The 55,557-nt window shown below is 60.7% G+C and carries 58 protein-coding genes and 1 other RNA gene (1 of these 59 only partly in view); 33 read left to right on the top strand and 26 right to left on the bottom strand.

From position 1 onward, the window contains the following. From EFQ99_RS00300 to EFQ99_RS00285, 4 genes are all read left to right on the top strand, one after another. On the top strand, nt 1–1,022 hold the final stretch of the coding sequence (locus tag EFQ99_RS00300; RefSeq protein ID WP_126918678.1) for a transglycosylase domain-containing protein. The gene continues 1,303 nt to the left of window position 1, outside the view; only the last 1,022 of its 2,325 coding nucleotides appear in the window; its start codon lies beyond the left edge, outside the window; its stop codon occupies nt 1,020–1,022. Nucleotides 1,023–1,304: 282 nt separating this feature from the next. Beyond that, the gene (gene dnaK / locus EFQ99_RS00295) at nt 1,305–3,221 is read left to right on the top strand and encodes a molecular chaperone DnaK (protein WP_126918677.1); all 1,917 of its coding nucleotides are present in this window, start codon (nt 1,305–1,307) and stop codon (nt 3,219–3,221) included. An 85-nt stretch (nt 3,222–3,306) separates the two neighbouring features. Continuing rightward, a complete protein-coding gene (gene dnaJ, locus EFQ99_RS00290; RefSeq protein WP_125846690.1) occupies nt 3,307–4,434 on the top strand; it encodes a molecular chaperone DnaJ in 1,128 nt (375 codons plus the stop codon). A 285-nt stretch (nt 4,435–4,719) separates the two neighbouring features. After that, nucleotides 4,720–4,920 carry a hypothetical protein gene (locus tag EFQ99_RS00285; protein ID WP_126918676.1) on the top strand — a complete coding sequence of 67 codons (201 nt, stop codon included), beginning with the start codon at nt 4,720–4,722 and terminating at the stop codon, nt 4,918–4,920. Nucleotides 4,921–5,145: 225 nt separating this feature from the next. Here EFQ99_RS00285 and EFQ99_RS00280 read toward each other — a convergent pair whose 3' ends face one another. Then, the gene (locus tag EFQ99_RS00280) at nt 5,146–5,511 is read right to left on the bottom strand and encodes a helix-turn-helix domain-containing protein (RefSeq protein ID WP_126918675.1); all 366 of its coding nucleotides are present in this window, start codon (nt 5,509–5,511) and stop codon (nt 5,146–5,148) included. A 369-nt stretch (nt 5,512–5,880) separates the two neighbouring features. Here EFQ99_RS00280 and recF point away from each other — a divergent pair, with 369 nt between their 5' ends. The 3 genes from recF to EFQ99_RS00265 are packed head-to-tail and all read left to right on the top strand — an operon-like array spanning nt 5,881 to nt 8,290. Further along, nucleotides 5,881–7,005, top strand: a complete 1,125-nt coding sequence (gene recF, locus EFQ99_RS00275; RefSeq protein WP_126918674.1) for a DNA replication/repair protein RecF — start codon at nt 5,881–5,883, stop codon at nt 7,003–7,005. Then, complete coding sequence (locus EFQ99_RS00270) at nt 7,002–7,820, top strand: molybdopterin-synthase adenylyltransferase MoeB (RefSeq protein ID WP_126918673.1); 819 nt, start codon at nt 7,002–7,004, stop codon at nt 7,818–7,820. The genes recF and EFQ99_RS00270 overlap by 4 nt, the downstream gene beginning before the upstream one ends. After that, nucleotides 7,817–8,290, top strand: coding sequence for a GNAT family N-acetyltransferase (locus tag EFQ99_RS00265; RefSeq protein ID WP_126918672.1), 474 nt, complete (start codon nt 7,817–7,819; stop codon nt 8,288–8,290). The genes EFQ99_RS00270 and EFQ99_RS00265 overlap by 4 nt, the downstream gene beginning before the upstream one ends. 30 nt (nt 8,291–8,320) lie before the next feature. Here EFQ99_RS00265 and EFQ99_RS00260 read toward each other — a convergent pair whose 3' ends face one another. Next, nucleotides 8,321–9,322, bottom strand: a complete 1,002-nt coding sequence (locus EFQ99_RS00260) for a 2-hydroxyacid dehydrogenase (RefSeq protein WP_126918671.1) — start codon at nt 9,320–9,322, stop codon at nt 8,321–8,323. A gap of 185 nt (nt 9,323–9,507) precedes the next feature. Here EFQ99_RS00260 and EFQ99_RS00255 point away from each other — a divergent pair, with 185 nt between their 5' ends. Next, complete coding sequence (locus EFQ99_RS00255; protein WP_126918670.1) at nt 9,508–10,047, top strand: SH3 domain-containing protein; 540 nt, start codon at nt 9,508–9,510, stop codon at nt 10,045–10,047. Here the strand turns inward: EFQ99_RS00255 and EFQ99_RS00250 are convergent. After that, nucleotides 10,040–11,032, bottom strand: a complete 993-nt coding sequence (locus tag EFQ99_RS00250) for an adenosine kinase (protein WP_126918669.1) — start codon at nt 11,030–11,032, stop codon at nt 10,040–10,042. The genes EFQ99_RS00255 and EFQ99_RS00250 overlap by 8 nt on opposite strands. 422 nt (nt 11,033–11,454) lie before the next feature. Between EFQ99_RS00250 and EFQ99_RS00245 the strand changes: the two genes are divergently transcribed. Further along, nucleotides 11,455–12,402 (top strand): AEC family transporter, encoded by a 948-nt coding sequence (locus EFQ99_RS00245; RefSeq protein ID WP_126918668.1) that lies wholly within the window; start codon nt 11,455–11,457, stop codon nt 12,400–12,402. A 72-nt stretch (nt 12,403–12,474) separates the two neighbouring features. Here EFQ99_RS00245 and EFQ99_RS00240 read toward each other — a convergent pair whose 3' ends face one another. Next, nucleotides 12,475–13,041 carry a c-type cytochrome gene (locus tag EFQ99_RS00240; RefSeq protein WP_126918667.1) on the bottom strand — a complete coding sequence of 189 codons (567 nt, stop codon included), beginning with the start codon at nt 13,039–13,041 and terminating at the stop codon, nt 12,475–12,477. A 154-nt stretch (nt 13,042–13,195) separates the two neighbouring features. Here EFQ99_RS00240 and EFQ99_RS00235 point away from each other — a divergent pair, with 154 nt between their 5' ends. Further along, entirely contained in the window at nt 13,196–13,951 is a 756-nt protein-coding gene (locus tag EFQ99_RS00235) for a 3-deoxy-manno-octulosonate cytidylyltransferase (protein WP_126918666.1), read from the top strand. Between the two features lie 10 nt (nt 13,952–13,961). Next, entirely contained in the window at nt 13,962–14,816 is an 855-nt protein-coding gene (locus EFQ99_RS00230; protein ID WP_126918665.1) for a prephenate dehydratase, read from the top strand. Between the two features lie 21 nt (nt 14,817–14,837). Here the strand turns inward: EFQ99_RS00230 and EFQ99_RS00225 are convergent, their stop codons facing one another. From EFQ99_RS00225 to EFQ99_RS00205, 5 genes are all read right to left on the bottom strand, one after another. Further along, the gene (locus EFQ99_RS00225; protein WP_126918664.1) at nt 14,838–15,206 is read right to left on the bottom strand and encodes a VOC family protein; all 369 of its coding nucleotides are present in this window, start codon (nt 15,204–15,206) and stop codon (nt 14,838–14,840) included. A gap of 135 nt (nt 15,207–15,341) precedes the next feature. Beyond that, a complete protein-coding gene (locus EFQ99_RS00220) occupies nt 15,342–15,602 on the bottom strand; it encodes a hypothetical protein (protein WP_126918663.1) in 261 nt (86 codons plus the stop codon). A 71-nt stretch (nt 15,603–15,673) separates the two neighbouring features. Next, complete coding sequence (locus EFQ99_RS00215; protein ID WP_126918662.1) at nt 15,674–16,369, bottom strand: helix-turn-helix transcriptional regulator; 696 nt, start codon at nt 16,367–16,369, stop codon at nt 15,674–15,676. Between the two features lie 4 nt (nt 16,370–16,373). After that, nucleotides 16,374–17,333, bottom strand: a complete 960-nt coding sequence (nudC, locus tag EFQ99_RS00210) for an NAD(+) diphosphatase (protein ID WP_126918661.1) — start codon at nt 17,331–17,333, stop codon at nt 16,374–16,376. Next, complete coding sequence (locus EFQ99_RS00205; protein WP_126918660.1) at nt 17,330–17,740, bottom strand: HIT domain-containing protein; 411 nt, start codon at nt 17,738–17,740, stop codon at nt 17,330–17,332. Before EFQ99_RS00205 ends, nudC begins: the two co-directional genes overlap by 4 nt. A gap of 89 nt (nt 17,741–17,829) precedes the next feature. Here EFQ99_RS00205 and ffs point away from each other — a divergent pair. From ffs to EFQ99_RS00190, 3 genes are all read left to right on the top strand, one after another. Beyond that, nucleotides 17,830–17,926, top strand: an RNA gene (gene ffs, locus EFQ99_RS00200) — signal recognition particle sRNA small type. Nucleotides 17,927–17,971: 45 nt separating this feature from the next. Next, nucleotides 17,972–19,849 carry a DNA polymerase III subunit gamma/tau gene (locus EFQ99_RS00195; RefSeq protein WP_126918659.1) on the top strand — a complete coding sequence of 626 codons (1,878 nt, stop codon included), beginning with the start codon at nt 17,972–17,974 and terminating at the stop codon, nt 19,847–19,849. A gap of 22 nt (nt 19,850–19,871) precedes the next feature. Then, nucleotides 19,872–20,195: a YbaB/EbfC family nucleoid-associated protein gene (locus EFQ99_RS00190; protein ID WP_004676719.1), complete on the top strand. Its 324-nt coding sequence runs from the start codon at nt 19,872–19,874 to the stop codon at nt 20,193–20,195. An 84-nt stretch (nt 20,196–20,279) separates the two neighbouring features. Here the strand turns inward: EFQ99_RS00190 and EFQ99_RS00185 are convergent, their stop codons facing one another. Continuing rightward, nucleotides 20,280–20,897, bottom strand: a complete 618-nt coding sequence (locus EFQ99_RS00185) for an MOSC domain-containing protein (protein WP_208722702.1) — start codon at nt 20,895–20,897, stop codon at nt 20,280–20,282. A gap of 57 nt (nt 20,898–20,954) precedes the next feature. On the opposite strand from EFQ99_RS00185, the gene recR reads away from it, so the two are divergent. After that, nucleotides 20,955–21,560: a recombination mediator RecR gene (gene recR / locus EFQ99_RS00180; RefSeq protein WP_008536119.1), complete on the top strand. Its 606-nt coding sequence runs from the start codon at nt 20,955–20,957 to the stop codon at nt 21,558–21,560. Between the two features lie 11 nt (nt 21,561–21,571). Then, on the top strand, nt 21,572–22,831 hold the full coding sequence (locus EFQ99_RS00175; RefSeq protein WP_126918657.1) for a lytic murein transglycosylase: 1,260 nt from the start codon (nt 21,572–21,574) through the stop codon (nt 22,829–22,831). Between the two features lie 5 nt (nt 22,832–22,836). On the opposite strand, the gene EFQ99_RS00170 is transcribed toward EFQ99_RS00175, so the two are convergent. Beyond that, the gene (locus EFQ99_RS00170) at nt 22,837–23,292 is read right to left on the bottom strand and encodes a GNAT family N-acetyltransferase (RefSeq protein WP_126918656.1); all 456 of its coding nucleotides are present in this window, start codon (nt 23,290–23,292) and stop codon (nt 22,837–22,839) included. Nucleotides 23,293–23,300: 8 nt separating this feature from the next. Beyond that, entirely contained in the window at nt 23,301–24,932 is a 1,632-nt protein-coding gene (locus EFQ99_RS00165; RefSeq protein WP_126918655.1) for an MFS transporter, read from the bottom strand. A 242-nt stretch (nt 24,933–25,174) separates the two neighbouring features. Between EFQ99_RS00165 and rimP the strand changes: the two genes are divergently transcribed. The 10 genes from rimP (at nt 25,175) to EFQ99_RS00115 (ending at nt 37,509) form a co-directional block, all read left to right on the top strand. Continuing rightward, complete coding sequence (rimP, locus tag EFQ99_RS00160) at nt 25,175–25,780, top strand: ribosome maturation factor RimP (RefSeq protein ID WP_126918654.1); 606 nt, start codon at nt 25,175–25,177, stop codon at nt 25,778–25,780. A 59-nt stretch (nt 25,781–25,839) separates the two neighbouring features. Then, nucleotides 25,840–27,441, top strand: a complete 1,602-nt coding sequence (nusA, locus tag EFQ99_RS00155) for a transcription termination factor NusA (protein ID WP_126918653.1) — start codon at nt 25,840–25,842, stop codon at nt 27,439–27,441. Continuing rightward, on the top strand, nt 27,438–28,130 hold the full coding sequence (locus EFQ99_RS00150; protein WP_208722701.1) for an RNA-binding protein: 693 nt from the start codon (nt 27,438–27,440) through the stop codon (nt 28,128–28,130). The genes nusA and EFQ99_RS00150 overlap by 4 nt, the downstream gene beginning before the upstream one ends. A 99-nt stretch (nt 28,131–28,229) precedes the next feature. Next, nucleotides 28,230–30,971, top strand: a complete 2,742-nt coding sequence (gene infB, locus EFQ99_RS00145; protein WP_126918652.1) for a translation initiation factor IF-2 — start codon at nt 28,230–28,232, stop codon at nt 30,969–30,971. A gap of 152 nt (nt 30,972–31,123) precedes the next feature. Beyond that, a complete protein-coding gene (rbfA, locus tag EFQ99_RS00140) occupies nt 31,124–31,528 on the top strand; it encodes a 30S ribosome-binding factor RbfA (RefSeq protein WP_126918651.1) in 405 nt (134 codons plus the stop codon). A 12-nt stretch (nt 31,529–31,540) separates the two neighbouring features. After that, nucleotides 31,541–32,473 (top strand): tRNA pseudouridine(55) synthase TruB, encoded by a 933-nt coding sequence (truB, locus tag EFQ99_RS00135; RefSeq protein WP_126918650.1) that lies wholly within the window; start codon nt 31,541–31,543, stop codon nt 32,471–32,473. Between the two features lie 88 nt (nt 32,474–32,561). Continuing rightward, a complete protein-coding gene (locus EFQ99_RS00130; protein WP_126918649.1) occupies nt 32,562–33,410 on the top strand; it encodes an alpha/beta fold hydrolase in 849 nt (282 codons plus the stop codon). A 150-nt stretch (nt 33,411–33,560) separates the two neighbouring features. After that, a complete protein-coding gene (gene rpsO / locus EFQ99_RS00125; protein WP_008536146.1) occupies nt 33,561–33,830 on the top strand; it encodes a 30S ribosomal protein S15 in 270 nt (89 codons plus the stop codon). Nucleotides 33,831–34,172: 342 nt separating this feature from the next. Beyond that, nucleotides 34,173–36,311: a polyribonucleotide nucleotidyltransferase gene (gene pnp, locus EFQ99_RS00120; protein WP_008536147.1), complete on the top strand. Its 2,139-nt coding sequence runs from the start codon at nt 34,173–34,175 to the stop codon at nt 36,309–36,311. Between the two features lie 181 nt (nt 36,312–36,492). Further along, nucleotides 36,493–37,509, top strand: a complete 1,017-nt coding sequence (locus tag EFQ99_RS00115) for a class I SAM-dependent methyltransferase (RefSeq protein ID WP_126918648.1) — start codon at nt 36,493–36,495, stop codon at nt 37,507–37,509. A 102-nt stretch (nt 37,510–37,611) separates the two neighbouring features. Here the strand turns inward: EFQ99_RS00115 and fabI are convergent, their stop codons facing one another. Genes fabI through fabA form a run of 3 tightly spaced genes read right to left on the bottom strand, consistent with a single transcriptional unit; the run spans nt 37,612 to nt 40,216 of the window. Then, the gene (fabI, locus tag EFQ99_RS00110; protein WP_126918647.1) at nt 37,612–38,418 is read right to left on the bottom strand and encodes an enoyl-ACP reductase FabI; all 807 of its coding nucleotides are present in this window, start codon (nt 38,416–38,418) and stop codon (nt 37,612–37,614) included. A gap of 4 nt (nt 38,419–38,422) precedes the next feature. Next, the gene (fabB, locus tag EFQ99_RS00105) at nt 38,423–39,655 is read right to left on the bottom strand and encodes a beta-ketoacyl-ACP synthase I (protein ID WP_126918646.1); all 1,233 of its coding nucleotides are present in this window, start codon (nt 39,653–39,655) and stop codon (nt 38,423–38,425) included. 45 nt (nt 39,656–39,700) lie between these two features. Continuing rightward, nucleotides 39,701–40,216 (bottom strand): 3-hydroxyacyl-[acyl-carrier-protein] dehydratase FabA, encoded by a 516-nt coding sequence (fabA, locus tag EFQ99_RS00100; protein WP_064707535.1) that lies wholly within the window; start codon nt 40,214–40,216, stop codon nt 39,701–39,703. Nucleotides 40,217–40,517: 301 nt separating this feature from the next. Between fabA and irrA the strand changes: the two genes are divergently transcribed. After that, a complete protein-coding gene (gene irrA, locus EFQ99_RS00095; RefSeq protein WP_126918645.1) occupies nt 40,518–40,937 on the top strand; it encodes an iron response transcriptional regulator IrrA in 420 nt (139 codons plus the stop codon). Nucleotides 40,938–40,950: 13 nt separating this feature from the next. On the opposite strand, the gene EFQ99_RS00090 is transcribed toward irrA, so the two are convergent. Further along, nucleotides 40,951–41,586 (bottom strand): trimeric intracellular cation channel family protein, encoded by a 636-nt coding sequence (locus tag EFQ99_RS00090; RefSeq protein ID WP_126918644.1) that lies wholly within the window; start codon nt 41,584–41,586, stop codon nt 40,951–40,953. Between the two features lie 178 nt (nt 41,587–41,764). On the opposite strand from EFQ99_RS00090, the gene EFQ99_RS00085 reads away from it, so the two are divergent. Next, complete coding sequence (locus EFQ99_RS00085; protein WP_126918643.1) at nt 41,765–42,238, top strand: hypothetical protein; 474 nt, start codon at nt 41,765–41,767, stop codon at nt 42,236–42,238. Between the two features lie 92 nt (nt 42,239–42,330). On the opposite strand, the gene EFQ99_RS00080 is transcribed toward EFQ99_RS00085, so the two are convergent. Together EFQ99_RS00080 and EFQ99_RS00075 are read right to left on the bottom strand one after the other, a co-directional pair. Next, nucleotides 42,331–43,119, bottom strand: coding sequence for a YdcF family protein (locus tag EFQ99_RS00080; protein WP_126918642.1), 789 nt, complete (start codon nt 43,117–43,119; stop codon nt 42,331–42,333). 68 nt (nt 43,120–43,187) lie between these two features. Beyond that, on the bottom strand, nt 43,188–43,910 hold the full coding sequence (locus EFQ99_RS00075; protein ID WP_126918641.1) for a YoaK family protein: 723 nt from the start codon (nt 43,908–43,910) through the stop codon (nt 43,188–43,190). 310 nt (nt 43,911–44,220) lie between these two features. On the opposite strand from EFQ99_RS00075, the gene EFQ99_RS00070 reads away from it, so the two are divergent. The 3 genes from EFQ99_RS00070 to EFQ99_RS00060 all read left to right on the top strand — a co-directional run bounded on the left by EFQ99_RS00070 (nt 44,221) and on the right by EFQ99_RS00060 (nt 46,279). Beyond that, a complete protein-coding gene (locus tag EFQ99_RS00070; protein ID WP_126918640.1) occupies nt 44,221–45,075 on the top strand; it encodes an AraC family transcriptional regulator in 855 nt (284 codons plus the stop codon). 38 nt (nt 45,076–45,113) lie between these two features. After that, nucleotides 45,114–45,656, top strand: a complete 543-nt coding sequence (locus EFQ99_RS00065; protein ID WP_126918639.1) for a YbhB/YbcL family Raf kinase inhibitor-like protein — start codon at nt 45,114–45,116, stop codon at nt 45,654–45,656. A 386-nt stretch (nt 45,657–46,042) separates the two neighbouring features. Beyond that, nucleotides 46,043–46,279: a DUF2798 domain-containing protein gene (locus EFQ99_RS00060; RefSeq protein WP_126918638.1), complete on the top strand. Its 237-nt coding sequence runs from the start codon at nt 46,043–46,045 to the stop codon at nt 46,277–46,279. 53 nt (nt 46,280–46,332) lie between these two features. On the opposite strand, the gene EFQ99_RS00055 is transcribed toward EFQ99_RS00060, so the two are convergent. Next, entirely contained in the window at nt 46,333–46,572 is a 240-nt protein-coding gene (locus EFQ99_RS00055) for a GIY-YIG nuclease family protein (protein WP_126918637.1), read from the bottom strand. Nucleotides 46,573–46,815: 243 nt separating this feature from the next. On the opposite strand from EFQ99_RS00055, the gene EFQ99_RS00050 reads away from it, so the two are divergent. Continuing rightward, complete coding sequence (locus EFQ99_RS00050) at nt 46,816–48,183, top strand: DUF6538 domain-containing protein (RefSeq protein ID WP_245441416.1); 1,368 nt, start codon at nt 46,816–46,818, stop codon at nt 48,181–48,183. 42 nt (nt 48,184–48,225) lie between these two features. Here EFQ99_RS00050 and EFQ99_RS00045 read toward each other — a convergent pair whose 3' ends face one another. Further along, entirely contained in the window at nt 48,226–48,531 is a 306-nt protein-coding gene (locus EFQ99_RS00045) for a hypothetical protein (protein WP_126918636.1), read from the bottom strand. 16 nt (nt 48,532–48,547) lie between these two features. Here EFQ99_RS00045 and EFQ99_RS00040 point away from each other — a divergent pair, with 16 nt between their 5' ends. Further along, nucleotides 48,548–48,931 (top strand): hypothetical protein, encoded by a 384-nt coding sequence (locus EFQ99_RS00040; RefSeq protein ID WP_126918635.1) that lies wholly within the window; start codon nt 48,548–48,550, stop codon nt 48,929–48,931. Between the two features lie 31 nt (nt 48,932–48,962). On the opposite strand, the gene EFQ99_RS00035 is transcribed toward EFQ99_RS00040, so the two are convergent. From EFQ99_RS00035 to EFQ99_RS00005, 6 genes are all read right to left on the bottom strand, one after another. Beyond that, nucleotides 48,963–49,613, bottom strand: coding sequence for an AbiU2 domain-containing protein (locus EFQ99_RS00035; protein ID WP_126918634.1), 651 nt, complete (start codon nt 49,611–49,613; stop codon nt 48,963–48,965). A gap of 129 nt (nt 49,614–49,742) precedes the next feature. After that, the gene (locus EFQ99_RS00030) at nt 49,743–50,813 is read right to left on the bottom strand and encodes an HNH endonuclease (protein WP_126918633.1); all 1,071 of its coding nucleotides are present in this window, start codon (nt 50,811–50,813) and stop codon (nt 49,743–49,745) included. A 711-nt stretch (nt 50,814–51,524) separates the two neighbouring features. Then, nucleotides 51,525–52,838 carry a hypothetical protein gene (locus EFQ99_RS00020; protein WP_245441412.1) on the bottom strand — a complete coding sequence of 438 codons (1,314 nt, stop codon included), beginning with the start codon at nt 52,836–52,838 and terminating at the stop codon, nt 51,525–51,527. Nucleotides 52,839–52,892: 54 nt separating this feature from the next. Continuing rightward, nucleotides 52,893–53,648, bottom strand: coding sequence for a hypothetical protein (locus EFQ99_RS00015; protein ID WP_126918632.1), 756 nt, complete (start codon nt 53,646–53,648; stop codon nt 52,893–52,895). After that, complete coding sequence (locus tag EFQ99_RS00010) at nt 53,641–54,195, bottom strand: ribonuclease H family protein (protein ID WP_126918631.1); 555 nt, start codon at nt 54,193–54,195, stop codon at nt 53,641–53,643. The genes EFQ99_RS00015 and EFQ99_RS00010 overlap by 8 nt, the downstream gene beginning before the upstream one ends. A gap of 935 nt (nt 54,196–55,130) precedes the next feature. Further along, nucleotides 55,131–55,557: IS66 family transposase (locus EFQ99_RS00005; RefSeq protein ID WP_164736322.1), on the bottom strand; the 427-nt coding region annotated here is incomplete at its 5' end.

Genomic DNA, 55,557 nt, shown 5'->3' with positions numbered 1-55,557 from the left:
TGACACCCTATTCGGTGTTCAACGATGCGCCGATCCGCATCGGTGACTGGACGCCCGAAAATTACGAGAAGAAATACAATGGCGAAGTGACGCTTGCGACCGCACTTGCCAAATCGCTGAACACGGTTGCCGCCCAGCTGGTGATGTATGACGGGCCCGACCAGGTGATCAAGCTCGCCCATCGGCTCGGCGTCGAAAGCGAGCTGCAGCCGAACGCCTCGATCGCGCTCGGCACGTCCGAAGTCTCGCTGATGGAGCTCACCGCCTCCTACGCCGCCTTCATGAACGGCGGCTACAAGGCGACACCGCACGTCATCCGCCGGGTGACGACCGCCGAGGGCAAGGTTCTCTACGAAAACACCTATGACAGCCCGCCTCGTGTGCTTTCAGAGCAGATCGCCGCCGAGATGGATGCGATGATGATGGGCGTCATCGACAACGGCACCGGCAAGAGTGCCAAGATCCCCGGCTGGCAGGCGGCGGGAAAGACCGGCACGACGCAGAATTCGCGCGATGCGCTCTTCGTCGGCTTCACCAGCAACCTCACCACCGGGGTCTGGTTCGGCAATGACGACGGCAAGCCGATGAAGAAGGTGACCGGCGGCGGCTTGCCGGCAAGGGCCTGGAAGGAATTCATGGTCGCCGCCCACAAGGGTCTTTCGCCGGCGCCGCTCTTCGGTAACGGCCAGCTGATCGGCGATCCCAATGGTCAGCCGATGGCGCAGGCAGCACCCGACGGCGGACGACCGGTGACGGCCGAAGTGCCGCCGCCGACCACGATCGGCGGGATCATTTCCGGTGTCTTCGGCGGCGACGCCAATGCCAATCGCTATCCGCAAGCGCCTGTCCGGCAACAGGCGGCGACATCCGGAAACGGCCCGGTTCCTCCAGCCGACGTCGCCGAGGGCGACGGTTCCGGTTATGGAAGCGTGGTGCCGCCCGGTGATGTCGGGGCGCCGCAGACGACCTCTTCTGTCCAGCCGCGACGCACGACGCTGCTCGATCTGATCATGGGCCAGTGAGATCCTTGCTGCATACTCGGCGCAAGCCCGATCCCGCTGGAAAGCAGCCGCTTTTCTGCTATGGAGAGAACTCTTTCCCGGCTGCCGTCAAAATTGAACGCAACACATTCGTTTTGCTGGATTCCGGGCCATTTCTCGCCTTGCAGTCCAGAAAACCGCTCCTTATATACGCCGCATCACCGCAATCACGATTGCGTAATCTTAAGTAGACCCATCCCGTAAGGGGCTGTCAGGGAAATGCCTTCTCGGGGTTCCGACAGCTTGCTTCAAGGAGAGAATGACATGGCAAAAGTAATTGGTATCGACCTTGGAACGACGAATTCCTGCGTCGCAGTCATGGACGGCAAGGACGCGAAGGTCATCGAGAATGCAGAGGGCGCACGCACGACCCCTTCCATGGTGGCATTTTCCGATGATGGCGAGCGCCTCGTCGGTCAGCCGGCCAAGCGCCAGGCAGTCACCAACCCGACGAACACGCTCTTTGCAGTCAAGCGCCTGATCGGCCGCCGCTACGAAGACCCGACCGTCGAGAAGGACAAGCATCTCGTTCCCTTCACCATCGTCAAGGGCGACAATGGCGACGCCTGGGTCGAAGCCAATGGCAAGGGCTACTCGCCCGCACAGATTTCCGCGATGATCCTTCAGAAAATGAAGGAAACCGCCGAATCCTATCTCGGCGAAAAGGTCGAGAAAGCCGTCATCACCGTTCCCGCATACTTCAACGACGCTCAGCGCCAGGCAACCAAGGATGCCGGCCGCATCGCCGGTCTTGAAGTGCTGCGCATCATCAACGAGCCGACCGCTGCCGCTCTCGCCTACGGCCTCGACAAGAAGGACGGCAAGACGATCGCCGTCTACGACCTTGGCGGCGGCACCTTCGATATTTCGATCCTCGAAATCGGCGACGGCGTCTTCGAAGTGAAGTCCACCAACGGCGATACCTTCCTCGGCGGTGAAGACTTCGACATGCGCCTCGTCGAATATCTCGTTGCCGAATTCAAGAAGGACAACGGCATCGACCTGAAGAACGACAAGCTCGCCCTGCAGCGCCTCAAGGAAGCTTCCGAAAAGGCAAAGATCGAGCTTTCGTCCTCGCAGCAGACCGAAATCAACCTGCCGTTCATCACGGCCGACGCTTCCGGCCCGAAGCATCTGACGCTGAAGCTGACCCGCGCCAAGCTCGAGAGCCTGGTCGACGATCTCGTCCAGCGCACGATCGCTCCGTGCAAGGCAGCCCTCAAGGATGCCGGCGTCACCGCCGCCGAAATCGACGAAGTGGTTCTCGTCGGCGGCATGAGCCGCATGCCGAAGGTGCAGGAAGTCGTCAAGCAGCTGTTCGGCAAGGAGCCGCACAAGGGCGTCAACCCGGATGAAGTCGTCGCTCTCGGCGCTGCTATCCAGGCCGGCGTTCTCCAGGGCGACGTCAAGGACGTCCTGCTCCTCGACGTAACCCCGCTGTCGCTCGGCATCGAGACGCTCGGTGGCGTCTTTACCCGCCTGATCGAACGCAACACGACGATCCCGACGAAGAAGAGCCAGACCTTCTCGACCGCCGAAGACAACCAGCAGGCCGTCACCATCCGCGTTTCGCAGGGCGAGCGTGAAATGGCTGCCGACAACAAGCTGCTCGGCCAGTTCGACCTCGTCGGCCTGCCGCCGTCGCCGCGCGGCTTGCCGCAGATCGAAGTCACCTTCGACATCGACGCTAACGGCATTGTCCAGGTTTCGGCCAAGGACAAGGGCACCGGTAAGGAACAGCAGATCCGCATCCAGGCTTCCGGCGGTCTTTCCGACGCCGACATCGAGAAGATGGTCAAGGATGCCGAAGCCCATGCCACCGAAGACAAGAAGCGCCGCGAGGCCGTCGAAGCCCGGAACCAGGCCGAAAGCCTGATCCACTCTACGGAAAAGTCGCTGAAGGATTACGGCGACAAGGTTTCCGAGGCCGACCGCACCGCGATCTCGGATGCGATCGCCGCGCTGAAGACGGCGTCGGAAGCTTCCGAGCCGGACGCCGACGACATCAAGGCCAAGACCCAGACGCTGATGGAAGTGTCGATGAAGCTCGGCCAGGCGATCTATGAAGCACAGCAGGCCGAAGGCGGCGCTGCTGCTGATGCCTCCGCGGAAGGCGGCGACAATGTCGTCGATGCCGACTACGAGGAAATCAAGGACGACGACCGCAAGAAGTCCGCGTAATCCGCGGCGGCGTGGTTATGCTTCAACACCTGATCCGGCTGCTCACCATGGCAGCCGGAAATCCATTTCCGGGGTTTAATCCTTAATGGCAAAAGCGGACTTTTACGAAACTCTGGGTGTAGCCAAGTCGGCGGACGAGAAAGAGCTGAAGAGCGCCTTCCGCAAACTGGCGATGAAATACCATCCGGACAAGAACCCGGATGACAAGGACGCCGAGCGGAAGTTCAAGGAAATCAACGAAGCCTACGAGATGCTCAAGGACCCGCAGAAGCGGGCGGCCTATGATCGTTATGGCCATGCGGCCTTCGAGCAGGGCGGCATGGGCGGCGGTGGCGGCGGATTTGCCGGCGGCGGTTTCTCCGATATCTTCGAGGATATTTTCGGCGAGATGATGGGCGGCGGCCGCGCCCGCCAGCGCTCGTCGGGCGGCCGCGAGCGCGGCGCCGATCTTCGCTACAACATGGAAATAACGCTGGAAGAGGCCTTTTCCGGCAAGACGGCGCAGATCCGCGTTCCCACTTCGATCACCTGCGACGTCTGTTCGGGCTCGGGCGCCAAGCCCGGCACGCAGCCGAAGAATTGCGGCACCTGTCAGGGAACGGGGCGCGTGCGCGCCGCACAGGGCTTCTTCTCGATCGAACGCACCTGCCCGACCTGTCATGGCCGCGGCCAGATCATTCCCGATCCCTGCCCGAAGTGCCATGGTCAGGGCCGGGTGACGGAAGAGCGTTCGCTTTCGGTCAACATTCCCTCAGGCATCGAAGACGGCACGCGCATCCGCCTGCAGGGCGAAGGCGAAGCCGGCGCTCGCGGCGGGCCGGCTGGCGATCTATATATCTTCCTGTCGGTGAAGCCGCACGAATTCTATCAGCGCGACGGAGCCGATCTCTATTGCGCGGTGCCGATCTCGATGACGACGGCCGCTCTCGGCGGGACCTTCGACGTGGCGACGCTCGATGGCACCAAATCGCGCGTCAGCGTGCCCGAGGGCACCCAGGCGGGCAAACAGTTCCGCCTCAAGAGCAAGGGCATGCCGGTTCTGCGTTCGGCGCAGACGGGCGACCTCTACATCCAGATCCAGATCGAGACGCCGCAGAAACTCACCAAGCGCCAGCGCGAGCTGCTGCAGGAGTTCGAACAGCTTTCGTCCAAGGAGAACAATCCGGAATCGACGGGCTTCTTCGCCCGGATGAAGGAATTCTTCGAAGGCTGAGCCGCCGGTCGACACCTCAATCTCGAAAGCCGGGGACGGAAACGTCTCCGGTTTTTTTGTCCCGAGAATCCCGATTTGCGACACTTGCCGCCTGCGCCGGACGATCTGTCTCAGATCGACACGACGGTGGAACGGAAGACGAGTTGCGTTAACGCAGCCACATGATGCCGCTTGCAAGTTTTCCAAATGAATTCAGTCTCTGCCGTCAGCGCATAATCCCGAAAACCGCGCAAACTTTTCGGCATTCATGCTCCAGCGAGAACAACCAAAACAAGGGTATCTATCATGGCGCCAGCCTTTTCTTCTCAGCCCGAAGACGTCGACGTTCTCGCCGGCGCCATCTATACATGGTGCGCAGAGCGCAACATCAAGCTTCGCAGCCAGCAGGGCCTTTCAATCGCCAGTATCGCGATCGACCTCTATCATGCCGGCCACCAGACGCAGGACGATCTGCTGACGGCGCTGCACGAGAGCGAAATTCACTAAAGCGAAGCATCGAACCTCATTCATGCGACAGGTCTTTGTCTTCCCGCATGTCATCGTTCAAAAACTGCTTCACGCTTTTGAGCGACATGCGTCGGCAATTCCCTGATCCCCCAATCCGAGAACGCTTCCACCGCTGCGGATACGCAGATCTTCAAAGTCCGGACATCGTCCGTGCCTTGAAGACGTTGAGCTTTTCCTGAAATAAACTTGGTCGTTCCGACGGGTTCAAGCCGCGCTTTCGACCGCTTCGCCGCTCATGAGAGTGAGGATGGTCTTGACCGCTTCCTTGCCCGCGGTCGAGTTCAGCCTGTCGTAGCTCAGCGCGAGCGCATAGGCGTCGGGGCTGAGTTCGATACGGCCGCCGAATTGCGATATGTCGGTTCCCTCGAAAAGAGCAGAGATCTCGACATCGAGAAAAACCGCGATCTGATGCAGTTTGCTGGCAGAAACGCGGTTCGTTCCCTTTTCGTATTTCTGGATCTGCTGGAAGGTCAGTCCAAGTGCTTCACCAAGCTCGAGCTGGGAAACACGACGAAGGGCGCGAAGCTGCCTTACATTGCGACCAACGATAATATCAACCGGATCTGGCACTTCACAACTCTCTCATACATAAACACTTTCTTTACCTTATCGTTTTCGGCAAATAACTCAACCCTACAGTTGCAAAATTCAACCGACTTTTTTTGGACCTTACGTTACGTCAGCAATCTCAACCGAACGCGTCAAAGTCCCGGATATCAGGGCTCGCGACCGGCGAGCCCGACTATTGGCAATATCGACGCGGCAACGTCGGAATATCATCTCGCAGGTTGTATTTTTTCAGATTTCTGGCGACCACGGCATTGCATTGCGGTCGATTCCAGCCGCATCGGCGACAGGCGGTCCAGGACAGCAAACCAGCGCGCTTGCCATCAAGACTGCTTCGGCTTAGCTGTCACACTTAACGATTCCGGACATCCGATGCCGCACAAGGTTTCCCTCTCCCGTCTGAAGCTGACCGACTTCCGCAACTATGCGGCGGTGGCACTTACCCTTGACGGCCGGCACGTCGTGCTGACGGGAGACAACGGCGCCGGCAAGACCAACCTCATGGAGGCGGTCTCGCTGCTTTCGCCCGGCCGCGGCCTTCGGCGCGCGGCCTATGGCGACATTACCCGCGTCGGCGCCCCAGGCGGTTTTTCGATCTTCGCCGCGCTCGAGGGCATGGAGGGTGAAGTCGAGATCGGCACCGGCATCGAAACGGGCGAAGAGACCACCGCCCGCAGGCTGCGCATCAACGGTACGCAGGCCAAGACCGCCGACGAGTTGACAGATCACCTGCGTCTTCTCTGGCTGACCCCGGCGATGGACGGCCTGTTTACCGGCGCCTCTTCCGACCGGCGCCGCTTTCTCGACCGGCTGGTGCTGTCGCTCGATCCCGCCCATGGCCGTCGCGCCAGCGATTTCGAGCGCGCCATGCGCAGCCGCAACAAATTGCTAGACGAAGGCCGCTTCGACCCATCCTGGCTTGCCGGCATCGAGGAACAGATGGCAAGCCTCGGCATCGCCATGGTGCTTGCCCGCCAAGAGATGCTCGGGCTCTTGACCCGGTTGATCGAGGAAACACGGGAGAGCTCGCCCTTCCCCTCGGCGTCGCTGCAGCTCTCGGGCTTCATGGACGGCCAGTTCTCGCGCCCGTCGGTCGACCTCGAGGACGATTATGCCGCGATGCTTGCCGAGAGCCGCTACCGTGATGCCGGCGCGGGACGCACGCTCGAGGGACCGCACCGGGCCGATCTCATCGTGCATCACCGCGAAAAGGCGATGGAGGCCGAGCGTTGTTCGACCGGCGAGCAGAAAGCGCTGCTCGTCGGCCTGGTGCTCGCGCATGCGCGGCTCGTCGGCAATCTCACCGGCCATGCGCCGATCCTGCTGCTCGACGAGATCGCGGCGCATCTCGACGAGAACAGGCGCGCGGCGCTGTTCGACCTCATCGACGGGCTCGGCGGCCAGTCCTTCATGACCGGAACGGACCGCGCGATGTTTTCGGCGCTCGGTGACAGGGCGCAGGTTTTCACGGTGGCCGACGGAAGGGTATTCGAATGACCGGAGCGACTTTTCCCGGCAGCGGAGGCCATGATAAGGTCGGCGCCATGGAACCGCTCAGCCCCGACGAAATCGCCCGCTATCACCGTCACATCCTGCTTCCCGAGATCGGCGGCGCAGGCCAGCAGAAGCTGAAAGCCGCCCGCGTGCTGGTGATCGGCGCCGGTGGCCTCGGTGCGCCGATCCTGCAATATCTGGCCGCAGCCGGCGTCGGCACGCTCGGCATCGTCGACGACGACCGCGTATCGCTTTCGAACCTGCAGCGTCAGGTCATCCACGATTCGGGCACGATCGGGGAGTTGAAGACCGAGAGCGCTGCCCTCGCCATTACGAGACTCAACCCGCACGTCCGGCTCATCCGCTTCGACGAACGCTTTTCGCGGGAGACCGCCCGACGACAGCTGTCGGGCTTCGATTTGCTGATCGACGGCTCCGACAATTTCGACACGCGTTATGCCGCAGCCGATGCGGCTGATGAAGCGCGCATCCCGCTCGTCACTGGCGCCGTCGGGCGTTTCGACGGTTCGCTGACGGTCCTGAAACCCTATGAGACCGCTGAGGATGGGACGCCCAACCCCGGATACCGCGATCTCTTTCCGGAAGCGCCGCCAGCGGGGCTGATCCCCTCCTGCGCCGAGGCCGGCATCATCGGTGCGCTCACCGGCGTCATCGGCACGATGATGGCGATGGAGGCGATCAAGCTCGTCACCGGCAGCGGCGAGCCGCTGATCGGACGGCTGCTGCTTTACGACGCACTGTCGGCCCGGTTCGAAACGGTCCGCTACAAACGCCGCCGCACAAGGCAGGCGGGATGACGATCATCCGTCTCGACCGGAGCTTCACGCGCTGGGACGAGCTTCTCGCCCTCATTCTTGCCGCCTTTGCCTCGATGAACGGTCGGATCGACCCGCCATCGTCCGCCCTCCGCCTGACGGCGCAAGCGCTGGCCGAAAAGGCCGAGGCCGAGATCGGGCATGTTGCGATCGAGGAGGGAAAGCTGACAGGCTGCCTGTTCCTGCGACCGGAGGCCGATTGTCTCTATGTCGGCAAGCTCGCCGTTCTCCCCACAGCGCAGGGCGAGGGCCTCGGCAGGCGGCTGCTGGCGATTGCGGAGGAAACGGCTGCAGCGCTTGATCTTCCCGCCCTGCGGCTGGAGACACGTATCGAGCTTACCGACAATCATGCCGTCTTCGCCGCCTGGGGATTTTCCAGAACCGCCGAGAAGGCGCATCCCGGTTTTGCCAGGACGACCTTCGTCGAGATGCGGAAGGTCCTTGCTCGCTGACGAGCATCGGCCGATTCGGTCCGGGATTCCTTAACGACCCGGCAGCACCCGGTTCGGCGGCCTGTGGCCGTCGATGAAGGTACGGATATTGATGATGACCTTGTCGCCCATGTCGATACGGCCTTCGATCGTCGCCGAACTCATATGCGGCAGCAGCACGACCTTGCCCTCATTGGCGAGCTTGACGAGCTTCGGATTGACGGCGGGCTCGTTTTCGAAGACGTCGAGGCCGGCGCCGGCGATCTTGCCCTCCCTCAGGCATTTGATCAGCGCGGTTTCGTCGACCACGTCGCCGCGCGCGGTATTGACGATATAGGCCGTCGGCTGCAGCAGCGCCAGGCGGCGCGCCGAGATCAGGTGAAAGGTCGCAGGCGTCGAGGGGCAATTGATCGAAACAATGTCGACGCGGGCGAGCATCTGGTCGAGGCTTTCCCAATAGGTCGCCTCCAGCTCGTCCTCGACGGCCGGATTGACGCGCTTGCGGTTGTGGTAGTGGATCGAAAGACCGAAAGCCTTGGCGCGGCGGGCGACCGCCGTGCCGATGCGTCCCATGCCGACGATCCCGATCCGTTTGCCGTGAATGCGCCGGCCAAGCATCCAGGTCGGAGACCAGCCGGCCCATTCGCCCGGCTTGTCGGTCAGCACGCGCGCACCTTCGCCGAGCCTTCTCGGCACTGCGAGAATCAGCGCCATCGTCATGTCGGCGGTATCGTCCGTCAGGACGTTCGGCGTGTTGGTGACGGTGATGCCCTTGCGCGCTGCCGCCTCGACGTCGATATGATCGGTGCCGTTGGAGAAGCTCGCAATCAGCTTCATCTGCGGTCCCGCCTCTTCGATCAGTGCGGCGTCAATGCGATCGGTGACGGTCGGCACCAGCACGTCGGCGGTCCTGACGGCTGCGATCAGCTCGGGAACGGAGCGCGGCGTATCGTCGATGTTCAGCTCGGCGTCGAACAGCTCGCGCATGCGGGTTTCGACGGCATCCGGCAGTTTCCGGGTGATGTAGACCTTCGGTTTTTTCTTCGCTGTCATGGCTGCCTGTGGTGCCTTGTTCAGAGGTCTTTAACCAAGAGGGGTGATAATTTTCCCATTCCGGGCATTTTCTACCAGACCCGCACGCGAAGACAAACAAAACTCGTGGTGCAGCCAGGGGATGTCAGTGCCCGGAGAGCGAGCAGGCCTAGTCTGCCCGCCGATTCGAGCAAACGGAAGCCTCCATGCGCAGCAAAGCCCTGAAGTCCTGCCTCGCCTTCGCGATCGCTCTGTCCGCATCGCTCGGAGCGGTCGAATTTGCCCATGCGCAAGCGGCCAAGGGGCCGAGCGGACTGCCGTTGCCGCGATTCGTCACCCTGAAATCCAAGCGCGTCAACCTGCGCATCGGCCCGGGAACCGACTATGCCGTTTCATGGATGTATTTGAAATCCGGCCTGCCGGTGGAGATCATCCAGGAATATGACAACTGGCGCCGCATCCGCGATGCCGACGGCACCGAAGGCTGGGTCAACCAGTCGCTGCTGTCGGGCCAGCGCGCGGCCATCGCCGCTCCGTGGATGAAGACCAAAGGCAAGGGCATCTACGTCAATCTGCGCCGCGAGGCGCAGCCCTCGGCCTCGGTCGTCGCCAAGCTGGAACCAGGCGTAATGCTGATGATCGGCGAGTGCAACGGCGACTGGTGCCGCGCTGAAACCGACGGCGCCTCGGGCTGGGTGGCGCAGTCGGAGATTTGGGGCGCCTATCCGGGCGAAGCTTTCAAATAAGTCCTGCCTGTTTGGCGGCCTCGGAAAGCGAGGTCATCGGACGCGGACCGATCTGCTGGATGACGATGCCGGCGGCGAGGCAACCGAGCTTGCCGCAATCTTCCAGCGAACGACCCTGTGTATAGCCATAGAGGAAGCCGGAGGCGAAGAGATCGCCGGCACCGGTCGTATCCACCACTTCCCTGATCTTGATCGCATCGACGTAATAACGTTCGCGGCCCCTCAGGATGACGGCACCGTGCTCGCTCATCGTCACGGCGGCGATCTTGCAATCGGCGGCGATCCTGTTTAGCGCCTCTTCGAAATCATCGGTTTCGTAGAGCGACAGCGCTTCCTGGCGATTGGCGAAGACGATATCGACCTTGCCGGAACGCATCAGATCGAGGAATTCGCCGCGATAGCGGCCGACGCAGAAGCTGTCGGAGAGCGTCATCGACATTTCGCGGCCGTTTTCATGGGCGATGCGGGCGCAATCGAGAATCGCTTCCTTGGCGCGCGGCGGATCCCAGAGATAACCTTCGAAATAGGTGACCTTGGCGTCGGCAACGACATCGGCCTCGACATCTTCGGGGCCGAGCTCGACGCAGGCGCCGAGATAGGTGTTCATCGAACGCTCGCCGTCCTCGGTGACGAAGATCATCGAACGCGCCGTCGGCGGGAAGGTGCCCTTGGGCCGGGTCTGATAGTGAACGCCCTGGGCGCGGATATCGTGCGTGAAGATATCGCCGAGCTGATCTGCGGCGACATTGCCGAAATAGGCAGCCCTTCCACCGAGGTTAGCCACGCCCGCTGCCGTATTGCCGGCGCTGCCGCCGGAGGCTTCGAGGGCCGGTCCCATGCGCGAATAGAGAAGTTCAGCGCGTTCGGCATCGATGAGGTTCATCGCCGCCTTGGTGATCTGGTTGTCAATGAGGAACTGGTCGTCGCAACGGGCAATGATATCCACGATTGCGTTGCCGACTGTCAGAACATCGAATCTTGTCATGAAATGGGGAGCCCCGGTTTTTGTGATAGCCGGGGTTTGGTCTTAGCGAAATTTCGCCGGTTTGGAAGGTTAAATGGTGAATGGGCCAGCTATTTCTTCGCAAAAGTGCCGCCTATTCGTCACGCCCTTGTCATCTTCAATATCTAGAAATACTCGCAACAAGACCGGCATGGGCAGCTTTTGGTTGCAGCCGGATGCGTGAGGGATGATCCCTTCGATCTTGCCGGCGCGATGCTGACCACGGATGAACTGGCAGCTTCGCGATCCGGATATCCGGCGGAGCCGGAGCGGAAAAGCGGGCCGAGCCCGCTTTTTTTGCGTGCGGATGCCGGAGTTGCCGGGAGCGGCCCGCGTTTGCCTTTTCAATCCAGGCTGTTTGCTGTTAGAGATCGGACACTCCCCCGAGCAAAGCAGCCTCCCCCATGTCAGCCATCATTCTCGACGTCCTTCCCATCTTCATCCTGATTCTTATCGGCTGGGTGATCGTCCGCAGCGGCTTGATGGCGTCGAATGTCGGCGACGGGCTTAGCGAATTCGTCTTCAAGATCGCCGTGCCGCTCCTGCTTTTCCGCACCATCGCCGAGGCTGATTTCCACGGCGCTTCACCCTTCCGGCTCTGGATCGTCTATTTCTCCGGCGTCGCCATCACCTGGACGGCCGGTCATATCGCCGCTACGCGCCTCTTCGGCCGCGACGAACGGATCGGCGTGCTGGCCGGCGTTTCCTCGGCCTTTGCCAACAACGTCTTCATCGGCCTGCCGCTCGTCCAACGGACCGTCGGCGACGAGGGACTGGTGGCGCTGTCGATCCTGCTCGCCGTGCATCTGCCCGTGATGATGGTCGCCGGCACGGTGCTGATGGAGCATGCGGAGCGGAAGATCGCCGGCAAAAGCGATCGCAGCATGGTGTTCGTACTTCGCCAGATCGCCGTCAATCTCATCCGCAATCCGCTGGTGATCGGCCTTGCGGCCGGCATGGCCATGCATCTCTCCGGTCTCACCATGCCGACGGCGTTAGCAACGGTCGTCGGTCAGATCGCCGGCATTGCCGGCCCGGCGGCGCTGATATCGCTCGGCATGGCGCTGGAGAGATACGGCGTCTCCGGCAATCTCGGCATTGCCAGCGTGACATCGAGCCTCAAACTGCTGCTGTTGCCCGGCTGCGTCTGGACGGCGAGCCACCTCCTTGGCCTCAGCAACGAATGGACGGCGGCAATCGTGCTGACCTCCTCGGTGCCGACGGGGGTCAATGCCTGGCTGATCGCCAATCGTTTCGGCGTCGGCCACAGCCTTGCCGCCTCGACGATCTCGGTGACGACGGCGCTCGGCGCCATTACCGTCTCGCTCTGGGCCTATTTCCTGGGCGCGTGAACCTGTACCAGGAACAACAAAAAGCCCGGCTTGCGGCCGGGCTTCCCATCTCATGCGACTGAGTGACGGCTTTTACTGCGTCGCCGTCTTCGGGTCCGGCAGCGGCACCGGCGAATCGGCGAGCGTGTGCAGGTAAAGTATGACGTTGGCGCGATCCTGATCCTTCGGCAGGCCTGCAAAGCCCATCGCCGTGCCGGGAACGTCCTTCTTCGGCGCGGTCAGGAACTTGTTCAGGTTCTCGAAGGTCCACTTTTCAGAGCTGCCCTTGGAGAAATCCTTCATGGGAGCGGAATAGGCGAAGCCCTCATGCGAGGCGATCGGGCGATCTACGACACCAAAGAGGTTAGGACCGACCTTGTTCGGTCCCCCTTTGGTGCCGTCATGACAGGCCTGACACTTCTTGAAGACCGTTTCACCGGCCTTGGCATCTGCAGAAGCGAGCAATTGCGCGATCGGAACGGCAGCGGCGGCAGGCGCAGCTTCACCGCCAGCGGCGGACGCCTCTTCGGCAACGATCGCGAAACCTTCCTTCTCCGGCGCTTCGGAATGGAAGATCCCTTCGGACGCGATAGAGACCGACATCAGAACGAAAATCGTTCCGAGCAGTGCCCCCACGGCCGTATTGACGTATGAATTCATCTGCAATGCTCCCCTTGCAGCCGGCAGACCATAAACCGGACCATCTTGAAATCGCGCGGAACCTATGTCTTTTGGCGGATCGTTGCAACTGTCTAAATGGTCTTGTGCGTGAGACTTTTTGACACTTTTCAGCCCGGAATAGAAGGCCCGAACAATGAGTGATTCAAATTTAGACGACGTGCTCGTATTGATCCCGGCGCGGATGGCCTCCACCCGGCTTCCAGGCAAGCCGCTCGCCGATATATGCGGTCTGTCGATGATCGTGCAGGTGGCGATGCGCGCCAGGGAGGCTGCCATCGGCCGCGTCGTCGTTGCCGTCGATGACCAGCAGGTGTTCGATACGGTGGCCGCAGCCGGCTTCGAGGTCGTCATGACCAGCAAGGATCATCAATCGGGTTCGGACCGGATTTTCGAAGCGCTGACGAAGGTCGATCCTGATGGAAAGGCGAAAATCATCGTCAACGTCCAGGGCGACCTGCCGACGATCGATCCGGAAACCGTGCGAGCAGCCCTGCGCCCTCTTCAGAACGAGGCCGTCGATATCGGCACGCTGACGACCGAGATCGACAACGAAGAGGACAAGACCGCACCGCACATCGTCAAGATCGTCGGTTCGCCGGTCTCCGAGACCCGTCTGCACGCACTCTACTTCACGCGCGCGACGGCGCCCCACGGCCAGGGGCCGCTCTATCACCACATCGGCCTTTATGCCTATCGGCGTGCAGCGCTGGAACGCTTCGTCTCGCTCGGCCCTTCGACGCTCGAACGGCGCGAATCGCTGGAGCAGCTCAGGGCGCTGGAAGCCGGCATGCGCATCGATGCCGAGATCGTTGACACAGTTCCGCTCGGTGTCGATACTCCGGCCGACCTTGAAAAAGCGCGGCGCATCCTCTCCGCAAAGTCGAACTGACGGAAACATCATGAATATCAAGACTAACAGGATCGCCTTCCAGGGCGAATTCGGCGCCAATTCGGACATGGCCTGCCGCGACATGTTTCCGACCATGGAGCCGCTGCCCTGCCAGACTTTCGAGGATGCGTTCACGGCGGTCGACAACGGCGATGCCGATATCGGGATGATCCCGATCGAGAACACCATCGCCGGCCGCGTCGCCGACATCCATCATCTGCTGCCGGAATCGCGGCTGCATATCATCGGCGAATATTTCATGCCGATCCGCTTCCAGCTGATGGTGCTGCCGGGTGTTACCAAGGACGAGATCCGCACGGTGCACAGCCACATCCACGCACTCGGCCAGTGCCGCAAGATCGTGCGCTCTCACGGCTGGAAACCTGTTATCGCCGGCGACACGGCAGGGGCTGCAAAACTCGTCAAGGAAACCGGCGATCGGTCGATGGCGGCGCTTGCGCCGCGCCTGGCCGCAGATCTCTACGGGCTTGAGATCGTTGCCGAAAATGTCGAGGATACGGAAAACAACGTCACCCGTTTCGTCATCCTGTCACGCGACGAGGAATGGGCGCAACGAACTTCGGCGGAAGAAAAGGTCGTCACCACCTTCGTCTTCAACGTCCGCAACATTCCGGCCGCGCTCTACAAGGCGCTCGGCGGGTTCGCCACCAACAACATCAACATGACGAAACTGGAAAGCTACCAACTCGGCGGAAAATTCGTAGCGACGCAGTTTTACGCCGATATCGAAGGCCATCCGAACGATCCGAACGTCCGCCGGGCTTTGGAGGAATTGCGGTTCTTCTCCGAGAAGGTGCGCATCCTCGGCGTCTACAAGGGACATCCGATGCGAGGCCTGCTTTAGGCAGGCCTCGTCATTCAGCTATTACTTATCCGGCTCACAGACGCGCAGCCGATGCCCGTCCGGATCGAGCACGACGAAGGTCGGGCCGAAATCGAGCTCGGTCAGTTCCTGGGCGATCGGCAGGCCGCGCTTGCGCCAGTCCTCATAGTGGTTGGCAACGGCATTTTCCCCCGCGACCATGAAGGCCACTTCGCCGCGATTGCCGATGGCGGAGGGTTGCGGCTCGACCTTGCTGCGCCGCCAGAGGCCGAGCGTGAAGCCGCCGTCGAGCGGGAAGGCGACGAAATTCGGCGCCTCCACGGCCGGTTCGCGGTTCAGGAGGTTGCGGTAAAAGCTGGCGCTTTCGGCAGGGTCCTTGACGTAGAGGATTATCAGATTGGGGCTGGTCATTTCGGTTCTCCCGCTGCTGGTGAATACGTTACGGCGAGGGATTGTCTGCTGCCATTTCGTGGCAGCAGTCGGTAGAGGCGTTGCGAACGCAACGCCCCCTTCACGCCGTCTGGATTGTTGATGGTAAGTGGCAGCCTAAAGCGGCAAACGATCTTCGTGGGACGGGTTGCGTCCATCCATGAAGCCAAGGTCGCGCTTCAGGTAATCAGGTGTCGCTTCGACATCGAGTTTTGAACGGCTTTCCCTGGGGAACCGGAAAAAGCTCATCGCCAGGCGCAGCAGGCCGGAGCGCGCTGACTGGCGGACATCGGCAAAAGTCTCGGCCGAAATCACATCGGCAAAGGTCTCGGCGGTAAAACGATCGTTGGTCAGATGAATGGCTGGGGGCGTTACCATGATCAGTGCTCCTTCCTGGTGGATTGATACTGATAATAACCCTGTCTGCTGACAGTTTCTGGCAGCAGCATTCAGTTCTCTACGGGCACGTCCTGCGTTTCCCGCCATTCCTTGAGGAGCACGGTGCGGCGGCGCGGATAGCGCACCTCATGGACCGCCATATCGATGATGCGATCGGTGCGGAAATGGCGAAAATCCTGGCGCAGCTCGCACCAGGCCATGATGATGCGCACATGCTCGAAATAACCGAGCGCGAAGGGCCAGACACGGCGGCGGGAGACGCGGCCCTGCTCGTCGCCGTAATGCAGTTCGAGCACACGCTCCAGACGGATCGCCTTGCGGATAGCCGAAACATCGGCCTTGTCCTCGTCCTGGCGCTTGCGGCCAACGAAGAGTGTCGCCGAATCGATCATCTCACGCATGTCGGACGGCAATACGGCGGCGATCTTGGCGAGCGCATCGGCGCCGGCGCCGGCAAGGCGCGGCTCGGCGGCGCGGGCCACCCAGCGGGAGCCCAGCACCAAGGCTTCCAGCTCTTCCTCGGAAAACATCATCGGCGGCAGCATGAAGCCCGGCTTCAGCACATAACCGATGCCGGCCTCACCTTCGATCATCGCGCCCTGAGCCTGGAGGCTAGCGATATCGCGATAGAGCGTACGCAGGCTGACGCCGGTCTCCTCTGCAAGCACCGTACCGGTCACCGGGCGCCGATAACGCCGAAGCGTCTGGAGCAGCGTCAGCAACCGTTCGGAGCGTGCGACCGGCATGGCACTAGCGCTTCCACTCCACCCAGTCGCGCATCAGGCGATGGGCGATCGCCCCTTTCGGCGGCGGGGCCTTGCCGGTCGCGCCGGGGCGCTCCAGCATCTCCAGCGTCTCCTCGCGGGTGAACCAGCGGCAATCCTCCAGCTCGGTCTCGTCGCGGCTGATTTCGGTGGATTTCGCCTCGGCATAACAGCCGATCATCAGCGAGTGCGGCATCGGCCAGGGCTGCGAAGCGTGATAGCGGATGCGGCCGGTGCGAATGCCCGATTCTTCCAGCGTTTCGCGGCGCACGGCGTTTTCGATGGTCTCGCCGGGTTCGAGGAAGCCGGCAAGACAGGAATACATGCCGGGAGCGAAATGCGGGCTGCGGCCGAGCAGGCAGAGGTCGCGCTCTTCATCGATCGTCAGCATGATGACGACGGGGTCGGTGCGGGGAAAGATCATGTGCTCGCAGGCGGCGCAGACACGCTTGTAGCCGCCGATATGGATCTCCATCGCCGAGCCGCAGCGGCCGCAGAAGCGGTTGTCGCCGTTCCAGCGGATCAGGCTTGCGGCCTGGGCGAATTCTCCGAGCAACACTTCGTCGATCAGCATTTCGCGAAACAGCGTGCGGCCGTCGGAGGGCTTATACTGGCTGGCGAGGTCGTCTACGTCGATGCCGACGGGAACGGCAAGGCGCGGCTCGCCTGATTTGCGGTAGCCGAGAAGCACCGTCTCATCCCAATCCGGCTGCAATTCCTTGAGCTCGTAGCGGGCGAAGAGCGGATCGAGCACCTGGCCGTCATGCTTCAGCACCAGCTTATCCCCAGCGAAGGCGAAGATATGCGTGCCTTCCCTCGCCAGCGCCTTTTCGACGGAATGTTCGTCGCGATGCTCGGAATCGCGATTGAGATCGTTGGCGGCAAAGGCTGTGAGATTGCTGGGTTCCGGATGCGGCACATCCGAATCGAAAAGCGAATGACTCATGATGAAAGGGCTTCCCGCAGCTTCGCTGTGAACTCGTCTCTCTTTCCGTCCTCGTAGGGCTCCGCGCGGCCGAAGCCCCAGACGGGACCCGGCCAGTTGGCATCGCCTTCGAAGCGGGCAATGACATGAACATGAAGCTGGCGGACGATATTGCCAAGAGCCCCGATATTGATTTTTGTTGCGCCGGTGATTTCCTTCAGGGCTTTGGCGACAAGCTCCGTCTCGAAGGCAAGCAGCACCTGGTCGAGCGGCGTCAGCTCGAAGATTTCGGTAATGTCAGCCCGGCGCGGCACGAGTATGAGCCAGGGCCAGCGGGCATCCCTCGATAATCTCAGATCGCAGAGACCGGTGACCATGATGCTGACGCTGTCCTTTTCCAGCCGGGGGTCGAGCGCGAAACCTTTCAAAGGGCATTCTCCTCATGTTTTCCAACGACTAGCAGTTTTTTCGCATGTTGGCTTGCTTTTGATGACGATATTGCCGATATGTGCATCCGGGAGGTTGGTGGTGGACGAGCCACTCGCCAACCGGGTCAGGTCCGGAAGGAAGCAGCCCTAACGAGCCCGGCACGGGTCATCGTGCCAGCCTCCCACCTTCTCTCCACGAAGTGCCCGACAGTCCGGGCGACAAGCAGGACGATGAGCGACACCGAGCGACAATCAAAAGATGCCGCCTCGACGGGCACCGGATACCGGGTGCTGGCTCGCAAATACCGCCCCAAGGATTTTACGGACCTGATGGTCGGCCAGGAGCCGATGGTCCGCACGCTGACCAACGCCTTCGAAACCGGTCGCATCGCACAGGCCTACATGCTGACCGGCGTGCGCGGCGTCGGCAAGACGACGACGGCGCGCATCCTGGCGCGGGCGCTGAACTACAAGACATCAGATATCGACAAGCCGACGATCGATCTGCGCGTCCCCGGCGAACACTGCCAGGCGATCATGGAAGGCCGCCATGTCGACGTGATCGAGATGGACGCCGCCTCCCATACCGGCATCGACGATATCCGCGAGATTATCGAGCAGGTACGCTACCGGCCGGTGTCGGCGCGGTACAAGGTCTATATCATCGACGAAGTGCACATGCTGTCGACGCAGGCCTTCAACGGTCTGTTGAAGACGCTCGAAGAGCCGCCGGAGCATGTGAAGTTCATCTTTGCCACCACGGAAATCCGCAAGGTGCCGATTACGGTGCTGTCGCGCTGCCAGCGCTTCGACCTGCGCCGCATCAGCGCCTCCGATCTCGTCGGGCTGTTTTCGACGATCGCGGCCAAGGAAGGCATCGAGGCGGAAGCGGACGCGCTGGCGATGATCGCGCGCGCCGCCGAAGGCTCGGCCCGCGACGGCCTGTCGCTGCTCGACCAGGCGATCGCCCATGGCGCAGGCGCCGTGCAGGCGGAAGCCGTGCGCGGGATGCTCGGCCTTGCCGATCGCGCCCGGATCGTCGATCTCTTCCAGCATATCGTCAAAGGCGATGTGGCTGCTGCCCTCGGCGAATTCCAGAGCCAATATGAAGCCGGCGCCAATCCAGTGGTCGTGCTCACCGATCTTGCCGATTTCACCCATCTGGTGACGCGGCTGAAATATGTGCCGGACGCGGCAAACGATCCCTCGCTCAGCGAGGTCGAACGCACCAAGGCGGCGGAACTCGCCAAGGGTGTTGCGGTGACCACGCTGTCGCGCATCTGGCAGATGCTGCTCAAGGGCATTCCGGAAACGGAAGGCTCGTCGCGCACGGCCGGTGCAGCCGAAATGGTGCTGATCCGGCTGGCGCATGCAGCGCATCTACCGGCGCCCGAGGATGCGGCCCGCCGGCTTGCCGAATTTTCCGGTGACGCTACGGGCTCACGGCCGTCATCCCCGCCTTCCGGCAATGGCGGCGGCAACGGCGCCCGCGTTTCCTATCAAGGCAGTGTCGCGGCGCGCGCGCCGGAAATTGCATCGAGCAAGCCGCAGCCTTCCGCGCCGGTGGCGATGCTGCGCGCCGTGCCGAGCAGCCAGCCTGAGACGATGCCTGTCGGGCGGATCGAGCCGAAGCCGGCGGAGGCACCAAAGCCGCTCGTTGTCGTCAACTCGGTCAGCGATATCGTCAATCTCGCCACCGAGAAGCGCGATCCGAAGCTGAAGGCAATGGTGCGCAATTTCGTGCGCCCCGTCCGGATCGAAGCCGGCCGGCTCGACGTCAGCCTAACCGAGGGCGCACCGACGACGCTGCTCAACGAACTTGCCGTCAAGCTGAAGGAATGGACCGGCATCCATTGGATCGTCAGCCTCAGCCGCGACGAGGGTCAGCCGACACTTGTCGAAGCGGAGGCCAGGACCCGGGAACAACATGTCATAGACGCCCGCCAGGACCCTGACGTGGCGGCGATCCTTGCGCATTTCCCCGGCGCCAAGATCATCGATGTGCGCGTGCGGGCGCCGGAACCGGAGGAGGAAGGCGAGGCGACGCCGCCGGCGGCCGCCGAATCCGAGGAAGGCGACATCCTGCCCGGCGACGACATAGAATTCTAAGGTTTCAAGAAGGAGCGAGACGATGCGCGACATCATGGGCATGATGGGCAAAGTCAAGGAAATGCAGGCCAAGATGGAGCAGATGCAGGCTGAGATCGCCGAGCTGACCGCCGAAGGCAAGGCAGGAGGCGGCCTCGTCACCGTCGTCATCTCCGGCAAGGGCGAGCTGAAGAGCCTGAAGATCGACCCTTCGCTCTTCAAGGAAGACGACGTCGAAATCCTCGAGGACCTGATCGTCGCCGCTCACAAGGATGCCAAGGACAAGGCCGAGGCACTTGCCGCCGAAAAGACTAAGGCCCTCACGGCCGGCCTGCCGATCCCGCCCGGTTTCAAGCTGCCGTTCTGAGAGCAGGCAATTCGGTCTTCATTTCTCATCACCGCTCCGAGACTGACGCGGCTACTACGCCGTGATGCGCGGATGAAAGCGCTCTCAACGTTGCGCTTCGAGCAGCGCCCGTAGCTTGTGGTGAACGGGAGCGGCGAGATATCGCGCCCGGTCCGTCTCTGAAAGCCGGCGGCCGAAGGTTTCCATCAGTTCCGGCATCGTCACCTTCTCTCCTGGAAAAGGGTGATGTTCCACGGATATTCCGGCCCCGACCACGCCGCCTTGGATGACGCGGCAATAGATGCCGGGGCGGGCGGCACCGGTATAGCGCTTGACGAATTTCGGATCGGCCATTCTGGCGGCGAAGGTGGCGCAGGGAATGCGGCACGCGGTGACTTCGAGGACGAGGCTATCTGCGACGAAGCGGTCGCCGACGGAGACGTCGCGGTTGTCGAGGCCTGAGATCACCATGTTTTCGCCGAAGGTCCCGGGCTCGTGCGGCCGGCCCAATTGCTGCGCCCACCAGTCGAGCGTCAGCGATCCCTCGACATAAACAGCCTGATCGACGCCGCCATGATGTTTCCGGTTGCAGATCGCGTCGCCGACCAGTCCTTCGGCATCGATCATCACGGGGCCGTTGACGGCATGTTTGAAGATGCCGGTCTTGTAACTCTTGCCGGCCAGCTTTTCGGGATTGCCGGTGCACAGCGCCAGGATTTTCATGGGACGGCCAATCCTTCCGCGATTCCGTTTTCGTTGCATATCAGTTAAGAACGGCGCATGGCAAAACGAGTCACCGGCCCCGAAATCGAAAAACTCATCCAGCTTCTGGCGAAGGTGCCGGGCCTCGGGCCGCGCTCGGCGCGCCGGGCAGCACTGCATCTGATCAAGAAGAAAGATCAGTTGCTTGGCCCGTTGTCGAATGCGATGGGCGAGGCGTATGACAAGGTGAAGATCTGCTCGCGCTGCGGCAATGTCGATACCGTCGATCCTTGCACCGTCTGCACCGACACGCAGCGCGATCAATCCGTCATCATCGTCGTCGAGGACGTATCGGATCTTTGGGCGCTGGAGCGGGCCGGCGCGCTGAACGCCGCCTATCACGTGCTCGGCGGCACGCTGTCGCCGCTTGATGGGGTAGGCCCCGACGATCTCAACATTCGCGGGCTGATCGACCGGGTCGGCGAAGGCGGCATCCGCGAGCTGATCATCGCGGTCAACGCCACGGTCGAGGGGCAAACGACGGCGCACTACATCACCGACCAGTTGCAGGGGCTCGACGTCAAGATCACCCGACTGGCGCATGGCGTGCCCGTCGGCGGCGAGCTCGACTACCTCGACGAGGGCACGCTTGCGGCGGCCCTGCGGGCCCGGACGGTAATATGAGGGGTTTGCGCATGCCGAAAAATGCTCCACGGCGGCTGCGGCTATTCGCATTCGCCTTGCTGGCCGCTCTGCTTCCAGTCTCATCCTACGCAGCTCCTTCGAAAGCCGATGTCGAAGCCCAATTCGAGACATGGGTGCAGAGCGACCTCTGGCCGGAGGCGAAGGCAAACGGCATTTCGCAGAAGACCTTTCAAGCCGCTTTCTCAGGCATCACGCTGAACTGGAACCTGCCGGATCTCGCACCGCCTGGTTTCCCGCCGCCGAAGGAGCAGAAGCAGACGCAGGCCGAGTTTTCCTCGCCTGGTCCCTATTTCAACGAGGACCGGCTGAAGAAGCTTGCAGCGACAGGGCGCAGTTTTGCCGCGCAATACGGCTCGACGCTGAAGCGGATCGAGAAGACCTATGGCGTGCCGGGCTCGATCGTGCTTGCGATCTGGGGCCGGGAGACGGGCTTTGGCGCGGCGAAGATCCCGAATTCGGCGATCGAGGTGCTGGCGACCAAGGCCTTCATGTCGACGCGGAAGGAAATGTTCCGCACCGAGCTGGTGGCGGCGTTGCATATTCTCGACGGCGGCGACGTGACGCCCGCCGATTTCAAGGGTTCGTCGGCGGGTGCGCTCGGACAACCGCAGTTCATGCCGACCAGCTATCTGAAATATGCCGTCGATTTCGACGGCGATGGACATCGCAATATCTGGACCTCGGTGCCGGACACGCTCGCCTCGATCGCCAATTTCCTGGTCAAGAAGGGCTGGCAGCGTGACCGCGACTGGGGCTTCGAGGTGTCGATACCGGAAGCGGTCTCCTGCGCGCAGGAAGGGCCGGATCTCGCAAAGCCGCTGTCGCACTGGGCCTCGCTCGGCATCGACCGCAACTCTGGCAAGGCTTTCCCCGCAGGCGAGATGACGGCGCAGGGCATGATGCTGGTGCCGGCCGGCCGCGACGGGCCTGAGTTCATCGTCACGCCGAATTTCTACACCATCAAGGAATACAATAATTCCGATCTCTATGCGCTCTACATCGGCAATCTCGCCGATCGGATCGCCGATAATGGCGGCGCCTTCCAGGGCAGATGGGGCGATGTCGGCAAGATGCTGCGCTCGGATGTCGCCGCCATGCAAAAGGCGCTGGAACGGCAGGGCTACGACGTCGGCGGTTCCGACGGTCTGCCGGGTTACAAGACGCGGCGTTCGATCGGCCAGTGGCAGGCAAAGAATGGCATGAAGCCGACATGTTTTCCCGAGGCGACGATGAAGGGCAAGCTGAAATAACCGGCTCAGAGAGTGCGTTTCAGCCCTTCATGGCTCGCGACGAAGCCGAGCTTTTCGTAGAAGCGGATCGAATCCGCCCGCGTCTTGTCCGATGTCAATTGCACGAGGCCGCAGCCGCGCTCGACGCATTGGGCGATCGCCCATTCGATGAATTGTGCGCCGAGGCCCGAGCCGCGAAGCTCTCGTGCGATACGCACGCTTTCGATCTGCCCACGCCACATGCCGGTCCGGGAAAGGCCAGGAAGAAAGCTCAGTTGCAGGCAGCCCGCGAGCTCGCCGGCCGCATCGACGGCGACGGCCAGCAGCTGATTGGCATCCGCCTCGATCGCGGCGAAAGCGGAGAGATAGCTGGGATCGACGGGATCGGTGACGATCTCCCTGGCGCCGCCGAGATCGTCATCGGCAAGAAGCCGGACGATGGCGGCAAGGTCGGATTGGCGGGCGAGCCTGAAACTGTGCATGGCTGTTCTCAATGATGCAGATCGATCGGCGTTTTGTGGAAGACGTCATCATCAGGCGGAATGGCCTGGCGCTCGATCATGCGGTGAACGTGGGGCAGACCTTCGCCGCGGTGAAGCGTGCGAAGCCTGTCGATGTTTTCGGCATCGGCCTGCGTGCGCCGCTGGTTGTGTCTGATGTATTCGACCCAGGTCGGCGTATGGTAGGTTTCCGTCCAAAGGCTGGGATTTTCGAGATCGCGCATCAGCGCCCAGTGCCGGGCGCCGTCGCGGATGCGGATGCGGCGCCGCTCCACCATAAGCGTCATGAATTCGGCAAGGTCTGCATCGGCGATCTCGTAATCGACCTGGATGACGATCGGGCCGCTGCGCGGCGTGATGTCGAGGCTCAAGGCCGGTGCCGTGAAGCGGTTCAGCGGATCGAGATTGAGCGAGGCGAAGGCCGGCATGGAAAAACGAAGGCCGATCACAATGCCGAGCAGCATGATGACGGATGACATCAAGAGCGCGTCTGAGACGCCATAACGATCGGCGGCGATACCCCAGAGCCAGCTGCCGCCGGCGATGCCGCCGAAGGTGACGGTCTGATAGAGCGACAGGGCGCGGCCGACCACCCAGCGCGGCGTCGAAAGCTGGACGATGGTATTGAAAAGCGAAAGTGCTGAGACCCAGCATGCGCCGGAAACGAGCAGCCCGGCGGAGGTCAGGACGGCGCTCGGACTGAAGGCGGCGATGACGGCGCTCAACGCGAAGCCGGTAAAGGCAAGGCGGATGATGACCTCGCTTGATAGCACCTGGCGAAGCCTCGCATTCAGCACCGCGCCACCGATCGCGCCGATGCCGAAAGCGCCGAGCATGAAACCGTAGGTCAGCGGGCCGCCGGCAACCAGATCGAGGGCGACGATCGGCAGCAGTGCCAGGATCGAACTCGCGCCGATGCCGAAGATGAGGCCCCTGACGAGAACCTTTTCAAGATTGGGCGACATCGAGACATAACGCAGGCCGGCGAAGATGGCACTGCCGAGCGCCTCGCGCGGCAGGGTCGAGACCGGCGTGCTGGGACGCCAGCGCAGCAGGGCATAGATCAAGGGGAGGTAACTCAGGGTGTTTACGGCGAAGGCCGCAGCGGCGCCGGCCGCCGCCACGATGGCGCCGCCGATCGCCGGGCCGACGCTGCGGGTGATGTTGAAGCCCATGCTGTTCAACGTGACGGCGCCCGGCAGATCGGCGCGCGGCACCATGTCGCCGACCGAGGCCTGCCAGGAGGGATTGTTGAGCGCGGTGCCACAGCCGATCAGGAAGGTGAAGAAGAGCAGAAGCCAGGGCGTGATCCAGCCGAGAAGGGCCGAGATCGTCAACAGCGCCGAGACCGTCAGCATCATGCCCTGCGCCGTCAGCATCACCCGGCGGCGGTCGTAATTGTCGGCCAGCGCGCCCGATATCAGGGAAAACAGCATGATCGGCAGCGCCGTTGAGGTCTGCACCAGCGCCACCATGTCCTCTGAGCGTGTGATCGTCGTCATCATCCAGGCCGCGCCGACGGCCTGGATCAGGCCGCCGAAATTCGAGGAGAGGCTGGCAAACCAGATGGCGCGGTAGGTGTCGTGCCGCAAAGGCGCCAATGTCGACGAAGTATACGCCACGATCTCTCCCGCTTTTGTTCTTGTGTCCTCGGCAATATATGCGCAGGACCGGCGCTGGCCATAGGTCTGTTGACGCGCGGCAAGCGAATTGGCGGAATCGGTCGCAGACCTTGCAATTTCGGAAAAACCCGACTATATGGCTCTCAAATTCTTGATCGCTTGATGAAGAGTGGGCCGCAAGGACCCGCTCTTTTTTATTACCGCGATCGCCCGAAAGCATGAAATTGCGAGGAGCGAACCGCTTGTCGGACATGACAAACGCAGACAACGAACTTGAGCCGCGGCTGATTACCGAAACCGGGCTCGACCAGCGTCTAGCCGATATCATCGAACCCGTTCTCGTCGGCATGGGCTTCCGGCTCATCCGCGTACGCATGCTGAACCAGAACGGCGCGACGATGCAGGTCATGGCCGAACGCAACGACGGCACGATGTCGGTTCAGGACTGCGAAGCTGTCTCGATGGCGATTTCTCCGGTCCTCGATGTGGAAGATCCGATTGAGAAAGAGTATCATCTCGAGGTGTCTTCGCCCGGCATCGACCGTCCGATGGTGCGGAAATCCGATTTCGTCCGCTGGCAGGGCCACCTTGTGAAATGCGAGACGTCGATCCTGATCGATAATCGCAAGCGCTTCCGCGGCAAGATCGTCGAAGCAAATGCAGATGGTTTCACGCTCGAGCGTGACCAGGTTGCCTACGGGGAAGAACAGAAGGTCGTCATTCCCTTCACGACGCTCAGCGATGCGAAGCTCATTCTGACCGACGACCTGATCCGCGACGCCTTGCGCGCCGACAAGCTGGCGAAAGCGCAGGCCGCCAACCAGAACGAAGCGGACGACCAGGAATAACCGATCAACAGACCGCTCCAGGGACGGGAACCCTGGTGTAAAGACGGAGAAACAAGACAATGGCAGTCAGTGCGAACCGGCTCGAACTTCTGCAGATTGCAGATGCAGTGGCGCGCGAAAAGGTCATCGACCGCGAGATCGTGCTTGCCGCAATGGCCGATGCCATTCAGAAGGCGGCGCGCTCGCGCTACGGCACCGAGTCCAACATTCGGGCCGACATCAATCCGAAAACCGGCGAAATTCGGCTGCAGCGCCTGCTCGAAGTCGTCGACAAGGCCGAGGATTATTCGACGCAGATCCCGCTGGAACTCGCCCGCGACCGCAACCCGGACGCCGCACTCGGCGATTTCATCGCCGATCCGCTGCCGCCGATGGATTTCGGCCGCATCGCCGCACAGTCCGCCAAGCAGGTGATCGTGCAGAAGGTGCGTGAAGCCGAGCGCGACCGCCAGTTCGACGAATTCAAGGATCGCGTCGGCGAAATCGTCAACGGCACCGTCAAGCGCGTCGAATACGGCAACGTCATCGTCGATCTCGGCCGCGGCGAAGGCATCATCCGCCGCGACGAAATGATCCCGCGCGAAAACGTCCGCTATGGCGATCGCGTCCGTGCATACGTATATGATGTCCGTCGCGAGCAGCGCGGCCCGCAGATCTTCCTGTCGCGCACGCATCCGCAGTTCATGGTGAAGCTCTTCACCATGGAAGTGCCTGAAATCTACGACGGCATCATCCAGGTAAAGTCGGTCGCCCGCGATCCGGGTTCTCGCGCCAAGATCGCCGTGATCTCGAACGACAGTTCGATCGATCCGGTCGGCGCCTGCGTCGGTATGCGCGGCTCGCGCGTCCAGGCCGTCGTCGGCGAACTCCAGGGCGAGAAGATCGACATCATTCCGTGGAGCCAGGACCCGGCGACCTTCGTCGTCAACGCCCTGCAGCCGGCCGAAGTCGCCAAGGTCGTTCTCGACGAGGATGCCGAGCGCATCGAAGTCGTCGTTCCCGATGAGCAGCTGTCGCTTGCGATCGGCCGCCGCGGCCAGAACGTCCGCTTGGCATCGCAGCTGACCGGCTGGGACATCGACATCATGACGGAGGCCGAGGAGTCGGAGCGCCGCCAGAAGGAATTCAACGAGCGCACCAACCTCTTTATGGACTCGCTCGACGTCGACGAGATGGTCGGTCAGGTTCTGGCGTCGGAAGGTTTTGCTGCCGTCGAGGAACTCGCTTATGTCGATCTCGACGAAATTTCTTCGATCGACGGTTTCGACGAAGATACGGCGCAGGAAATCCAGACCCGCGCCCGCGAATTCCTCGAGAAGCTCGAAGCCGAGATGGACGAGAAGCGCAAGGCGCTCGGTGTTCAGGATGAGCTGCGTGAGATCGACGGCATCACCGCCCAGATGATGGTCGCGCTCGGCGAAGACGGCATCAAGACGATCGAAGACTTCGCCGGCTGCGCCGCTGACGACCTCGTCGGCTGGACGGAACGCAAGAACGGCGAAACCAAGAAGTTCGAGGGCCTGTTCTCGAAGTTCGACGTCTCGCGCGTCGAGGCCGAACAGATGATCGTCCAGGCCCGCCTTTCGGCCGGCTGGATCACCGAAGAGGACCTGGCGAAGGGGACCGAAGAAGAGGTCACCGAAGCCGAACAAGAAGCATGATGACCGCGCATGAGCCGGACGCTCTCCCAGAGGACGACGATCTTGCGGATTATGACGTGAATGGACGCATGTGCATCGTGACGCGCGAAAGCGGATCGCCGGATGAGTTGATCCGCTTCGTTGCCGCTCCCGATGGAACCGTCGTCGCCGACCTGAAGCGCGAGCTTCCGGGACGCGGATGCTGGGTAAAGTTCGACCGGTCTCTGGTCGACAGGGCAGTGGCGAAGAAGCTCTTCGCCCGTGCTTTGAAGACGGATGTGAAGGCAGCGGACGATCTCGGCGCAAGCGTTGATCGGCTGCTCGCAGCACAACTGATGCAGATGATGAACATGGCGCGGAAAGCCGGCCAGTTCGTCAGCGGGTCCGCGAAAGTGGATGCCGCGGTCAGGAGCGGAGCAGCCCTTGCGGTGTTCCATTCGACTGGTGCAGCGGACGACGGCGTCCGGAAAATCGACCAGGCCCGCAAGGCCTGGCACCTCGGAATGGAGACCGAGGAGGAGATACCTTCCTTCCGTCTCTTCTCGGAGAGCGAAATGGAAGGCCTGATGGGCCAGAATGCTTTTATCCATGCCGCAGTGCTTGCGGGGCAGGCGGGTGAAGGTGTAGTGAAGCGCGCAAAGATGCTCGAACAGTACCGTATTGGCGGTCAGTCCCGGGCAGCGGGCGGCGCTGGCCGGCAAAAACAATGAAGCGGTCACCGGCATCGGCCGGTCCCATCATTGATCGACAGTATTTGAACGACAGGGTCTGATCTAGTCATCGCTCCCTGTCCGAAGGAACGGGAACGAATGACCGATAGTAACGACGACAAGACAATCAGCGTGACGGGCAAAAAGACGCTTACCCTGAAACCATCGGGGATGAGCCAGGGCACCGTTCGCCAGGATATGGGTCGAGGTCGCACCAAGGCGGTTGTCGTCGAGACCCGCAAGCGGCGCCCGTTGCGTCCGGAAGACGAAAAGCCGATCACACCTGTTGCCTCCGCGGCTCCCGTCCGCGCGCCCGAACCGGCGCCGGCGCCCGTACAGGCGCGTCCGCAGCAGCCCGCACCGGCGCCGCGGGTTCACCAGGGTAACAATAACAATAGCAACCAGCGTTCGCAGCAGCCCTATCAGCCGCCGCGCCAGAATGATCGTCCGCGCCCCGTGGTGCTGAACCATCTGTCGCCTGAGGAGATGGACGCCCGCCGCCGTGCGCTGGCCGAATCCCAGGCGCGCGACGCACAGGATGCGATCCGCCGTGCCGAGGAAGAAAAGCGCCGTGCCGCCGAGGAGGTTGTCCGCAAGGCAGCCGAAGCGGAAGAAGCCGCTCGCAGGGCTGCCGAAGAGGCTGCCCGTCAGGCCGAGGCACCAGCTATCGCTGAACCGGCAGCCGCTGAGGCAGCACCGGCTCCCGTCGTCGCCGAAGCTCGTTCGGAGGCTCCGCGGCCTGCAGTTGCACGCCGTCCCGATGCCGCAGCACCCGCTGCCGCCCGTCCGGCGCCCGGCGCTGCGGCGCCGGCCGGTGCCCGTGGCCGTCGCCCTGAAACGGAAGACGAAGATCGTGGCCCGGCACGCGGCGCTCCGGCCCGTGGCCGCGTCGTTCGCCCAGAACCCGCAAAGCCGGTGACGACGCGTCCGAAGACAGATGAAGAGCGCCGCCGCGGCAAACTGACCATCACCACCGCCGACTCGGACGGCGACGACAATGCCCGCGGCCGTTCGCTTTCGGCAATGCGCCGCCGGCAGGAGAAATTCCGCCGCAGCCAGATGCAGGAAACGCGCGAGAAGATCTCCCGCGAAGTCGTTCTGCCCGAAACCATCACCATTCAGGAACTGTCGCAGCGCATGTCCGAACGCGCCGTCGACGTCATCAAGTACCTGATGAAGGAAGGCCAGATGATGAAGCCGGGCGACGTCATCGACGCCGACCTTGCCGAACTCATCGCCGGCGAATTCGGTCATACTGTCCGGCGCGTATCGGAGTCCGACGTCGAACTCGGCATCTTCAACGTGTCCGACGAGGATGGCGAACTGGTTTCGCGCCCGCCCGTCGTCACCATCATGGGCCATGTCGACCACGGCAAGACCTCGCTGCTCGACGCCATCCGACATGCCAACGTGGTTTCCGGCGAAGCCGGTGGCATCACGCAGCATATCGGCGCCTATCAGGTGGAGCAGAACGGCCAGAAGATCACCTTCATCGACACCCCCGGCCACGCTGCCTTCACAGCGATGCGTGCCCGCGGCGCGCAGGCGACTGACATCGCAATCCTGGTCGTCGCAGCCGACGACAGCGTGATGCCGCAGACGATCGAATCGATCAACCACGCCAAGGCGGCCGGCGTTCCGATCATCGTGGCGATCAACAAGATCGACAAGCACGAGGCCGATCCGCAGAAGGTCCGCAACCAGCTGCTGCAACACGAAGTCTTCGTGGAAACCATGGGCGGTGAAGTGCTCGACGTCGAAGTTTCGGCCAAGACAGGCAAGAACCTCGACAAGCTGCTCGAGGCGATCCTGCTGCAGGCCGAAATTCTCGACCTCAAGGCCAATCCCGACCGGACGGCCGAAGGCACTGTTATCGAAGCCCAGCTCGACCGCGGTCGTGGTTCGGTCGCGACCGTGCTCGTCCAGAAGGGCACGCTGCGTCCGGGTCAGATCATTGTCGCTGGCGATGTCTGGGGCCGTGTGCGTGCGCTGGTCACCGACAAGGGCGACCATGTGAAGGAAGCTGGTCCCGCAACCCCGGTCGAGGTCCTCGGTCTTTCCGGCACGCCGCAGGCAGGCGACAAGTTCGCCGTCGTCGAAAGCGAGAGCCGCGCCCGCGAAATCTCGGAATACCGTCAGCGTCTTGCCCGCGACAAGGCGGCTGCCCGCCAGTCCAGCCAGCGCGGCTCGCTGGAACAGATGATGATCCAGCGCCAGAGCGCCGGTATCAAGGAGTTCCCGCTTGTCATCAAGGGTGACGTGCAGGGCTCGATCGAAGCGATTGCCGGCGCGCTGGAGAAGCTCGGCACGGATGAAGTCCGCGCCCGCATCGTCCATTCGGGCGCAGGCGGCATCACCGAGTCTGATATCTCGCTCGCCGAAGCCTCGAACGCGGCCATCATCGGCTTCAACGTTCGTGCAAACACGCAGGCACGCCAGTTCGCCGAGCGCCAGGGCCTCGAAATCCGCTACTACAACATCATCTACGACCTCGTGGATGACGTGAAGGCGGCGATGTCGGGCCTCCTGTCTCCGGAACGGCGCGAGACCTTCATCGGCAATGCCGAGATCCTGGAAGTGTTCAACATCACCAAGGTCGGCAAGGTCGCTGGCTGCCGTGTCGTCGAAGGCAAGGTCGAGCGTGGAGCGGGCGTCCGCCTCATCCGCAACGACGTCGTCGTTCACGAAGGCAAGCTCAAGACCCTCAAGCGCTTCAAGGACGAAGTCTCCGAAGTGCCGATGGGCCAGGAATGCGGCATGGCCTTCGAGAACTACGAAGACATGCGCGTCGGCGACATCATCGAGTGCTTCCGCGTGGAACATATCACGCGCACGCTCTAATCCTCGGCGTCACTGCAGCTTATTGCAAAAGCCATCCGCCACCCGGCGGATGGCTTTTGCACCTGCCGGCTTGACCTTTTCGGCCAAAAGAGTCATGGACGCTCTCCTTTGACGGGTTCGATTCCCAGCCGCATCGGCAAATAGAGATAACAATGACCAGACCAACTTCTTCCGCGCCTTCGCAGCGCATGCTGCGCGTTGGCGAACAGGTCCGCGCCGCGATCACCCAGGTGCTGCAGCGAGGCGAGGTGCGCGACGACGTCATCGAGGCGACCGTGATCTCGATCTCGGAAGTGCGCATGTCGCCTGACCTCAAGATCGCCACCGCCTACGTGACGCCGCTCGGCGTTTCCGACCACAGCATCGTCATCGAGGCGTTGAACCGCCATGCGAAATTCATCCGCGGTCGGCTGGGACCACAGCTTCGCCAGATGAAATACATGCCGGAGGTGCGCTTCCGCGACGATACCAGCTTCGACAACTACAAGAAGATCGACGAGCTGCTGCGTTCGCCCGAGGTCCAGCGCGACCTCGACGGCGATGATGACGAGAGATAACAGAAGAGACGCATGTCCAAACCACGCAAACCCAAGGGCCGGCCGATTTCCGGCTGGCTGATCCTCGACAAGCCGGTGGATTTCGGCTCGACGGAAGCCGTTTCCAAGATCAAGTGGCTCTACAAGGCGCAGAAGGCCGGCCATGCCGGCACACTCGATCCGCTCGCTTCCGGCATGCTGCCGATCGCGCTCGGCGATGCGACGAAGACCGTTCCCTATGTGATGGACGGCCGCAAGATCTATGAATTCACGGTGAGCTGGGGCGAGGAGCGCGCCACCGACGATCTCGAGGGCGAGGTCACGCAAAGCTCGGACAAGCGCCCGAGCGAACAGCAGATCCGCGATATACTGCCTCGATATATCGGCACCATCAACCAGGTGCCGCCGCAGTTTTCGGCGATCAAGATATCGGGCGAACGCGCCTATGATCTGGCGCGCGAAGGCGAAGCCGTCGAAATCCCTTCGCGCGAAGTCGAGATCTTCCGGCTGACCCTGCTCGCCTGCCCGGACGCCGATACTGCGCATTTCGAAGTGGAATGCGGCAAGGGCACTTATGTCAGGGCGCTCGCCCGCGATTTCGGCCGCGAGCTCGGCTGCTACGGCCATGTTTCCGGGCTGCGGCGCACTTTCGTCGCGCCCTTCGCGGAAGAGGCGATGGTACCGCTTGCGGACCTCGTGGCGCTCGAAGCAATCGAGGATATGGACGAGCGGCTTGCCGCGCTCGACGCGCTGCTGATCGATACCTGCGAGGCTCTTTCCGCCCTGCCCCACCTCGTCATCAACGACGACCAGGCGCACCGGCTGAAGATGGGCAATCCGATCCTCGTGCGCGGCCGCGATGCACCGATCGCCGAAAGCGAAGCCTATGCGACGGCCCGCGGCAGGCTGGTCGCGATCGGCGAAATCGGCCAGGGCGAATTTCGCCCGAAGCGGGTTTTTGCCTGAACCTGCCCGGTTTGTGACGGCGGCGATTGTCAGCCGGTAACGATGCGATATCTTCCCCTCGGGCCATGGCGGCCCGAGGGGAAAAACAATGCGCAGAATTGCGGGAATACTGACGTTCTTTTCGCTGTTCCTGATCGCTGCCGGCGCGCAAGCCGCCGAACGCTGGGCCGAGCTTCCGGCCTTTCCTTCGATGCCGGCGCCGAAGACGAGCGGCATGGCCGATGTGAATGACATCAAGATGTATTACGCCGAATTTGGCGAAGGCGATCCGATCCTCTTCATCCATGGCGGCCTTGGAAATGCCGACGTCTGGGGCCATCAGGTGGCCGAGTTTGCAAGGGATCATCGGGTCATCGTCGCCGACAGCCGCGGTCATGGCCGTTCGACACGCAGCGGGCAGCCTTTCGGCTACGATCTGATGACCTCGGATTACGTCGCCCTGCTCGACTATCTGAAGATCGGCAAGGTGACGCTTGTAGGTTGGTCGGACGGCGGCATCATCGGCATCGACATGGCGATGAAACATCCGGAGAAGCTCACCCGCATCATCGCCCAGGCGGCCAACGTCACGACTGATGGCGTCAAGCCCGACGTCTTGGAGAACAAGACCTTCAGCCACTACATCGACGTTGCCGGCGACCAGTACAGGAAGCTTTCGCCGACGCCGACCGAATACCAGGCCTTCGTCACGCAGATCTCTGAGATGTGGGCGACCCAGCCGGCCTGGACTGCGGCCGATCTTGCGACGATCTCGGTTCCGGTCACACTTGCGATCGGCGATCACGATGAAGCCGTCAAGCTCGACCATACGGAAATGATGGCAAGAGAGATTCCCGGGGCCAAACTCGTGATCCTGAAGAATGCCAGCCATTTCGCCATGCTGCAGGATCCCGAAGGTTATAACGGGATGATCCGGGATGCCATGGCGGGCCGTTGAGGCGCTGGGAATACTCCCTCTTTCCATCGGTGCTTATTTGGTTTATAGGCAGCGCCAGCGTCAGGTCCGCCTGCTCGCATTCACGGCCAAAGCTGGACGGCATCCCGGCTTTTGGCGACTTCAATCTCCTCTCATAGAAAGGATCATCCGATGTCGATCACTGCTGAGCGCAAGGCTGCGCTGATCAAGGAATACGCAACCGCCGAAGGCGACACCGGTTCTCCCGAGGTTCAGGTCGCGATCCTGACCGAACGCATCAACAACCTGACCGAACACTTCAAGGACCACAAGAAGGATAACCATTCCCGCCGTGGCCTGTTGACGATGGTTTCGAGCCGCCGCTCGCTTCTTGACTATCTCAAGAAGAAGGATGAAGGCCGCTATTCCAAGCTGATCGGCAGCCTGGGTATCCGCCGCTAAGATTGTCCGGCGGGCGCTTCCGAGCGTCCGCCGGATCTGTTTCGGGACGACGTTCCCGATGAAATGTTCCAGCCGCGCTCTATCTCATGCGGTGGAACGACCGGCGGACCCGGATGGGCCGGATCTGCCAAACCAACCGCTGACCTGTCATGGGGCAGGATTGCCGGATGCTTTCGGCCAAGGCTTGTCAAAGAGCTTTGGCCCGGTTTCCCCCGCCGGAGGGAACCGAGGATGAAAAGCCTCCCGTTGTCTTGCCCGTGATACGTCACATTGATTGCGGTCGACTGTGCGCTGCGCCTTGATATCGGCGATGGCGCGTGCTCCCGCATTGAAGGACAAGACATGTTCGATACACATACAGTGGAAATCGAGTGGGCCGGACGCCCGCTGAAGCTCGAAACCGGCAAGATCGCCCGTCAGGCCGACGGCGCCGTTCTCGCCACCTACGGTGAAACCGTCGTTCTCGCCACCGTCGTTTCGGCCAAGGCGCCGAAGCCGGGCCAGGACTTCTTTCCCCTCACCGTCAACTATCAGGAAAAGACCTACGCAGCCGGCAAGATCCCCGGCGGCTATTTCAAGCGTGAGGGCCGTCCGAGCGAAAACGAGACCCTCGTTTCCCGCCTGATCGACCGCCCGATCCGCCCGCTCTTCCCGGAAGGCTACAAGAACGACACGCAGGTCGTCGTCACCGTCATCCAGCACGACCTTGAAAACAATCCCGATGTCCTGTCGATGGTTGCGACCTCGGCTGCGCTGACGCTGTCAGGCGTTCCCTTCATGGGCCCGGTCGGCGGCGCACGCGTCGGCTACATCAACGGCGAATACGTTCTCAACCCGCATCTCGACGAGATGGACGAGTCGAGCCTCGACCTCGTCGTCGCCGGCACCTACGACGCCGTGCTGATGGTTGAATCCGAAGCCAAGGAACTCAACGAAGACGTCATGCTCGGCGCCGTCATGTTCGGCCACAAGGGCTTCCAACCGGTTCTCGACGCGATCATCAAGCTCGCCGAAGTGGCCGCCAAGGAGCCGCGCGACTTCCAGCCGGAAGACTACTCCGCTCTCGAAAGCGAAATGCTCGGCCTTGCCGAAGGTGAACTTCGCGAAGCCTACAAGATCACCCAGAAGGCCGATCGCTACGCTGCCGTCGACGCCGTCAAGGCGAAGGTGAAGGCCCACTTCCTCCCCGAGGAAGGCGAAGCCAAGTACACGGCCGAGGAAGTCGGCGCGATCTTCAAGCACCTGCAGGCCAAGATCGTCCGCTGGAACATCCTCGACACCAAGAGCCGCATCGATGGCCGCGACCTCGAAACCGTTCGTCCGATCGTTTCGGAAGTCGGCCTTCTGCCGCGCACGCACGGTTCGGCCCTGTTTACCCGCGGTGAAACACAGGCGATCGTGGTTGCCACCCTCGGCACCGGCGAAGACGAGCAGTATGTCGACTCCTTGACGGGCATGTACAAGGAGCGCTTCCTGCTCCATTACAACTTCCCTCCCTACTCGGTTGGCGAAACCGGCCGTATGGGCTCCCCGGGTCGTCGTGAAATCGGTCATGGCAAGCTCGCTTGGCGCGCGATCCGTCCGATGCTGCCGTCGGCTGAGCAGTTCCCCTACACGTTGCGCGTCGTTTCCGAGATCACCGAGTCGAACGGCTCATCCTCGATGGCGACCGTCTGCGGCACCTCGCTCGCTCTGATGGACGCAGGTGTACCGCTTGCCAAGCCGGTTGCCGGTATCGCCATGGGCCTGATCCTGGAAGGCGAGCGCTTCGCCGTCCTCTCCGACATTCTCGGTGACGAAGATCACCTCGGCGACATGGACTTCAAGGTCGCAGGTACCGCCGACGGCATCACCTCGCTGCAGATGGACATCAAGATTGCCGGTATCACCGAAGAGATCATGAAGGTCGCTCTCGGCCAGGCGCAGGGTGGTCGCGCCCACATTCTCGGCGAAATGGCCAAGGCCATCACCGAAAGCCGTGGCCAGCTCGGCGAATTCGCTCCGCGCATCGAAGTCATGAACATTCCGGTCGACAAGATCCGCGAAGTCATCGGCTCCGGCGGCAAGGTCATCCGCGAAATCGTCGAAAAGACCGGCGCGAAGATCAACATCGAGGACGACGGCACCGTCAAGATCGCCTCCTCCTCCGGCAAGGAAATCGAAGCGGCCCGCAAATGGATCCATTCGATCGTCGCCGAGCCTGAGATCGGCCAGATCTATGAAGGCACTGTTGTCAAGACCGCCGACTTCGGCGCCTTCGTCAACTTCTTCGGCGCCCGTGACGGTCTCGTGCACATCTCGCAGCTTGCTTCCGAGCGTGTTGCCAAGACCCAGGACGTCGTCAAGGAAGGCGACAAGGTCTGGGTCAAGCTGCTCGGCTTCGACGAGCGCGGCAAGGTCCGCCTGTCGATGAAGGTCGTCGACCAGGCAACCGGCCAGGAAATCCCGAACGAGAAGAAGAAGGAAGAAGCGGCCGAATAAGCCGCCCTTCCAGATTTAAGTCGGGGCGCGGGGGAATGCTTCCGCGCCCTTTTTTGTATCCTAAAGCGTGGCGTGATCTTTCAGATTTGCCTGCCACACTTTAGGTCTTCGGTTTTGCGCATGTCGTGGCAGCAGAACCGCTGAACAGATTTGCTCAACATACTTTAACGAGACGAGACCCATGAGCAGCGAGACGCTGAAGACCCTGTTCCATCCCTTTGCCAGCGGCAGAGTCCAGGCGCCCGGTGAGGGCGAGCGCGTGCTCTTCCTCGGCGCCGAAGCGGGCTTTGCCCTGCCGGAAGGCTTTGCCGCCTCCCTCAGCGCCGTCCAGGGCTTCCGTCCGCTCTATCGGCAGTTGCTGGCGCAGCGCATCGAAGCGACGCCTGAGGTCGACGGCGAGGATTATGACGCGGCGCTGGTGCTCTGCACGAAGCACAAGGGCGAAAACGAGGCCAATCTGGCCGCGGCGATCGCCCGCACGCGGCTCGGCGGCCTGATCGTCGTTGCCGGCGCCAAGGAAGACGGCATCCAACCGCTGCGCAAGCGCCTGGAAGGTTTCGGCCTCGCGATCGACCATATGCCGAAATATCATGGCGTCGCCTTCTGGTTCGGCCGCCCTGCCGATGCCGACGAGATCATTTCCAAGCTGGCAAAAGCGCCGGTACGCGTCGACGGTCGTTTCAATGCCACCGCCGGCATGTTCTCGCACGACCGGATCGATGCCGGGTCGGAACTGCTCGCGTCCCGCCTGCCTGAGGATTTCACCGGCGACGTTGCCGATTTCGGCGCTGGATGGGGCTATCTCTCCGTCGAGATGGCGCGGAGATCACGCGGACTTACGCGCCTTGACCTCTACGAGGCCAATCACGCGGCCCTGGAAGCTGCCAGGGACAATCTAGCGGAGAACTGCCCGAACGCGCCTGCGCGCTTCTTCTGGCACGATCTGGCGGGCGAGCAGGTCAAGGACAAGTACGATCTCGTCATCATGAACCCGCCCTTCCACGAGGGCCATGCGGCCGAACCGTCGCTCGGCCAGGCAATGATCAAGGCTGCCGCATCCGCCCTTCGCGGCGGCGGCCGTCTCATGCTCGTCGCCAATCGCGGCCTGCCCTACGAGCCGGTTCTGGCGGCAAATTTCCGGGAAAGCGGCGAAACCTGCCGTAACGCCCGCTTCAAGGTGCTGTGGGCGAAGAAATAAGCTTTCCGCAGCCTCGATCCATCCGATCATTCTATCGATAGAACTAAAAGGCCGTGCGCAGCATCTGCGCACGGCCTTTTAGTTTCAAATCTGGGACAGCGTTTACTCCACGTCCGCCCTGCGCAGCGTTTCCAGTGTCGGCATGGACGTGACGTTGAAGCCCGCGTCGACGAAATGGATTTCGCCGGTGACGCCGGCGGAGAGATCTGAGAGCAGGTAAAGCGCCGAATTGCCGACCTGATCGATGGTGACGGTCTTGCGCAGCGGCGCATTGCGCTGGTTCCAGGAGAGGATCGCGCGCGCATCGGAGATGCCGGCGCCGGCAAGCGTGCGGATCGGGCCGGCGGAAATGGCGTTGACGCGGATACCGCGCGGGCCGTAGTCGGCAGCGAGATAGCGCACCGAAGCCTCGAGCGCTGCCTTGGCGACACCCATGACGTTGTAGTTCGGGATGACGCGCGTCGAGCCATTATAGGTCAGCGTCAGCATTGCACCGCCGTCTTCCATCAGCGGAGCGCAACGCTTGGCGATCTCGGTGAAGGAAAAACAGGAAATGACCATGGTGCGGCTGAAATTCTCACGCGTCGTATCGGCGTAAAGACCCTTCAGCTCGTTCTTGTCGGAAAAACCGATGGCATGGACGATGAAATCGAGCTTGCCCCAGCGCTCGCTGATCGCGTCGACCAGGGCATCGACCGAGGCGATGTCTTCGACGTCGCACGGCAGCACGAAATCCGAATTGACCTCGGCAGCAAGCGGCTTGACGCGCTTGCCGAGTGCATCGCCCTGGTAGGTGAAGGCGAGTTCCGCACCCTGTGCGGCGAGAGCTTTTGAAATCCCCCAGGCGATCGAGTGGTTGTTTGCGACGCCCATGATGAGGCCGCGCTTACCCTGCATGATTCCCGTCATGTTGTTATCCGTTATAACGCTGGAAGACCAGCGTGGCGTTGGTGCCGCCGAAGCCGAAGGAGTTGGAGAGGGCGATATCGATCTTCGCATCGTCGATACGCTTGCGCACGATCGGCACGCCTTCGAATTCCGGATCGAGTTCGGTGATATGGGCGCTTTCGCCGATGAAGCCTTGCTGCATCATCAGCAGAGAATAGATCGATTCCTGCACCCCGGCAGCGCCGAGCGAATGGCCGGTGAGCGACTTGGTCGACTGAATGTGCGGGATCTTGGAGCCGAATACTTCGCGGATGGCGCCGATTTCCTTGCTGTCGCCGACCGGGGTCGACGTGCCGTGGGTGTTGACGTAGTCGACGTCGCCCTTGACCGTGGCAAGCGCCTGGCGCATGCAGCGGATCGCGCCCTCGCCCGACGGAGCGACCATGTCGTAACCGTCCGAGGTTGCACCGTAGCCGACGATTTCGGCGTAGATCTTGGCGCCGCGGGCCTTGGCGCGCTCCAGTTCTTCGAGGACCAGTACGCCGGCGCCGCCGGCGATGACGAAACCGTCGCGGTTGACGTCATAGGCGCGCGAGGCGCTGTCGGGCGTGTCGTTGTACTTGGAGGACATGGCGCCCATGGCGTCGAAGAGGTTGGACATCGTCCAGTCGAGATCTTCGTGGCCGCCGGCGAACATCACGTCCTGCTTGCCCCACTGGATCATCTCGGCGGCATTGCCGATGCAATGCGCAGACGTCGAGCAGGCCGACGAGATCGAATAGTTGACGCCGTGGATCTTGAACCAGGTGGCGAGCGTGGCGGACGCGGTCGAAGACATCGCCTTCGGCACGGCGAAGGGGCCGATGCGCTTCGGGCTGTTGTTCTTGACGGTGATTTCGGCCGCCTCGATGAGGGTGCGGGTCGACGGGCCGCCGGAGCCCATGATGATGCCGACACGTTCGTTCTGACCGTAGTCCTTCTCTTCCAGGCCGGAATCGGCGAGTGCCTGCTTCATGGCCACATGGTTCCAGGCGCCGCCCTGCGACAGGAAGCGCATGGCACGGCGATCGACCAATTCGGCCAGCTCGGCGGCGCCGAGCTTGGGGCTGCCCCAAACCTGGCACTTGAAGCCGTGTTCGGCGAAATCGCTGGAGAAGGAAATACCCGACTTTGCCTGCCGCAAGGATTCGGTGACTTCGGCCGCGTCGTTTCCGATCGAGGACACGATACCCAGACCCGTAACAACTACCCGTCTCATCTGATCAAACCTCTGTTGTTTTCGTCAGCCGCTAAAAAATGCGGTTCAGGCCGTCTTGTCTTTCGATAGGCCGACGCGAAGGTCGGCCGCCTGATAAATTGTCTCACCGTCCGCCTTCAGCCAGCCGTCGGCGGTGCCAAGCACCAGGCGACCGCGCATGACGCGCTTGAAGTCGATGCCGTATTCGATCAGCTTCGTGTGCGGTCGCACCATGCCCTTGAATTTCACTTCGCCTGTTGAAAGCGCCATGCCGCGGCCTTCTTCGCCGAGCCAGCCGAGGAAAAAGCCGGTCAGCTGCCACATGCCGTCAAGGCCGAGGCAGCCCGGCATGATCGGGTTGCCTTCGAAATGGCAGGGAAAATACCAGTCGTCGGGACGCACGTCGTATTCGGCGCGTAGATAACCCTTGTCGAAGGCTCCGCCCGTTTCGGAAATCTCGGTGATGCGGTGAACCATCAGCATGGGCGGCAGCGGCAGCTGCGCATTGCCGGGTCCGAACAGCTCGCCATGCGCGCAAGCGATGAGTTCTTCGTACGAGAAGCTGGACTGTCTGGTGGTCATAAAGTTTCTTTTTCCCCCCGCGTGAAGCCGATGGATGTGAACGTGTAGTCCAAGTTCTCCAGAAAATGAAGCACGAGCAAGGCAGCTTCATTCTTGGCTCCGGACCAGGCTTTCGCCTTTATTTGGTGGTCGCATACAGGAAGGCTAGGGCTGCGACCAGACCTATTTGCGTCGAAAGCCCGTTTTTGCCGCGTTTATCAGGCTCTTGTCCCCATTGAACTATTGAAAGGCTCCGGTGCAAAAGTTATACCGCTTGAAGAAACATGATTGCTTTATGCAGGAATAATCGGAGTTGGTCTTGATGACGGGTGCATCCCCGATCGCAATAGAGGTAAGGCTGCGCGGCGCGGGCCTGCGCCCCACCCGCCAGCGTGTCGCGCTCGGCGACCTCCTGTTTGCCAAGGGTGACCGGCATTTGACCGTCGAGGAACTGCACGAGGAGGCGGTTGCCGCCGGCGTTCCGGTTTCGCTGGCGACGGTCTACAACACGCTGCACCAGTTCACGGAAGCCGGTCTCATCCGCGTTCTCGCTGTCGAGAGCGCCAAGACCTATTTCGATACCAATGTTTCCGACCATCACCATTTCTTCATCGAAGGTCACAACGAGGTGCTCGACATTCCCGTCAGCAACCTGACGATCGGCAATCTGCCGGAGCCGCCCGAGGGCATGGAGATCGCCCATGTCGACGTGGTGATCCGCCTGCGAGCGAAGCAGAGCTGACGCCACAGCCGCCTCACATGACATCGTCGGGATGCCGGCCGGGCTTGTGCCTGTAGGTCGGGAAGGTCCAACCGAACCAAAGGGCGCCGCCGCGCACGGCAAAAGCCGCCACGACGCCGCAGGCGGACGCCAGATAGAGCTGCATTCCCAATCCATTGGCGAGCGTGAAGACGCTGGCGCCGACGAGGGCGGCGGTCACGTAGATTTCCGGCCGCAACAGCACCGACGGCTCATTTGCCATCAGATCGCGCAGAATGCCGCCGAAGGTCGCCGTCAGCGTGCCGGTGACGATGGCGATGGTCGGTGAGCCGGTGGCGGCCAGCCCCTTGGCCGCGCCAAGCACGCAGTAGGCGGCAAGGCCGATCGCATCCAGCCAGATCAACAGGCGATAGCGCGATTCCAGCAGATGGGCGGTGAAAAACACGATGACGCCCATGATGCAGCAGACAAGGATATAGGCAGGGTTCAGCACCCAGAAGACCGGTACGCGGCCGAGCACGATATCGCGCACGGTGCCACCGCCCGTTCCCGTCACCATGGCGAAAAACAGAAAACCGATCAGGTCCAGCTGTTTGCGCGAGGCAGCGAGCGCGCCTGTGGCGGCAAACAGCGCAATGCCGGCATAATCGAGATAGACGAGCAGAGACATGCGAACCTCGGAAACCGGCAGATGTTTTAGGAAAAAACCACGGCGGCAAGGGCGGCGCAAGGCGGCGGCGCCATAAAGCTGGAGTCTTTATTTGATGCATGTCGTTGTCCCAAAACTGCTGCACACTTTTGGACGACATGCGTGAGGCTAGAGAGCCTTTATCCAAAAGAGGAAAGCCGTGAAAAAGCTGGTGCTCGCCGTTCTGAATATCGTCCTGCTGCTTGTCATGCCGGCTGTCGCCTTCGGCCAGCAATCGCTGATTTCCGATCCGGAGATCTACGAGAAGAAACATTTCCAGGAGCAGTGCAAGACGGCCGAATTCGCCGACGGCTTCGTTATCAGGCAGGACATCAACAATGACGGCCTGATCGATGCCGTGGTCAACGAGGGCCAGCTGACCTGCGACGGGCAGAAGGGGCCGCAATGCAATGACGACGGCTGCACCTATAATTTCTATCTGCAGGTTGCCGAGGGCGGCTATTTCATGATCGCGACGGCGCAGATCTATGGCTACGACTTCGTCCAGCGTTTCGGCAACATGGTGCTGGCAATGAAGATGCATCCGCGTTTCTGCGACCGCACTGAGGGTGATCCCTGCATCGTGACGGCCCGCGTCCGCGGCACGAAATTCGTCACCATCTCGAAGAAATAAGCTTGGCACCTAACCCCGAAAGATTTTCTGGGTTAGGCGCAAATTCAAAGTGATGGAGCGTCTTCGGCGCATCCTGTCGGACGCCTGGCGCTCTATTGCGGATAAAGTTCCGACGTCCGTCCGGCGAGATAATAACCGACTAGGCCGTACCATTCGCGGATCGCCGTCGCCATATTCTGTGCGTTGAGATTCGGCTGGGTGAAATCCAGCCCGGGCTTCACCTTGCCGTCGGTGCGATAATCGGTCGGCCAGGGCACGATATCGATGCCGAGCTTGCGGAAGATGCCGACGGAGCGCGGCATGTGGAAGCCCGAGGTGATCAGCAGGCAATTGGAAAGGCCCTGGCTCGCCAGGAATTCCTTCGTGTTGACGGCATTCTCAAAGGTCGTGCGCGATTGCCGCTCCTCGATCAGGCGATCCTTGCCGATACCGAAGAGCGGGAAGAAACGCTCCGATGCCGCCGCATCGCCCTCGTAGATGCCCGAAATGGAGCCGTCGCCGCCCGATACCAGAATCCGTGACTGCGGAAATTTCTGCGCGAGCCGCAGCGCTTCGACGAAGCGGTCGGCGGCGCTGCTGAATTCTATGCCGTGACGCGCCGTATTTACTTCGCTTTCGAAGGCGCCGCCGAGCACGATCATGCATTGCAGGTTGTCGGGATCGGCCGCCGGCTTGGCGAGCCGCTCCTCCAGATCCTGCATCAGAAGGTTGCCGGTCGTGGTGTAGAGCGTGACGAAAAGGATGAGGGCCGAACCGGCTGCGCCGAGAATGCTTAAGGTGCGCCAGCGGAGAAGGCCGGCAATGAGGGCTGAGAAGACGAGGAAGAATGCCAGCGACAGCGGCTGAGCGAAAATCCAGACGAGCTTCGAAATGACGAACAAGACCTACTCCTTGAGGATGGGCGGCGGTCCTTCCTATCCGATTCGACGGTAACAGGAATGCGACGGTTCTATTTCGCGCGGACAATGCCCGATCGGGTCGATGTGATCTTCTGGTTGAAGCGCCGCTGGAGCGGCCGCGGGATCAGCATGGCGGCAAGCGAAAGCACCATGGCGAACAGGGAGACCAGCCACAGCGCATGGGCGCCCACCAGCTGCGTCAGGACGGCGCCGGCGATCGCGCCGAGCACCATGCCGCCCCAGGGCACGATCTGGATCGTCCATTCGACATGGCGGTCGCCGATGATCCAGCGGCCGATGCCGCGGCCGAACCGCGACAGCGCGCCGGTCACATAGGTCAGGCCGATCGGCAGGCCTTCGATGTGCTCGACGGCGGCATTCACCATGCCCATGGCGAAAACGATCGAGTAGAACCGCGCCGGCAGCAGGTTCTGCATCGTCAGCATCGAGGCAAGCGCCAGAACGAGGCCGACGCAGCCGAGCACCACGAAGATACGGCGCTGCGAGACATGAGCGACGACGATGCCCGCCGCATTGCCGAGCACAAAAACGAGGATGGCCGAGATCAGAACCGCGGCGTGATGGAGATTGCCCTCGCTCAGGGCCAATGCGGCCCGCGTCGTGTTGCCCGTCATGAAGGACACGAAATCGCCGGTCAGAAGAAGACCGGTCGCATCCGTCATGCCAGCGAGAAACGAGATCGCGCCGACGAGTGCCACTCCGGTCATGGTTCGCCGGGTACGGATGATGCGGCGGCGTCTTGCTCTGGTCATTGGCTGAAGGTCCTGAAGCCGAATCGCTGAGATTGCGGCAATAAGGATAGATCCTCTCATTGAGGAATTGGCAAAGGCGATGGAATGGGCAGAAAATATTTGAAAGCGCGCCGCGATCTTTCCTGTTCGCTTGCCGCGCTTTAGGGGCTTTTGGTTCCCGCATGCCGTAATCGCAAACCGCTGCACACTTTTGCGTGGCATGCGCTAGCGAATTGCCAGAATGGCCTTGTGCTATTCGCCATCTTGGCTTCGGTCGCGCGATCTGGCAGACGGAGCTTATGAGCCGCCATCCCGTATAGCTGGGGAAAGTATGGAGCATCAGAATTTTCTCATTCCAACCGGAGCCCTGATCCGACAGGGCGGGCGGGCCTGTTTTCGTCGCATCGTCAATACGAGCCCCTTGTTGATACGGGTGCAATCGGGAACGAAGATCGTCATGGCAGACGACAAGCCTTTGCGGCTGGATGCCGGCGCATATGGCCTGCTGCCCGATTATCAACCGCTGACGATGGAAAACATTCCAAAGGCTCCGCAACAGTATCAGACCGTGGCGCTCCCTGTTCCCAGACAATTGTTCGAGGAAGCCTATGCCCGCATGGGCTCGATCGCCGTCCCGTCGACACCCCTTCCCGCGCGGTCTTCCCACATGCCCGATGAAGCGGCTGTTTTGTTCGAATATTGCTGTCAGCCCGGCAATCTCGCCAGGCTTCCCGGCGCCATCGCCAGGGCTCGCTTGATGGAGCTCATCACCTGGTTTGCACTGTGCGGGGCGGTGTTGGGCCAAAGCCGAAGCCCTCGGCTCGAAGACCGACTCCGACAGATGATTGAAACCGATCCGGCCTTCGGCTGGACGCTGCGGCATGCGGCACGCTCGTTCAACATGAGTGAAGCGACGCTCAGGCGCAGACTCGCGGCCGAGAATACCGGCTTCAGCGAGATCCTGAGCGATACACGGATGAACCGGGCCTTGGGCCTCGTTCAGATGACGGCCCTTTCCATGGCGCAGGTTGCTCTCGAAGTCGGCTACGACTCGCCGTCTCAATTCGCGGCGCGCTTCAAGGAGCGGTTCGGGGTCAGTCCGCGCCATGTGCGCAGCGGATCCGAGCCAGTTGAGCGGATCGGGGCAGAAGTTGAGCATAGCGGGGCAGACGTGCTTTCCCCGTGACGATAGCTCTGCGGCATCATCAACCGCAGGAAAGCAACATGCGTTTCATCACAGCACTTCTCGCAACGTCCCTTATCGGCGCCACGGCCGCACAGGCGGAAATGAAGCTCACTTCGACGGATCTGACCGCGGGCAAGCCCATGGCCGACGCGCAGGTCTTCAACAGCTTCGGCTGCTCCGGCAAGAACATCTCGCCTGACCTCGCCTGGTCCGGCGCTCCCGAGGGCACCAAGAGTTTCGCCGTCATGGCCTACGATCCGGATGCCCCGACCGGCTCGGGCTGGTGGCACTGGTCGGTCTTCAACATCCCGGCGAACGTCTCGAAGATTGCCACTGGCGCAAGCGGCGACAAGAAGCTTCCCGAAGGCGTCGTGGAAGGCCGCACCGACTTCGGCACCTCAGGATATGGCGGCGCATGCCCGCCGGCCAGCGACAAACCGCACCACTATCAGTTCACGGTCTACGCGCTGTCGGTCGACAAGCTTCCGCTGCCGAATACGGCGCCTGCCGCCATGGTCGGCTTCTATGTCAGGGCCAATACACTCGGCAAAGCCTCCGTCGAGGTCACCTACGGCCGCTGAGGCCGGTTTTGGATCGCGGTTGCGGTCCATCGGATTGTCTTGAGGGATCTAAAATCGCCGGTGAGCAGAAGACCGGACGCATCTGTCACGCCGCGAGAAACGAGATCGAGCCGACGAGGCAAGCCCCGTCGGCTCGTCCGGTGTGGATGACACGGCGGCGTCCTGCTCTGCTCATCGGCTGAGGAAGGCGAATCGCTGGGATCGCGGCAACAAGTTCGATGAGGGCGATCCGGGATGCGGCCCGGCGGACTTGAACGGCAACATGTTTTCGGCCATAAGAACGGCGTCGCTTCAGATCGAAGCTCCGTAAGCGTTTACGTCAATCAACGCGCAACCCGCCGGTCGGCGCTGCGCAGTTGTCTGATCGGCATCTTACGGAGATCAAAATGCCCAAAGGCAAACTCCCCAAACGCTATAATACAATCGTCATGCCGCTCATCCTCTCGCTGCTGATGACATCAGTCGTCTCGGCGATCAGCATTCTGAGAGCACAAGGCCTGACCGCGCCCGCACTCGCCATGTGGCCTTCCGCATGGGCGCTGTCCTGGGCTATCGCCTTTCCCGTTCTGCTATTGGTGCTGCCGGTGGTAAAGCGGGTGACGGCTGCTATCGTCGAGATGTGAGGCGCAAGCGCCGGCGGGCTGTGGGGGCGGCCTGCCGGCGTTGATGGGGAGGGTTAGAGTCTTTTCTTTGCGAATGCCCTGCCCGACGCCGATTTCAAATACTTCTCGAAAGCAAAGGCCTGCGCTTCATCGGAGAAAGCGAGGTAGGTCTTGAGAGACCAGGGGACGTATTTCGAGGTATGTGAGACTTCACCGGCATTGTGTTTTGCCAAGCGCGACTTCAGGTCACCGGTCACGCCGACGTAATAGCGATCCGGAAATTCGACACTACAGAGAATGTACACATACTTCATGGAAGGATCATAGCCCGCCTACGTTGCTTCGCAACTTCGGCGCGGCAGCCTCCGCTTTCCTTCTCGCCTTCGTCACGTCAAGCCTTCCGGCTTGCCGAGCCGAAGCTCGAAGAGCGTAGGCTGGTGGAGCTAAGCGGGAGACAACCTTGTCCGAATAATTTCTCTTCTGCGTCAAATCCTTATTGAAATTCAGCCACCTGCGGGACTAGATATGGGTACTTTCTTGGGTACTTGGAGGCTTTAGTGGCCCTCTCTTCTGATCGCATGTTTTTAGAACGCCACGGCAATCAGTATCGCGTTGTCGTCAACGTGCCGAAAGAGCTTCATGGCAAACTTGGGACGAAGCTTAAAAGATCGTTGGGGACTGACAGCCTTAAGGAGGCAAACCGCCTCAAATGGGATGTCATAGCGGACCTCAAAGCGACCATTGCTCACGCGGAAAATCCATCTCTATCGTTGGAGACCGCCCGATATATAAGCCGAGAGCAGGCAATGCAGCAGGCCGTTCGATTTGCCGAGCAGCGCAAGAGTGCGTTCGATCCGGAGCGGCGAGACGAGATTGATGAGGAGATCGACTGGCAGGCGGAATCCCTCGCAGGCAAGCCCATTGCCACCGACGAGGAGGGCCATGAAGTTTTCGACCCCGAGCGCTTACGCCTTGCTAAGGATTTCTCCCGGTCAGCGCGCGGAGACAGAACGCCGATCGACCTTCACCATGAAAAGTTTCTAGCGGCTTCGCACGTTAAGGCCCGCACATTGGCGGACGATAAGCGAGCAATAAAACTCTTGAAGGATTGGTGCAGCAAAGCAGGTGTGCCGCCCTATCTTCAGGTGATGACCAAGAAGGAGGCCGTTCGGTTCTGTGATGAGCTTCCAAGCCTCACCGCCAATCTTACTCCTGTCACCCTCAACAAATACGTTAGCCGCCTCTCGGTCTACTGGACTTGGCTGGAGAACCGGCACGAGGTCGATTCCAACATTTGGCAAGGACGGCGCTTGCGTGAGCCTCGACAGACCACCGACCAGAAGGAGCGCCCGTTTACCGACGAGGAAGTCAAGACTTTGCTGAAAGGGCCCGCCGAGCCGGCGATGGATGACCTAATGAGGATCGCTGCCCTTTCCGGAGCCCGCCTGGATGCCATTGTGTGCCTCAAGGTGAAGGACTGCCGAGATGATGGGGTGTTCGTGTTCAAGCCCCAAAAGAAAGAGCCGGGGCCACGTCTCTGCCCAATCCACCCTGACCTAGTCGAAATCGTTGAGCGCCGGAAGAAGGGCAAAGGACCTGAGGATGACATCTTCCCCGAGTGGCCCGGCGTAAAAAAATCGGATTCCCTGCGTGAGCGGTCCTTTAAGACATCAAACGAGTTTACAGCATATCGTCGCAGTGTTGGCGTGGAGGACAGGCGCGAGGGCAAGCGTAGGGGTCTCGTAAACTTCCACAGCTTCCGTCGCTGGTTCATCACCAAGGCAGAGCAGGCAGGGCAGCCGGAGAGCACTATTGCTGTCGTTGTTGGCCATAAGCGGCAAGGAATGACCTTTGGAGTGTACTCTGGGGGGCCGCTGCTTGAGCAGGCTCGCCGATGCGTCGAGGCTGTTAGGCTGCCTGCCTAAGTGATTTCCCAACTCCAGGAGGAGCCCGACATCCTTTGCACGCTAGGTGTCGTATGTTCCGCTGTACTTCGAAATTTCCTGACTTCCATGTAGCAGAGTAAGGGTGAGTCGTGTTCTGTCCGGACCGGGGCTAAAGGTCTTCGTGGTATCCCACCACTTGTACTGGAACTGAAGCAGCAATGGACCGAAACTGCGCTGGAAGCACTCATCTATTCCAATTGTGCCGGTGTCCCCCATCGAAATGAGGCCTCCAGCTTCGACTGCATTTTTCCACGGCACGTCAGACGTCTCTTCTACTGATTTATCTATCGCTTCCGCAATTTTGCGGATAACTTTGATTGGCTCCATACGATCCTCATATTCCTTGAAACGACAACTCAAATACCGTTCTGGTATTTCCAGTATCGAAGATGGTGACTATAAAACGCCTAGAAATAACCTATGTTTCAGCGATAGCGATTTTAAACCTGGAGATGCGGAAATGAGCGGATCAAAAAGGCTTTTGGAGGACCTCGAAGCTGACCGCCAGTGGGCGGAATCAATGCTGTTGGATGCGGGCGCTCTCAAAGAATGCGAACTTCATGGCTATCTTGTTGATCAGATGGACTCCTCGGCGTTCGAAGACGCTGTACTGGCAGGACGCCAGGAGTCCTCAGAGAATGAGGAGGCCATTCGACATAAGTTGCAGAATGTGCTGAATGACTACGGTGACGAGTGCCCCGGATGTGAGGCGAACGCTGCGGACTAAAACAACGCCGTCACCGTGGTCGCTGACACTCTTATTGTTCAAGTTGGCCCGGAAAGTTCATTTTTCGCCCAGCTTCCAGATTTCGCACCATATTTTCTACAGCTATTGTATAGAACTCGCCGGCATGGAAACTGACGGCCGAACCGAGATTGGTCTGGTGAGATGAGACGACACCAATCACGCAGTTCGCCAGAGCTATAACTTCCTCTTCTCTCAAGGGAAAGTCGGTGTAGATGCGCGACGGCTCATTGAAGTAACGCTTGTCGAGGTGAGCAAAGAATTTATCTCTTCGGCCCATCACGCTGTTGATTGTTGTGCGATGCGTTTCCAATTGTTGACGTTGGTTTAATAATAGGTCCTCTGAAATCTCTTTTCCTTGCCACGAAATGTTTGTCCGGTTCGTGAGGCAAAATTCGAGAAATTTAAACAAACTTCTGTCGCTTCGTTTTGGATCTTCGAGCAACTTTGCCACGGCAAGATGAAGATCAATCTCTACAGCCTGGATAAGTGGATAAAGCAATGGTTCGATCTTGAGGAGCCCATCACCATGGAGCTTATGCTGCTTCAAGAGAGATGAATATGTCGCCAGCTTCGCAACCAACCCCAGCGGCTCATTCCCGTGAACAAGCGCGGCATAACGCTTTAGCCTTTTTTCGTAATTGGCTTGAATTTGTGCCTTCAACCTTCTTCCCCTACCTTTTTGTTACGATCCCGCCGTTCAAAGCACGACCCGATGGAAATTGCCGTTATACAAACTGTCGTTGGCGAGGAGCCCATGACCATCCTCAACTTGGTGATTTTGCCCATCACATCAGAACGTAACCGTGAGCCCTAAAGCGAGCTTGCGGTGCAAAACGCGATGGCAATTCGCGCATAAGCACTTCAGGTCTTCCATCCTCGTCCTGTGGCCGGCCTGCATCTTTGCCACGTGCGTTATATGGTGGTGCATCTCGATGCACGCTGAGCCTGCTTCCTCGCCATAGAGTTTGACAGGATCGAGCTTGCAGTCTTCACAGAAGAGCCGCCCATGCTCTGCGATGAATTGCGCTCGCTTTTCCTTCGCCAAGCCAGGATGTCTTTCACGTCTCAAATGGGATGCGATCTTCGGATTACCCTCAATCCAACTGCGCTCCTCATCGGTCGGTACAAGATCGGCCAACTCTGCCGTAATTTCCACATGGCTGGGCTTGGGCCGGGCAATTCCCTCCTTCTTCGGAACGATCCATAGGCCAGCCTCTTCGAGGAGTTCGAAACAGATTTGACCCCATCCGGCGCTAAAGTGTCGAGGATGAGCTTCTATTCCCAATGCTTCCTCAAGAGCCAGACCGAATACTTTCTTTGGTGCAAGGGGTATGCCCGTACTGGTCAAAGCGTCATAGTCCCTTGATGGAGCAAAGTTAGGGGCATCACCGCCGTCAAGAAGCTTCTGGACTGCCTTATGGATATGGGACGGTAGGACCTTCCTCAAGTCGGTGGCAGGAAGGCGGATTATATTGGATTTGCCTTCTGCGACTTCGCGGAGCCGCGCAGGCCCTGTGCCGGGGGTTTCGATCAAAAGCCGCCGCCAAGCGCCACGGCTGGAGCTGCCCTTATTCATCGCCCGCACAAGTTCGTCAAAACGCGCTCCGACAGGCGACATACGATCAAAGGAAAGCTCGCGGTCGGAAAGATTGACCCCCTGAACCGGCCGGCTGTCCAGATAAACTCGGTAGACGATCTGCGCTTGATCTAACCGGGACAGCAGCAATTCGAGTGCCGCGCGGTAATCGCGGTTACGGTCCGTCCCGCTTCGACTATGCAGGATGAGTCCTCTCTCATGCATCTCAACGTTGGCATTGAGCTGCGCACCATCATTACTAAGGAGAATCAACCGGTCGGACATAACGCGAGGTTGAGCAGCAACAGCAAAGCTTGTCTAGTCGCCGGGATCACGCCCGCCTTCAATTCCCCAATGATGCCTGGTAGCCGCTGCAAATCGTGTACCAGCAAGCGTCCTTATCGTCGCTCTCCTGCCATCCCGGCGCACAAAGCACGACCCGATGGAACTTGGCGTTACACAGACCATGATTGGCGAGCAGGCGGGGATCGTCCATAAACCAGGGCCTAAGGTCTTTGCTTCGGGTCCACTTCGGGACGGCTTTCCAATCGGCATCGCCTCCGGTTTCGCTCAAAGGCCCCACTGCGCATGACTTCCAGTTGGATAGCACAATGGGCTGATCGCAGGCGTAAGCATGTGGTGCGCCTACGAGGGGCAGCACGGCCCATCCCAGCAGTAGTTTCCTGTAAACGTTAGACCCCATCACTCCCCCCGCCAATGGCCACCTGTGGGCCAGACTTTAAGGCTCCTAGTGGCAGACGCAAGGATTGACCCTGCGCCATCGCCGGGATGGTAGATCGCCTATCAATCATCTGCTCCCCCAGGGACAGAGCAGCAAGGGAACGAAGAGGCGGCTTTAAGTTGGTCACTTTGAGATAGGGCCTCCAGTGTCCTCTATGCAGTTTGAAGCTTGCCTCTAAGCTGAAGGTGATGATGGGGTCTAAACATGAAGGCCATTACTCTAGGCCCGCCCCAGAGGCTATAGGGGCAAGTTATTTACGCCGCTTGGCTAGGTTGAGGAATTTGCTTTTCCGTCACTGGAAGGCTAACGCCGAGCTTCGATAGACTAACCCTTTTCATTGTCTCGACGGCAATTTCCTTTTTGCTTTCCGGCACCATAAGGCCGTCATGCATTGGGAGCGCGACGACGCCTTGCGAGAACAGATCGAGCAGTATAGCCACGAGCAGGTTGCTCTCAGTCGCCATTAGCTCAAAGCCCACATCGGTGTCTAATAAGGGGGCAATAGCAGGATGTGCATGAGCAATTGCATTCCGAACTCGCGCCATTGTCCAGCCTTCGGGCAGCAGCGGTTTGGCATCGCGTGGAAGTCTCTTCGATTCCGATTCACGGAAGAACAGCGAAGCGATAACGCGCTTGACCCCTTCTCTATGATGCTCCAGCCCCGGTATGGCGTAGAGGTCCTCGTCCGGCGGAACCACGCCCCGCCTTACATAAGCAAGACGGACGAACATCGACGAGAAATCGAGGTCAGCCACCGTTTCACCGCCGATGGTCAGACGATGACGCTCCACACGTGGCAGGCTTTCCCAGAGGCCACCGTAAAGCCGTCCATGCTGATCGAAGCTGTAGGGGGCGGCCGAGTTCCCAGCATCGAACCGTCGGCTAAGGTGGATCGGTCCCAGCTTCTCGCCATCGAAACGGATATCGGCTTTCTCGAGGGCCTCGTTTATCGCGGACATCTCTCCCCGAAGCGTTATGGTCTCTGGTGTGTCTCGGTAGTCAACCAAGACTTTTTCGTGGTCTACTTCCGCTTGAAGCACGATGGTTTCGTCGCCTCTAGCTCGTCCGACATCCTCTCTCTTGACCCCGTGCCGATTTAACAACGATACGAAATTCAGCGTGGGAATAAGCCTGGTCCTTTCCTCCTTATAGACCGCTGCTTCCACCTCAACGTAGCCGTAAGCTGCCAACTCAGCCGTTGCCCAGCGAAGGCCATTGGGGCTCACGTCCTCGCGATCATAACGGCTACGCTTCAGCTTCCTCAGCGGCAATACGAGGTCGGGACTCCGGCTTGGCCCAAGCGCGGCCATTACAAGGTTTGCGATAAGCGCCTCAGCGCACGCCTTCCTTCGTGCAATCGCGTCCGCCCTATGCCGTCTGCCTGGGGTAATAGGCGGCGGGGTCAACACAGAGAAGAGGCAATCTACGAGTTCTACGAGGTTAGTCCCGTTGGCCACCAGCCACGGGTCGAAATGCTGGACCTTTCCCCGCTCGGCTTGGTTGGCGGTGCCGTCTTTCAGGTGCATCCGTCGAGATGGAGTTCGAATATCCAAGGTAGCCTCCAACATGTGCGTCCCCACCTCCGCCAGGTGATCAGACGGCGGTGAGGACTTTGCTGTTAATCAGGACGCCTTGGCGACAGGCTGGTGAGATGGATGTGGTCCGAAGCGCTCAGTACGCATTGCAATGACCTCGGGCACCACAGCGCGGGCTAGCTCGTCGCATGCCTTTTCCAACACCTCCCCGATCTTCCTCAGGACGTGCCCTGATGAGCGAGGATAGGCGTGAAGCTCGGCTTTGCGGGTGCCGCCAGTGCGAGGGTCCCAAACGTCCCATTTGCGGTGGGTGCCGCTGGCCAGCCTGTGCACGGCCTTGGCGGCTTGCACAATTCGGAACTCCCGGGTGCGGTGACTGCCGAAATCATCCTCTATAAGAGCTGAGACTCCGAGATAGATGGCTATGAGCCGCCGAGTGGGAATTTCCGCCGCCCTCAGACGCGCAAAGGCAACCCGAGCGCGATACTCTGCCGACTGTCCCCGCAAGTTCATCGCCACATCAGCACGCCCCACGCCCGCCATGAAGTGCTCCAGCTCCCAATAGGTCCCGCGATAAGTCGAGTCCTCCCGGTGTTCCTTAATCCACCGTTCCGCGCTCTGCACGTAGGGCCGCAGCTCAGACGCCTTATAGGTCGCGTGCCAATGAGAGCCGTGCCGGGACTTATGCTGGACGTGATAGCGGCAGTGGTAGCGAGCAAGGCCGGTCCCTTCGGCTACTTCCACTTGCCGGCGGCATCCGAGCGCTGCACATCGCCGCTGTTGGGTAATCTCCAGAGAAAGCGCCGCATTGCTGCGACGCCCCCTGAGTAAGTCTTCAGCCATTTACGTCTCGGTTAATCGCTTCACGCAAACGATCCCTAGCGAAATCCCCAATCAAACCGCGATTTTCGTGCTCGTCGCTCGAATGTGGATTGAGGGCTAAAAGTTCTATCTCGCTTTCGACCGCCAGATCGTAGACGGCTTTGATCTGGTCACGATGCACGTAAGGCTTCTTGTCGCGTTTTCTGAAGTCTCTTCGCTTCAGGCTAACCAGGCCTTCTCCGAACACATGGAGTAGTTCCTCCTGTGGCGCAAACATCGCTAACGTCGAGTCTTTTGGAAGGTGTGCGTGCGCCTCGGCAATAGCACTGTAAAGCCCAAGATTATCGGGACCATCGAAGAGGACCCATGGTGCCTTGTCGTTCGACGCGATCATTTCTCCGTTAATTGCGAAAAGACGCCAAGCGTAAACATGCTGCGAGTCGTGAAACGGAGACTTCTTGATTCCAGCCACAGAGAGAAAGAGCTTATGCGTTGGCACAGCCCAGTCAACAGCCGGAGATGGTTGGTAGGATATTTGCTTATTCCTTTCGTTGATCTCGGATACCACTGCGGCACCCAAGCGGCACTAAAATAATCCGAGCGGCGACATTTGTCACCAGTTTATCTAAAATATTATATAATATATTTTCATAGGTTAAGGACACATCACATACCCCCTACTTGGGTATCACCAATTCACCCCCCCAACAACGGTCGTTGTCCCTTGATATACACTCTACATCACTGGCCTATACAATCATCAAGGCAGACCTACGCCCCATTGACCACCCCCTTGCACTATATCACCTGATGGAGGCAGGGCTATACTACCCCCCCCTCAAGCACGAACACCTTTGGCTCTCACACCTCACAGGTCACGTCCTCAGGCCCCCACTGCCTCCACCCGCCATGGCACCGCAACCCCGGGACACCCTAGGATGGCACCATGACTAGCAATACCTAGGTGAGGCAGATCACCACTCTTAGGGGGGCATATTGGCAACCTCCAAGGGATAGCCTAAGAAGATGTAGAGCGCAGACGCGGCGCTCCGGGTCGTAGAAAGCCTGAGCTTAGCGGTATGGTCTCCCACCGGAAGGGATACCGATCCTTGACCTTCTCCAGGTCGGGGAGCCTGTGGCGTATGTCCAGGTTCACCGAACTAAAGGCCCCAGGGACAGGCTAAGCTCTGTTATCTACCTCCCCGATCACAAGGGGTCATGGCCAGGCATGCGGGGGCGTACCGCAGGCGACGGCCTAGGGGAAACCGATGAGTGTAGATACGTTTGAGCAGCGAGTTGAGGTCCGCCGTCAGGGCCCGGGGACTACCCCCACCAGTCAGACCACACCTAACCCCCTATCACCCCTTGCCATCGTTGCGCTTAGCGCGCTGGGCATTGTCATAGGCGGAGCGCTAGTCCTGCAGTTCTCGCCATGGGGCTCTTTGGGCCGCTACCAGTTTGCTCTTGTCAGGAATAGCACGGTAAGCGACAAGCCGTGGCCGTTCAGGCGGCGTAGTTCCATGGCATGAGCGCGTCGATTTCACTGCTGGGCCATCCATTCGCAAGGCGCTCAAGCGTCTGGGTCAACCAAGCTTGCGGATCGACTGCATTCATCTTTGCCGTTTGCAGGAGCGTCGCGATGGTCGCCCAAGTCCGGCCGCCACCGTCGCTTCCAGCGAATAGACTATTTTTCCTCGTGATCGCTTGGGGTCTGATTGCTCGCTCGACTATGTTGGAGTCGAGTTCGATGCGGCCGTCGGTCAGGAAGCGCTCGAAGATGTCTCGACGCGAGATGGCATACCGCAGAGCTTCGGCGAGTTTGGATTTTCCAGAGACCCGTGGCAGGGTCGCCTGCCAGAGAGTGAAGAGGTCACGGACGATCGCTGCGGAGATCTCCTGGCGTGCAGCGACACGAGCTTCAGGGCTTTGG

The organism is Rhizobium vallis (assembly GCF_003985155.1).
Classification (GTDB): domain Bacteria; phylum Pseudomonadota; class Alphaproteobacteria; order Rhizobiales; family Rhizobiaceae; genus Rhizobium; species Rhizobium vallis.
Note: the sequence above shows the minus strand (reverse complement) of the source record. Positions and strands in the feature narration are given on the sequence as shown.

Bases quoted from the DNA above. Each gene is read 5' to 3' on its own strand.
- EFQ99_RS00170 (WP_126918656.1), bottom strand. From the start codon at position 23,292: ATGCACAGTTTCAGGCTCGCCCGCCAATCCGACCTTGCCGCCATCGTC.
- EFQ99_RS00220 (WP_126918663.1), bottom strand. From the start codon at position 15,602: ATGGTAACGCCCCCAGCCATTCATCTGACCAACGATCGTTTTACCGCC.
- EFQ99_RS00150 (WP_208722701.1), top strand. From the start codon at position 27,438: ATGATGACCGCGCATGAGCCGGACGCTCTCCCAGAGGACGACGATCTT.
- EFQ99_RS00230 (WP_126918665.1), top strand. From the start codon at position 13,962: ATGAATATCAAGACTAACAGGATCGCCTTCCAGGGCGAATTCGGCGCC.
- nudC (WP_126918661.1), bottom strand. From the start codon at position 17,333: ATGAGTCATTCGCTTTTCGATTCGGATGTGCCGCATCCGGAACCCAGC.
- rbfA (WP_126918651.1), top strand. From the start codon at position 31,124: ATGACCAGACCAACTTCTTCCGCGCCTTCGCAGCGCATGCTGCGCGTT.
- EFQ99_RS00265 (WP_126918672.1), top strand. From the start codon at position 7,817: ATGACGATCATCCGTCTCGACCGGAGCTTCACGCGCTGGGACGAGCTT.
- EFQ99_RS00065 (WP_126918639.1), top strand. From the start codon at position 45,114: ATGCGTTTCATCACAGCACTTCTCGCAACGTCCCTTATCGGCGCCACG.
- nusA (WP_126918653.1), top strand. From the start codon at position 25,840: ATGGCAGTCAGTGCGAACCGGCTCGAACTTCTGCAGATTGCAGATGCA.
- EFQ99_RS00185 (WP_208722702.1), bottom strand. From the start codon at position 20,897: ATGAAAATCCTGGCGCTGTGCACCGGCAATCCCGAAAAGCTGGCCGGC.
- EFQ99_RS00070 (WP_126918640.1), top strand. From the start codon at position 44,221: ATGGAGCATCAGAATTTTCTCATTCCAACCGGAGCCCTGATCCGACAG.
- EFQ99_RS00020 (WP_245441412.1), bottom strand. From the start codon at position 52,838: ATGTTGGAGGCTACCTTGGATATTCGAACTCCATCTCGACGGATGCAC.
- irrA (WP_126918645.1), top strand. From the start codon at position 40,518: ATGACGGGTGCATCCCCGATCGCAATAGAGGTAAGGCTGCGCGGCGCG.
- EFQ99_RS00245 (WP_126918668.1), top strand. From the start codon at position 11,455: ATGTCAGCCATCATTCTCGACGTCCTTCCCATCTTCATCCTGATTCTT.
- EFQ99_RS00270 (WP_126918673.1), top strand. From the start codon at position 7,002: ATGACCGGAGCGACTTTTCCCGGCAGCGGAGGCCATGATAAGGTCGGC.
- EFQ99_RS00240 (WP_126918667.1), bottom strand. From the start codon at position 13,041: ATGAATTCATACGTCAATACGGCCGTGGGGGCACTGCTCGGAACGATT.
- dnaK (WP_126918677.1), top strand. From the start codon at position 1,305: ATGGCAAAAGTAATTGGTATCGACCTTGGAACGACGAATTCCTGCGTC.
- EFQ99_RS00195 (WP_126918659.1), top strand. From the start codon at position 17,972: ATGAGCGACACCGAGCGACAATCAAAAGATGCCGCCTCGACGGGCACC.
- EFQ99_RS00130 (WP_126918649.1), top strand. From the start codon at position 32,562: ATGCGCAGAATTGCGGGAATACTGACGTTCTTTTCGCTGTTCCTGATC.
- fabB (WP_126918646.1), bottom strand. From the start codon at position 39,655: ATGAGACGGGTAGTTGTTACGGGTCTGGGTATCGTGTCCTCGATCGGA.
- truB (WP_126918650.1), top strand. From the start codon at position 31,541: ATGTCCAAACCACGCAAACCCAAGGGCCGGCCGATTTCCGGCTGGCTG.
- EFQ99_RS00250 (WP_126918669.1), bottom strand. From the start codon at position 11,032: ATGACAAGATTCGATGTTCTGACAGTCGGCAACGCAATCGTGGATATC.
- dnaJ (WP_125846690.1), top strand. From the start codon at position 3,307: ATGGCAAAAGCGGACTTTTACGAAACTCTGGGTGTAGCCAAGTCGGCG.
- infB (WP_126918652.1), top strand. From the start codon at position 28,230: ATGACCGATAGTAACGACGACAAGACAATCAGCGTGACGGGCAAAAAG.
- EFQ99_RS00225 (WP_126918664.1), bottom strand. From the start codon at position 15,206: ATGACCAGCCCCAATCTGATAATCCTCTACGTCAAGGACCCTGCCGAA.
- EFQ99_RS00115 (WP_126918648.1), top strand. From the start codon at position 36,493: ATGAGCAGCGAGACGCTGAAGACCCTGTTCCATCCCTTTGCCAGCGGC.
- EFQ99_RS00285 (WP_126918676.1), top strand. From the start codon at position 4,720: ATGGCGCCAGCCTTTTCTTCTCAGCCCGAAGACGTCGACGTTCTCGCC.
- EFQ99_RS00075 (WP_126918641.1), bottom strand. From the start codon at position 43,910: ATGACCAGAGCAAGACGCCGCCGCATCATCCGTACCCGGCGAACCATG.
- fabI (WP_126918647.1), bottom strand. From the start codon at position 38,418: ATGACGGGAATCATGCAGGGTAAGCGCGGCCTCATCATGGGCGTCGCA.
- pnp (WP_008536147.1), top strand. From the start codon at position 34,173: ATGTTCGATACACATACAGTGGAAATCGAGTGGGCCGGACGCCCGCTG.
- EFQ99_RS00260 (WP_126918671.1), bottom strand. From the start codon at position 9,322: ATGACAGCGAAGAAAAAACCGAAGGTCTACATCACCCGGAAACTGCCG.
- EFQ99_RS00045 (WP_126918636.1), bottom strand. From the start codon at position 48,531: ATGGAGCCAATCAAAGTTATCCGCAAAATTGCGGAAGCGATAGATAAA.
- EFQ99_RS00255 (WP_126918670.1), top strand. From the start codon at position 9,508: ATGCGCAGCAAAGCCCTGAAGTCCTGCCTCGCCTTCGCGATCGCTCTG.
- EFQ99_RS00215 (WP_126918662.1), bottom strand. From the start codon at position 16,369: ATGCCGGTCGCACGCTCCGAACGGTTGCTGACGCTGCTCCAGACGCTT.
- EFQ99_RS00190 (WP_004676719.1), top strand. From the start codon at position 19,872: ATGCGCGACATCATGGGCATGATGGGCAAAGTCAAGGAAATGCAGGCC.
- EFQ99_RS00060 (WP_126918638.1), top strand. From the start codon at position 46,043: ATGCCCAAAGGCAAACTCCCCAAACGCTATAATACAATCGTCATGCCG.
- EFQ99_RS00055 (WP_126918637.1), bottom strand. From the start codon at position 46,572: ATGAAGTATGTGTACATTCTCTGTAGTGTCGAATTTCCGGATCGCTAT.
- rpsO (WP_008536146.1), top strand. From the start codon at position 33,561: ATGTCGATCACTGCTGAGCGCAAGGCTGCGCTGATCAAGGAATACGCA.
- EFQ99_RS00235 (WP_126918666.1), top strand. From the start codon at position 13,196: ATGAGTGATTCAAATTTAGACGACGTGCTCGTATTGATCCCGGCGCGG.
- EFQ99_RS00090 (WP_126918644.1), bottom strand. From the start codon at position 41,586: ATGTCTCTGCTCGTCTATCTCGATTATGCCGGCATTGCGCTGTTTGCC.
- EFQ99_RS00030 (WP_126918633.1), bottom strand. From the start codon at position 50,813: ATGTCCGACCGGTTGATTCTCCTTAGTAATGATGGTGCGCAGCTCAAT.
- fabA (WP_064707535.1), bottom strand. From the start codon at position 40,216: ATGACCACCAGACAGTCCAGCTTCTCGTACGAAGAACTCATCGCTTGC.
- EFQ99_RS00015 (WP_126918632.1), bottom strand. From the start codon at position 53,648: ATGGCTGAAGACTTACTCAGGGGGCGTCGCAGCAATGCGGCGCTTTCT.
- recR (WP_008536119.1), top strand. From the start codon at position 20,955: ATGGCAAAACGAGTCACCGGCCCCGAAATCGAAAAACTCATCCAGCTT.
- EFQ99_RS00175 (WP_126918657.1), top strand. From the start codon at position 21,572: ATGCCGAAAAATGCTCCACGGCGGCTGCGGCTATTCGCATTCGCCTTG.
- recF (WP_126918674.1), top strand. From the start codon at position 5,881: ATGCCGCACAAGGTTTCCCTCTCCCGTCTGAAGCTGACCGACTTCCGC.